This window comes from Actinomadura luteofluorescens, assembly GCF_013409365.1.
Classification (GTDB): Bacteria; Actinomycetota; Actinomycetes; order Streptosporangiales; family Streptosporangiaceae; genus Spirillospora; species Spirillospora luteofluorescens.
Map to the genome: position 1 here is coordinate 2,103,943 of NZ_JACCBA010000001.1, position 55,980 is coordinate 2,159,922.

Annotated in this window: 52 protein-coding genes and 1 pseudogene (1 of these 53 only partly in view); 23 read left to right on the top strand and 30 right to left on the bottom strand. The window is 72.1% G+C overall.

Annotation, left to right across the window (positions count from 1 at the left end; translation table 11 throughout):
• Positions 1-939, bottom strand: partial view of a 1-deoxy-D-xylulose-5-phosphate reductoisomerase gene (dxr, locus tag BJY14_RS09585; RefSeq protein ID WP_218905243.1) — the 5' portion only. It extends 300 nt beyond the left edge of the window; 939 of the gene's 1,239 nt are visible here — the first part of the coding sequence; the start codon lies at positions 937-939; its stop codon lies off the left edge, out of view.
• Between the two features lie 55 nt (positions 940-994).
• Entirely contained in the window at positions 995-1,372 is a 378-nt protein-coding gene (locus BJY14_RS09590) for a winged helix-turn-helix transcriptional regulator (RefSeq protein ID WP_179843282.1), read from the bottom strand.
• Between the two features lie 127 nt (positions 1,373-1,499).
• Between BJY14_RS09590 and BJY14_RS09595 the strand changes: the two genes are divergently transcribed.
• Complete coding sequence (locus tag BJY14_RS09595; protein ID WP_179843283.1) at positions 1,500-2,348, top strand: NAD(P)H-binding protein; 849 nt, start codon at positions 1,500-1,502, stop codon at positions 2,346-2,348.
• A gap of 1 nt (position 2,349) precedes the next feature.
• On the opposite strand, the gene BJY14_RS09600 is transcribed toward BJY14_RS09595, so the two are convergent.
• The 5 genes from BJY14_RS09600 to BJY14_RS09620 form a co-directional block, all read right to left on the bottom strand.
• Positions 2,350-3,399 carry a sensor histidine kinase gene (locus BJY14_RS09600; RefSeq protein WP_179843284.1) on the bottom strand — a complete coding sequence of 350 codons (1,050 nt, stop codon included), beginning with the start codon at positions 3,397-3,399 and terminating at the stop codon, positions 2,350-2,352.
• A 640-nt stretch (positions 3,400-4,039) separates the two neighbouring features.
• A complete protein-coding gene (locus tag BJY14_RS09605) occupies positions 4,040-5,245 on the bottom strand; it encodes an ABC transporter substrate-binding protein (RefSeq protein ID WP_179843285.1) in 1,206 nt (401 codons plus the stop codon).
• Between the two features lie 466 nt (positions 5,246-5,711).
• Entirely contained in the window at positions 5,712-6,077 is a 366-nt protein-coding gene (locus BJY14_RS09610; protein ID WP_179843286.1) for a hypothetical protein, read from the bottom strand.
• A gap of 222 nt (positions 6,078-6,299) precedes the next feature.
• On the bottom strand, positions 6,300-7,799 hold the full coding sequence (locus BJY14_RS09615) for a CoA-acylating methylmalonate-semialdehyde dehydrogenase (RefSeq protein WP_179843287.1): 1,500 nt from the start codon (positions 7,797-7,799) through the stop codon (positions 6,300-6,302).
• Complete coding sequence (locus BJY14_RS09620) at positions 7,796-9,139, bottom strand: aspartate aminotransferase family protein (RefSeq protein WP_179843288.1); 1,344 nt, start codon at positions 9,137-9,139, stop codon at positions 7,796-7,798. Before BJY14_RS09620 ends, BJY14_RS09615 begins: the two co-directional genes overlap by 4 nt.
• Positions 9,140-9,285: 146 nt before the next feature.
• On the opposite strand from BJY14_RS09620, the gene BJY14_RS09625 reads away from it, so the two are divergent.
• A complete protein-coding gene (locus BJY14_RS09625; RefSeq protein ID WP_179843289.1) occupies positions 9,286-10,908 on the top strand; it encodes a PucR family transcriptional regulator in 1,623 nt (540 codons plus the stop codon).
• A 59-nt stretch (positions 10,909-10,967) separates the two neighbouring features.
• Entirely contained in the window at positions 10,968-11,762 is a 795-nt protein-coding gene (locus tag BJY14_RS09630) for an alpha/beta fold hydrolase (RefSeq protein ID WP_179843290.1), read from the top strand.
• Here the strand turns inward: BJY14_RS09630 and BJY14_RS09635 are convergent.
• Positions 11,737-12,753 carry an NAD(P)H-dependent amine dehydrogenase family protein gene (locus tag BJY14_RS09635; RefSeq protein ID WP_179843291.1) on the bottom strand — a complete coding sequence of 339 codons (1,017 nt, stop codon included), beginning with the start codon at positions 12,751-12,753 and terminating at the stop codon, positions 11,737-11,739. The genes BJY14_RS09630 and BJY14_RS09635 overlap by 26 nt on opposite strands.
• Positions 12,754-12,869: 116 nt before the next feature.
• Here BJY14_RS09635 and BJY14_RS09640 point away from each other — a divergent pair, with 116 nt between their 5' ends.
• Complete coding sequence (locus BJY14_RS09640) at positions 12,870-14,000, top strand: glutamate--cysteine ligase (RefSeq protein WP_312879097.1); 1,131 nt, start codon at positions 12,870-12,872, stop codon at positions 13,998-14,000.
• A gap of 35 nt (positions 14,001-14,035) precedes the next feature.
• Here the strand turns inward: BJY14_RS09640 and BJY14_RS09645 are convergent, their stop codons facing one another.
• Positions 14,036-14,536 (bottom strand): helix-turn-helix transcriptional regulator, encoded by a 501-nt coding sequence (locus BJY14_RS09645; protein WP_179843292.1) that lies wholly within the window; start codon positions 14,534-14,536, stop codon positions 14,036-14,038.
• A 231-nt stretch (positions 14,537-14,767) separates the two neighbouring features.
• Here BJY14_RS09645 and BJY14_RS09650 point away from each other — a divergent pair, with 231 nt between their 5' ends.
• From BJY14_RS09650 to BJY14_RS09685, 8 genes are all read left to right on the top strand, one after another.
• Positions 14,768-15,988, top strand: coding sequence for a hypothetical protein (locus tag BJY14_RS09650; RefSeq protein ID WP_179843293.1), 1,221 nt, complete (start codon positions 14,768-14,770; stop codon positions 15,986-15,988).
• Positions 15,985-18,387, top strand: coding sequence for a serine/threonine-protein kinase (locus BJY14_RS09655; protein WP_179843294.1), 2,403 nt, complete (start codon positions 15,985-15,987; stop codon positions 18,385-18,387). Before BJY14_RS09650 ends, BJY14_RS09655 begins: the two co-directional genes overlap by 4 nt.
• Positions 18,384-19,664 (top strand): PP2C family protein-serine/threonine phosphatase, encoded by a 1,281-nt coding sequence (locus BJY14_RS09660; protein ID WP_179843295.1) that lies wholly within the window; start codon positions 18,384-18,386, stop codon positions 19,662-19,664. The genes BJY14_RS09655 and BJY14_RS09660 overlap by 4 nt, the downstream gene beginning before the upstream one ends.
• Complete coding sequence (locus tag BJY14_RS09665; RefSeq protein ID WP_179843296.1) at positions 19,661-20,989, top strand: vWA domain-containing protein; 1,329 nt, start codon at positions 19,661-19,663, stop codon at positions 20,987-20,989. Before BJY14_RS09660 ends, BJY14_RS09665 begins: the two co-directional genes overlap by 4 nt.
• A 2-nt stretch (positions 20,990-20,991) precedes the next feature.
• A complete protein-coding gene (locus tag BJY14_RS46440; protein WP_179843297.1) occupies positions 20,992-21,831 on the top strand; it encodes an FHA domain-containing protein in 840 nt (279 codons plus the stop codon).
• A complete protein-coding gene (locus BJY14_RS09675) occupies positions 21,828-23,339 on the top strand; it encodes a GlnX family signal transduction membrane protein (RefSeq protein WP_246395861.1) in 1,512 nt (503 codons plus the stop codon). Before BJY14_RS46440 ends, BJY14_RS09675 begins: the two co-directional genes overlap by 4 nt.
• The gene (locus BJY14_RS09680) at positions 23,336-24,175 is read left to right on the top strand and encodes a glutamate ABC transporter substrate-binding protein (protein ID WP_179849274.1); all 840 of its coding nucleotides are present in this window, start codon (positions 23,336-23,338) and stop codon (positions 24,173-24,175) included. Before BJY14_RS09675 ends, BJY14_RS09680 begins: the two co-directional genes overlap by 4 nt.
• A gap of 174 nt (positions 24,176-24,349) precedes the next feature.
• A complete protein-coding gene (locus BJY14_RS09685; RefSeq protein WP_179843298.1) occupies positions 24,350-25,558 on the top strand; it encodes a hypothetical protein in 1,209 nt (402 codons plus the stop codon).
• On the opposite strand, the gene BJY14_RS09690 is transcribed toward BJY14_RS09685, so the two are convergent.
• Positions 25,519-26,139 (bottom strand): hypothetical protein, encoded by a 621-nt coding sequence (locus BJY14_RS09690; RefSeq protein WP_179843299.1) that lies wholly within the window; start codon positions 26,137-26,139, stop codon positions 25,519-25,521. The genes BJY14_RS09685 and BJY14_RS09690 overlap by 40 nt on opposite strands.
• Positions 26,140-26,275: 136 nt before the next feature.
• On the opposite strand from BJY14_RS09690, the gene BJY14_RS09695 reads away from it, so the two are divergent.
• Positions 26,276-26,794: a PH domain-containing protein gene (locus BJY14_RS09695; RefSeq protein ID WP_308206454.1), complete on the top strand. Its 519-nt coding sequence runs from the start codon at positions 26,276-26,278 to the stop codon at positions 26,792-26,794.
• Positions 26,795-26,801: 7 nt separating this feature from the next.
• Here the strand turns inward: BJY14_RS09695 and BJY14_RS09700 are convergent, their stop codons facing one another.
• From BJY14_RS09700 to BJY14_RS09725, 6 genes are read right to left on the bottom strand one after another with little or no spacing between them, the layout of a single operon-like run.
• Entirely contained in the window at positions 26,802-28,247 is a 1,446-nt protein-coding gene (locus BJY14_RS09700) for an NAD(P)/FAD-dependent oxidoreductase (RefSeq protein ID WP_179843300.1), read from the bottom strand.
• A gap of 42 nt (positions 28,248-28,289) precedes the next feature.
• A complete protein-coding gene (locus BJY14_RS09705) occupies positions 28,290-29,132 on the bottom strand; it encodes an ABC transporter permease (RefSeq protein ID WP_179843301.1) in 843 nt (280 codons plus the stop codon).
• On the bottom strand, positions 29,129-29,992 hold the full coding sequence (locus BJY14_RS09710; RefSeq protein WP_179843302.1) for an ABC transporter permease: 864 nt from the start codon (positions 29,990-29,992) through the stop codon (positions 29,129-29,131). Before BJY14_RS09710 ends, BJY14_RS09705 begins: the two co-directional genes overlap by 4 nt.
• On the bottom strand, positions 29,992-31,245 hold the full coding sequence (locus BJY14_RS09715; protein ID WP_312879101.1) for a polyamine ABC transporter substrate-binding protein: 1,254 nt from the start codon (positions 31,243-31,245) through the stop codon (positions 29,992-29,994). The genes BJY14_RS09710 and BJY14_RS09715 overlap by 1 nt, the downstream gene beginning before the upstream one ends.
• Positions 31,242-32,393, bottom strand: coding sequence for an ABC transporter ATP-binding protein (locus BJY14_RS09720; protein WP_179843303.1), 1,152 nt, complete (start codon positions 32,391-32,393; stop codon positions 31,242-31,244). Before BJY14_RS09720 ends, BJY14_RS09715 begins: the two co-directional genes overlap by 4 nt.
• A 37-nt stretch (positions 32,394-32,430) precedes the next feature.
• Positions 32,431-33,864 (bottom strand): gamma-aminobutyraldehyde dehydrogenase, encoded by a 1,434-nt coding sequence (locus tag BJY14_RS09725; protein WP_179843304.1) that lies wholly within the window; start codon positions 33,862-33,864, stop codon positions 32,431-32,433.
• Positions 33,865-34,028: 164 nt separating this feature from the next.
• On the opposite strand from BJY14_RS09725, the gene BJY14_RS09730 reads away from it, so the two are divergent.
• From BJY14_RS09730 to BJY14_RS09750, 5 genes are all read left to right on the top strand, one after another.
• Positions 34,029-34,490 carry an Lrp/AsnC family transcriptional regulator gene (locus BJY14_RS09730; RefSeq protein WP_179843305.1) on the top strand — a complete coding sequence of 154 codons (462 nt, stop codon included), beginning with the start codon at positions 34,029-34,031 and terminating at the stop codon, positions 34,488-34,490.
• A 95-nt stretch (positions 34,491-34,585) separates the two neighbouring features.
• Positions 34,586-34,843, top strand: a complete 258-nt coding sequence (locus BJY14_RS09735; RefSeq protein ID WP_179843306.1) for a type II toxin -antitoxin system TacA 1-like antitoxin — start codon at positions 34,586-34,588, stop codon at positions 34,841-34,843.
• A 184-nt stretch (positions 34,844-35,027) separates the two neighbouring features.
• On the top strand, positions 35,028-35,459 hold the full coding sequence (locus tag BJY14_RS09740; RefSeq protein WP_179843307.1) for an HIT family protein: 432 nt from the start codon (positions 35,028-35,030) through the stop codon (positions 35,457-35,459).
• Positions 35,460-36,549: 1,090 nt separating this feature from the next.
• Complete coding sequence (locus BJY14_RS09745) at positions 36,550-37,266, top strand: ATP-binding cassette domain-containing protein (RefSeq protein ID WP_179843308.1); 717 nt, start codon at positions 36,550-36,552, stop codon at positions 37,264-37,266.
• The gene (locus tag BJY14_RS09750) at positions 37,263-37,952 is read left to right on the top strand and encodes a hypothetical protein (protein ID WP_179843309.1); all 690 of its coding nucleotides are present in this window, start codon (positions 37,263-37,265) and stop codon (positions 37,950-37,952) included. Before BJY14_RS09745 ends, BJY14_RS09750 begins: the two co-directional genes overlap by 4 nt.
• 69 nt (positions 37,953-38,021) lie before the next feature.
• Here BJY14_RS09750 and BJY14_RS09755 read toward each other — a convergent pair whose 3' ends face one another.
• The 3 genes from BJY14_RS09755 to rlmN all read right to left on the bottom strand — a co-directional run bounded on the left by BJY14_RS09755 (position 38,022) and on the right by rlmN (position 40,625).
• Positions 38,022-38,846 carry a DUF1963 domain-containing protein gene (locus BJY14_RS09755; RefSeq protein ID WP_179843310.1) on the bottom strand — a complete coding sequence of 275 codons (825 nt, stop codon included), beginning with the start codon at positions 38,844-38,846 and terminating at the stop codon, positions 38,022-38,024.
• 63 nt (positions 38,847-38,909) lie between these two features.
• A complete protein-coding gene (locus tag BJY14_RS09760) occupies positions 38,910-39,413 on the bottom strand; it encodes a DivIVA domain-containing protein (RefSeq protein WP_179843311.1) in 504 nt (167 codons plus the stop codon).
• 66 nt (positions 39,414-39,479) lie between these two features.
• Positions 39,480-40,625 (bottom strand): dual-specificity RNA methyltransferase RlmN, encoded by a 1,146-nt coding sequence (rlmN, locus tag BJY14_RS09765; protein WP_179843312.1) that lies wholly within the window; start codon positions 40,623-40,625, stop codon positions 39,480-39,482.
• A 114-nt stretch (positions 40,626-40,739) separates the two neighbouring features.
• Between rlmN and BJY14_RS09770 the strand changes: the two genes are divergently transcribed.
• A complete protein-coding gene (locus BJY14_RS09770; RefSeq protein ID WP_179843313.1) occupies positions 40,740-41,885 on the top strand; it encodes a suppressor of fused domain protein in 1,146 nt (381 codons plus the stop codon).
• A gap of 51 nt (positions 41,886-41,936) precedes the next feature.
• On the opposite strand, the gene BJY14_RS09775 is transcribed toward BJY14_RS09770, so the two are convergent.
• From BJY14_RS09775 to rpsB, 5 genes are all read right to left on the bottom strand, one after another.
• Positions 41,937-42,710 (bottom strand): phosphatidate cytidylyltransferase, encoded by a 774-nt coding sequence (locus BJY14_RS09775; protein ID WP_312879103.1) that lies wholly within the window; start codon positions 42,708-42,710, stop codon positions 41,937-41,939.
• A 221-nt stretch (positions 42,711-42,931) separates the two neighbouring features.
• Positions 42,932-43,489, bottom strand: coding sequence for a ribosome recycling factor (gene frr, locus BJY14_RS09780; RefSeq protein WP_179843315.1), 558 nt, complete (start codon positions 43,487-43,489; stop codon positions 42,932-42,934).
• Between the two features lie 74 nt (positions 43,490-43,563).
• Positions 43,564-44,265: a UMP kinase gene (pyrH, locus tag BJY14_RS09785; protein WP_376770039.1), complete on the bottom strand. Its 702-nt coding sequence runs from the start codon at positions 44,263-44,265 to the stop codon at positions 43,564-43,566.
• A 135-nt stretch (positions 44,266-44,400) separates the two neighbouring features.
• On the bottom strand, positions 44,401-45,237 hold the full coding sequence (tsf, locus tag BJY14_RS09790) for a translation elongation factor Ts (RefSeq protein ID WP_179843317.1): 837 nt from the start codon (positions 45,235-45,237) through the stop codon (positions 44,401-44,403).
• Between the two features lie 85 nt (positions 45,238-45,322).
• On the bottom strand, positions 45,323-46,312 hold the full coding sequence (gene rpsB / locus BJY14_RS09795) for a 30S ribosomal protein S2 (protein WP_179843318.1): 990 nt from the start codon (positions 46,310-46,312) through the stop codon (positions 45,323-45,325).
• Between the two features lie 387 nt (positions 46,313-46,699).
• Here rpsB and BJY14_RS09800 point away from each other — a divergent pair, with 387 nt between their 5' ends.
• Positions 46,700-47,398 (top strand): murein hydrolase activator EnvC family protein, encoded by a 699-nt coding sequence (locus BJY14_RS09800; RefSeq protein WP_218905245.1) that lies wholly within the window; start codon positions 46,700-46,702, stop codon positions 47,396-47,398.
• Between the two features lie 78 nt (positions 47,399-47,476).
• On the opposite strand, the gene BJY14_RS09805 is transcribed toward BJY14_RS09800, so the two are convergent.
• Positions 47,477-48,388, bottom strand: a complete 912-nt coding sequence (locus BJY14_RS09805) for a tyrosine recombinase XerC (protein WP_312879104.1) — start codon at positions 48,386-48,388, stop codon at positions 47,477-47,479.
• A gap of 155 nt (positions 48,389-48,543) precedes the next feature.
• Between BJY14_RS09805 and BJY14_RS09810 the strand changes: the two genes are divergently transcribed.
• From BJY14_RS09810 to dprA, 3 genes are read left to right on the top strand one after another with little or no spacing between them, the layout of a single operon-like run.
• Positions 48,544-48,897, top strand: coding sequence for a YraN family protein (locus BJY14_RS09810; RefSeq protein WP_179843319.1), 354 nt, complete (start codon positions 48,544-48,546; stop codon positions 48,895-48,897).
• Positions 48,898-50,448 (top strand): YifB family Mg chelatase-like AAA ATPase, encoded by a 1,551-nt coding sequence (locus BJY14_RS09815; RefSeq protein ID WP_179843320.1) that lies wholly within the window; start codon positions 48,898-48,900, stop codon positions 50,446-50,448.
• Positions 50,445-51,656 carry a DNA-processing protein DprA gene (gene dprA, locus BJY14_RS09820; RefSeq protein ID WP_179843321.1) on the top strand — a complete coding sequence of 404 codons (1,212 nt, stop codon included), beginning with the start codon at positions 50,445-50,447 and terminating at the stop codon, positions 51,654-51,656. Before BJY14_RS09815 ends, dprA begins: the two co-directional genes overlap by 4 nt.
• A 455-nt stretch (positions 51,657-52,111) precedes the next feature.
• Here the strand turns inward: dprA and BJY14_RS09825 are convergent, their stop codons facing one another.
• The 5 genes and pseudogenes from BJY14_RS09825 to trmD form a co-directional block, all read right to left on the bottom strand.
• Complete coding sequence (locus BJY14_RS09825; protein ID WP_179843322.1) at positions 52,112-52,426, bottom strand: DUF2469 domain-containing protein; 315 nt, start codon at positions 52,424-52,426, stop codon at positions 52,112-52,114.
• The gene (locus tag BJY14_RS09830) at positions 52,423-53,148 is read right to left on the bottom strand and encodes a ribonuclease HII (RefSeq protein ID WP_179843323.1); all 726 of its coding nucleotides are present in this window, start codon (positions 53,146-53,148) and stop codon (positions 52,423-52,425) included. The genes BJY14_RS09825 and BJY14_RS09830 overlap by 4 nt, the downstream gene beginning before the upstream one ends.
• Positions 53,149-53,547: 399 nt before the next feature.
• A complete protein-coding gene (lepB, locus tag BJY14_RS09835) occupies positions 53,548-54,429 on the bottom strand; it encodes a signal peptidase I (RefSeq protein ID WP_312879106.1) in 882 nt (293 codons plus the stop codon).
• A 168-nt stretch (positions 54,430-54,597) separates the two neighbouring features.
• Positions 54,598-54,948, bottom strand: a complete 351-nt coding sequence (gene rplS / locus BJY14_RS09840; RefSeq protein WP_141577557.1) for a 50S ribosomal protein L19 — start codon at positions 54,946-54,948, stop codon at positions 54,598-54,600.
• A 118-nt stretch (positions 54,949-55,066) separates the two neighbouring features.
• Positions 55,067-55,615, bottom strand: a pseudogene (gene trmD / locus BJY14_RS09845) (tRNA (guanine(37)-N(1))-methyltransferase); the annotation flags it as partial.
• Positions 55,616-55,980: the final 365 nt, after the last annotated feature.

Consider the following 55,980-nt stretch of genomic DNA (forward strand, 5'->3'; position numbering starts at 1 on the left):
CCAGTCGACGCCGGGCGCGGCGTCCGGCACCCGGTCGGGCCAGTCGAGGCCGAGCGCGATCGGCAGCCGCATGTCGGGCGGGCTCGCCTGCGCCAGCGTGGAGCCGTCGGTGAACTCGACCATCGAGTGGATGACCGACTGCGGGTGCACCATGACCTCGATGCGGTCCATCGGGACGTCGAAGAGCAGGTGCGCCTCGATGACCTCCAGGCCCTTGTTGACCAGGGTCGCGGAGTTGATCGTGACGACCGGGCCCATGTCCCAGGTCGGGTGGTTCAGCGCCTGCTCGGGGGTGACGTCCCCCAGCTCGTCGCGGGGGCGCCCCCGGAAGGGCCCGCCGCTCGCGGTCAGCACGAGCCGCCGCACCTCCTCGGCCCGCCCGCCGCGCAGGCACTGGGCGAGCGCCGAGTGCTCGGAGTCGACGGGCACGATCTGCCCCGGACGCGCCCGCTCCTTGACGAGGGGGCCGCCGACGATGAGCGACTCCTTGTTGGCGAGGGCGAGCGTGCGCCCCGCGTCCAGCGCGGCCAGCGTCGAGGCGAGGCCGAGGGCGCCGGTCACGCCGTTCAGCACGACCTCGCACGGCCAGGCGGCGACCTCGGCGACCGCGTCGGGGCCTGCCACGATCTTGGGGATGGGGTAGTCCCCGGAGGCGTAGCCGCGCTTCTTGGCCTCGGCGTAGAAGGCGAGCTGGAGCTCCTGCGCGGCGGACGCCCTGGCCACCGCGACGACCTCGGGGCGGAACTCCAGCGCCTGCTCGGCCAGCAGGTCCACCCGCCCGCCGCCGGCCGCCAGCCCCGTCACCCGGAACCGGCCGGGGTTGCGGCGGACCACGTCCAGCGCCTGGGTGCCGATCGAACCGGTGGAGCCGAGGACGACCAGCTCGCGGGCGGCCGCGTCGGGCCTTGAAGGAGTCATCACGCGTCCATTGTCGGGCATCGGCCGCCCCGGGAGGGCGCGGACACCGCTCCGCCTCCCCGTCGCGGCCCCGGTCTCAGCCCTCGCCCTCGTCGTAGGCGCTCCGCGCCCGCTCGACCTTCTCCAGGTTCTCGGCGGACCACTCCGTGAGGGCCGCGAACAGCGGCGCGAGACTGCCGCCCAGCTCGCTGATCTCGTACTCGACGCGCGGCGGCACCTCCGGGTGGTAGGTGCGGACGACGAGCCCGTCGCGCTCCATCTGCCGCAGGCGCTGGGTCAGCACCTTCGGCGTGATCGTGGCGATGCGGCGCTGGAGCTCCACGAACCGCTGGCGCCCGTACTCGTGCAGCGTCCAGAGGATCGGCGTCGTCCAGCGGCTGAAGACGATGTCGACCACCGGAGCGATCGGGCAGGCCAGCTCGGCGTCGAGCGCCTCCCCGGTCTCGGCGTTCATCCTCGCGACCTCCCGGGTAGTCACTTTCTTCTAGGTACCTACTATACCGAGGATGCTAGCTTCGCCGGGTCGCACCGCGACGGCACCGCCCTCGGGCGGTGTCAGTGCAGCTCAGAGGGAGAAAGCAATGATCGTTGTCATGGGTGCCACGGGGAACGTCGGGCGGCCGCTCGTGCGGGCGCTGGCCGAGGCGGGCGAGCGGGTGACGGCGGTGTCGCGCACCGATCCCGGCGACCTGCCCGAGGGCGTCGCGCACCGCGCGGCCGACCTCGCCGAGCCGGAGACCCTCCGGCCCGTCCTCGACGGGGCGGACGCGCTCTTCCTGCTCATCGCCGGGCCCCTGCTCGGCTCGCCCGAGGACCTGGACCCGCGTGCCGTCCTGGACGTGGTGAAGTCCGCCGGTGTGGAGCGGGTCGTCCTGATGTCGTCCCAGGGCGCCGGAACGCGCCCGACGGCGCACGGCCACAGCCACCTCCGGGCGTTCGAGGACGCCGTCCGGGAGTCGGGGGTCGCCTGGACGATCCTGCGGCCCGGCGGCTTCGACAGCAACGCGTTCGCGTGGGCGGAGCCGATCCGCGCCCACCGGGCGGCCGCGGCGCCGTTCGCCGACGTCGCACTGCCGTTCGTCCACCCGTCCGACATCGCCGAGGTCGCGGCCGCGGTCCTGCGGGAGGGCGGGCACGAGGAGCGCGTCTACGAGCTGACCGGGCCCGCCCCGGTCACGCCGCGGGAACGGGCGCGGACGATCGGCGACGCGCTCGGCGAGCCGGTGGCGTTCACCGAGCAGACCCGGGAGGAGGCCCGGGCGCAGATGACGGCGTTCATGCCCGCGCCGGTCGTCGACGGCACCCTCGACATCCTCGGCGAGCCGACCGAGGCCGAGCGTCGCGTCAGCCCCGACGTGCGGAAGGTGCTCGGACGCCCGGCCCGGTCCTTCGCGCGATGGGCCGAGGAGAACCTCGCGGCGTTCCGCTGAGTCAGCGGGCGAGCGGGAGCCAGAGCACGAGCCGGGCGCCGTAGGCACCGTCGGCGACCCGCACGGTCCCGCCGTGGGCGGCGGCGATCTCCCGCGCGATCGGAAGGCCGAGGCCGCTGCCGCCCTTGTCGCGGCTGCGGGCCGGGTCCAGGCGGGCGAAGCGCTCGAAGACGCGGTCCCGGTCGGCGAACGGGATGCCCGGGCCGTCGTCGTGCACCTCGACGACGGCCCCGTCGCCGTCGGCGCGCGCCTCGACCTCGATCTGCGCGGCGGCGTAGCGCTCGGCGTTGGCGAGCAGGTTGCGCACCGCGCGGCCGAGCCGCTGCCGGTTGCCTCCGACGATGAGGCCCGGCTCGACCTTCACCACCATCGGGACGGGCGGGCTGCGCAGCCCGGCCTCCGCCTCCACCAGCGCCCCGAGGTCGATGGCCTCCTGGGCGGGGATGTCGCCGGAGTCGATGCGGGCGAGGACGAGGAGGTCCTCGACGATCCGGTGCAGCCGGTCGATGTCGGCCAGGGAGCGGCGCAGGGTGTCCACGGCGTCGCCGTCGTCGGGGGCGGCGAGGGCCAGCTCGATGCGGGTGCGCAGCCCGGTGATCGGCGTGCGCAGCTCGTGCGAGGCGTCGGAGATGAACGCGCGCCGCTGCTCGACCGCGTCCTCCAGCCGGGCGAGCAGCTCGTTGACGCGCTCGGCCAGCCGCTCCGCCTCGTCTCCCGTGGCGGGGACGGCGACGCGCCCGGACCCGCCGTCCCCGGCGAGCCTCTCCAGCTCCCGCCGGAGCCGTTTCACCGGCCGGAGCGCCCCCCGCGCGGAGTGCGCCACCCCCCAGCGGGCCGACGCGACGGCCACCGCCGCCAGCGCGGCCATGACGGCCGCGAGCACCCCGGGGCGGCCCACACCGGCGAGCGCGTAGAGAACGGCGGCCGCCACCGCCACCGCGGCCACCATGAGTGAGCCGAGTGCGGCGACCGTCGCCGACGTCACACGCGCCCGCAGGGGGCGGGGCCTGGGCGGCCGGACTCGCCGATCATCGACGTTCCTGGCCGACATGCTTCCTTTGTACGTACGCACCACCCAAAAGAGGGCAAAGCGCCTGGCCGGTCACCGCATAACCTGCCGAAAGGCGGTCATGGACCGGCGCCCCCGCAGCACCGGCTGCCGCGCATACCCCGAGGGTCCGCGACCCGCAGGGCGACACGTGAGGCTTTGCCGCCCTTTTCACCTTCCGTAGCGGCGACAACACGCTTGCCCGCCTATAAAGGAGGCTGTGAAGGCGACTCCCACCGGGGGGATGGAGACATGGGCCAGACGGGCGAGCCGGTCGTCGACCCGCGAGGGTTGAGCACGGCTCAGCGCCTGGGCGACGCGTGCGTCGTCTGCCGCAAGAGGTGGCCCCGGCCGCGCGTCCGCGTCGGCCGCCTGCCGGACTCGTCAGGGGTGTTCGCGTGCGACGACTGCGCACCCGCCCCGCCGGTACCCCGCGCACGGCGGGGCCCCCGGGAGCCGCTCACGGGCGCCGGACCGGCGGTGGGGGAGCCGCCGCCGGCGCGGACGGCGGCAGGCGCCGCCGTCATGGAGGTCTCTCCAGGGAGAGGGTGACCTGGGCGTTTCGGGGGGAAGCCCGGGACCACCCGTCAGGCGCGCCCGGCTGGGGGCGGTCGGGCGCGCCGGAGAGACTCCCGCGCGGGCCTCAGGCCTTGGTGGCCTGGATCCAGGTCCGCGTCCACTCCGCGTAGTCGGTGCAGTCCTTCTTGCCCGACTCGCCGCCGCACGCCTTCGACGGCGCGTGCGCGAAGACGATCTTGTTGAGGTAGTCGCGGTCGCCGACGTGGTAGGCGGCGCAGAACCCGGACTTGAGGCGGTCGCCCGAGCACGCCTGCGGGTTGGCGGGCGCCACCCCCGTCCACTCGGCGACCTGCTGCTGGACGTCCGGCGAGGCCGTCCACTGGAGCCACTGGTACATGCAGTTGGGGTGCTGGACCCTGGCGCCGATCATCCACGCGTCCATCCACCCGGTCGCGCCCTCCGAGGGGATGACGCCCTGGACGGGCCGCGACGCGCGGTTCAGCACGTCCACGTGGTAGGGCCACCCCTGGCCGAGCACCGCCCGGCCCCCGGCGAACGCGCTGACGGCGTCGGCAGGAAGGTCCCAGTACTCCCCCACGTACGGACGCTGCCGGGCCAGGACCCGCCCGGCCGCGGCGAGCTGCGCCGGCGTCAGCGCGTAGGGGTCGCGGATCTTGAGCTTGCGCTGCCGGCCCTTGAGGTAGAGCGCGGCCTCGGCGATCGCGAGCGGGCTGTCCCGCATGACGATCTTCCCGGCGTAGCGGCGGGCCTGGCCGGGGTCGAACAGCGCGGCCCAGCTCGCCGGCGGCGGCACGGTCCGGGCGTCGTACATCAGCAGGTTGGAGCCCCACACGTACGGCAGGCCGTAGTGCTTGCCGTCGCGCTCCAGGAGCTTGCGCAGCTTCGGTTCGAGCTTCTTGTAGCCGTCCACGAGGTCGGGGTTGATCGGGACGACCTGGTTCTCCTCGACCAGCCGCCCGGCGACCTCCGGTGGCGCGGCGACGCCGTCGTAGCGGCGGTTCCCGTCGCGCATGAGGTCGGCCATCTCCTCGGCCGTCTTGACGACCTTCATACCGATCTTGCAGCCGGTGCGCTCCTGGAAGGGCGTGACCCAGTCCACGCGCGGGTCGGTGCCGCCGCTCTCCACCCAGCCGGGCAGCGTGAGGAGGTTCAGCGTCCCCTCGCCGGGGCCGAGGGTGCTCACCACCTTGGCGACGCCGACGGGCTTGTCGTCCCCGCCGCTGCACGCGCCGAGCAAGGCGGCGCCGAGCGCCGCGGCCGCCGCCAGGGCCGTCGTCGTCCTGACCCGTGCCGTGGCCCTGCGCCGCATGTCGCTCCCGATCCGTGCCAGGGCCCTCCCCCTCACGAACGGGCCCGTCGGCGCAGCGTAGCGTCTCCGTGGCCGCCGGGCGCACGGACCCCGCTCGCGGACGGCGGCGCCGGAGGCCTCCGGCCGCCGATGCGCGGGTCGCGGCGGACGCCGGCGATGTGATCGCCGGTTTCGCGGAATTTTCCCGCCGACCCATGGCCGGTGCGGCCGGAATTACCGAAGATCGCGACTCAACTGTCGCCCGGCGGGCTTTCCCAAGGGTGACAGTGCCATGACCATTGCCGCGCGCTTTGCTGCGAATTTCCGGCCCGGTCACGGAGAGGGAGTCCGCCGGGCCCCGGAAGGACGGTGGGTGCTGGCGTCCGCGCCATACACGGAGGTTGCTGGAGAGGATATGGCGCGGGCCTGCGTCCTGCCCGGGGCCGCGGCGGCACCGGTGGGCGTGGTGGGGGTGGGGAACAGCGGATCACCGTGCGGTGCCGCCCGGCCACGCGATCACCGGTACCCGGCCGGACGGCGGCGGTGTGACGCCCTCGAGACGGAGGAGGTTCGAGGGACGCCGCACGTCCTGCCGGGTGTCATGGAACGGCCGGGGACGGCCGCCGGGGGGCGGGGGCCCGCCGGCCGCCCGCCGCGCCGGAGCGGCGCCCGAGACCACCTCGATCCGCGCGATGAGCCGCTGCGGAGTCTCGGCCTCGAGGAAGTCCCCGACGTCGCGGTCCCGGGGCGGCAGCGCCCACCAATGGCCGGTGAACAGGCCGAACCAAATGGTCCAGCCCGGGAATCGCCTTCCGAGCGCGTCCACTTCGGCGGCGTGGTCGCCTGCGGTCATAGCGCGGCTCCTGCACATCCGGCTCCACCGGCCCGCGGCCCGGGGACCACGGGTTTCTGACTGCCGACCCTGACTTTTGAATTCGCATCAATTAAGGGAGACAGTCAGATTGTGTCGCCGGACACAGAGCCAGTCAATGGGGTGGAGCCATTATTCGCCCGGCCGTGCCGGACGAAAATTGACAACGGAAAAACGCGCTCGGTAGGTAATTCCCGCGGCTCCTCAACCGCCGGTGGGGAAGCCCAGGTTCACCCCGCCGTGGGACGGGTCGGGCCAGCGCGCCGTGACGGCCTTCGTCCGGGTGTAGAAGTGGACGCCCTCCATGCCGTGGACGTGGCTGTCGCCGAACAGCGAGTCCTTCCAGCCGCCGAACGAGTAGTAGGCCATCGGCACCGGGATCGGCACGTTCACGCCGACCATGCCGACCTCCACCTCGTTCTGGAAGCGCCGCGCCGCCCCGCCGTCGTCGGTGAAGATCGCGGTCCCGTTGCCGTAGGGGTTGGCGGAGATCAGTTCCATGGCCGCGTCGTAGGACCCGGCCCGCACGACCGACAGCACCGGGCCGAAGATCTCGTCCTTGTAGGCGTCCATGTCCGGGGTGACGTGGTCGAGGACGGCCGGGCCGAGCCAGAACCCCTCGCCGGCGCCGCCCAGCACGTCCGGGTCGCGCCCGTCGACGGCGAGCGTGGCGCCCTGCGCGACGGCGCCGTCCAGGTAGGAGGCCACCCTGTCCCGGTGCGCCTTCGTGACGAGCGGCCCCATCTGCGACTCGGGGTGGTCGCCCGGGCCGACCCTCAGCCCGGCGACGCGCTCCTTGATCTTGGCCGTCAGCTCGTCCCCGACCGGGTCCACGGCGACGACGACGGAGATCGCCATGCACCGCTCCCCCGCCGACCCGAAGCCGGCCGACACCGCGGCGTCCGCCGCGAGGTCGAGGTCGGCGTCCGGCAGCACGAGCATGTGGTTCTTGGCCCCGCCGAGCGCCTGCACCCGCTTGCCGTTCGCCGCCGCCGTCTCGTAGACGTGGCGCGCGATCGGGGTGGAGCCGACGAAGCTGACCGCCTTGACGTCCGGATGGCGCAGCAGGCCGTCCACCGCCTCCCTGTCGCCGTGCAGGACGTTGAACACTCCGTCCGGCAGCCCCGCCTCGGCCCACAGCTCGGCGAGCCGGACCGACGCCGACGGGTCCTTCTCGGACGGCTTGAGCACGAACGTGTTCCCGCACGCGATCGCGACCGGGAACATCCACATCGGCACCATCGCCGGGAAGTTGAACGGGGTGATCCCGGCGGCCACGCCGACCGGCTGGAGGATCGAGTAGGCGTCCACCCGCGAGGAGACGTTCTCCGAGAACCCTCCCTTGAGCAGGTGCGGGATACCGCAGGCGAACTCGGCGACCTCCAGCCCGCGGGCGACCTCGCCCGCCGCGTCGGCGACCACCTTGCCGTGCTCGGACGAGATCAGCCGGGCCAGTTCCCCGGAGTGCGCGTCCACCAGTTCGCGGAAGCGGAACAGCACCTTCGCGCGCTGCGAGAGCGAGGCGTCCCGCCAGCCGGGGAACGCGGCCTTCGCGGCGGCCACGGCGGCGCCGACCTCCCGCGGCCCGGCGAGGTCGACGGTCCCGGCCGCGTGCCCGGACGCGGGCTCGAAGATGTCGCCCCGCCGGCCGCTCTCCCCGCCGAACGGCTTCCCGCCGATCCAGTGCGTCACGTGCTTGGTCATGCTTCCTCCCGGCGAGCAGTCGGCCCGCGCCCTCCGGCGACGGCGGTCTCGTTCACGGCCTCCAGCGAGGCGATCAGGACGCCGAGGCCCTCCGCGGCCTCGTCGTCGCTGAGGGTCAGCGGCGGCGCCATGCGCACCACGTTGCCGTACAGGCCGCCCTTGCCGACCAGCAGCCCCCGCTCGCGCGCCGCCTCCATCAGCGCGGCGGCGAGCGGCGGGCTCGGCTCGCCGGTCCGCGGGTCGGCCAGCTCGACCGCGAACATCAGCCCCTTGCCCCGCACGTCCGCGACGATCGGGAACCGGCCCGCCGCCGCCGACAGCCCCCCGATGATCGTCCGGCCCTGCCTGGCCGCGTTGGCCTGCAGGTCGTGGTCGAGGACGTAGTCGAGCGTGGCGTTGGCGGCCGCCATCGACACCGGGTTGCCGCCGAACGTGGAGATGCCGGCCGCGTGGAGGCCGTCCATGAGATCGCCGCGCGCGACGACGCCGCCGACCGCGAAGCCGTTGCCGAGGCCCTTGGCGAAGGTGATCACGTCCGGGGTGACGCCGTGGGCGTCGATCCCCCAGAACCCCTGGCCCGTCCGCCCCCAGCCGGTCTGCACCTCGTCGGAGACGAACAGGATCCCGAACTCGTCGAGGACCCGCTTGTAGGCGGCGAACAGGCCGTCGGGCGGCATCGTGAAGCCGCCGACGCCCTGGATCGGCTCGGCGATGAGCGCGGCGACGTCGCCGCCGGTCGCGGTGGCGAGCACGTGCCGCAGGTCCTGCGCGCACACGTCGATGTACCGCTCGTCCGACATCCCGGCGAACTGCGGGAGCCGGCGGTCGGCGCCGTGCAGGAAGTGGACGTCCAGCGGGGAGTACGACAGGTTCGTCCAGCCGCGGTTCCCGGTGACGCCCGTCGCGGCGAACGAACGGCCGTGGTAGCTCTGCCGCATCGCGAGGACCTGGTCGCTGCGCCGCGCGTACGCGGCCAGCAGCAGCGCCGTCTCGTTGGCCTCCGTCCCGGAGTTGGTGAAGAACACCTTCGCGTCGGGGATGCCCGACAGCCGCGCGATCTTCTCGGCCAGCTCCACCTGCCCGCGCAGCAGGTACGCGGTGGAGGTGTGGACGACGCCGGTGGCGAGCTGCCGTTCCACCGCGTCGCGGACCTCGGGCACGCCGTACCCGAGCATGTTCGTCAGGATGCCGATGAAGAAGTCGAGGTAGGAGTTGCCCTCGGCGTCGGTCACGCGGCTGCCCTCGCCGCCGACGATCTCGATGGGGTCCCGGTAGTTGAGCGCCATCCAGGACGGCATGACCGCCCGGTGGCGGCGGAGCAGGTTCGCGTGTTCCGGCATGCTCCAAGTCTCGTTTCCGCGGGCGGCCCCGGCCACCCGCAGAGTGTCAGCACCGGGCGCCTCCGGTTAACGGTCTGCTGGCGGCTGACAACCTGTAACGACCGGATCATCACCGCTGACACCCTGTCCGGTTATCATCGCCGGTGATGCTGCCCACTGTCGACGACGTCCTCCAGCTCGACGCGGTACGCCGCGGCCAGCCGCACGTCGTCGCGGGCGCGGACCGGACCGGCAACCGGGTCCGCTGGGTGCACGTCGCCGAGGTCACCGACATCGCGCACCTGCTGCACGGCGGCGAGCTCGTCCTCACCACCGGCATCGCGCTGCCCGACGAGCCCGAGCGGCTGCGCGCCTACATCGCCGACCTCGCCGAGGTCGGCGTCAGCGGCCTGATGATCGAGCTCGGCCGCCGCTACGCCACCGTGCTGCCGCCCGCGCTGATCGCCGCGGCAGAGGAGTTCGGCCTGCCGGTGATCGTGCTGGCGCACGAGCCCGCGTTCGTCGACATCACCGAGTCGGTGCACGCCCGGATCGTGCAGGAGCAGTTCGCCGAGCTGCGCGCCTCCGAGCAGCTGCACGAGATCTTCACGCGGCTCTCGGTCGAGGGCGCCTCCACCGACGAGGTCGTCCGGCAGGTGGCGGCGCTCGGCGGGCACCCGGTGGTGCTGGAGAACCTCGCCCACCAGGTCCTCGCCGCGGACGCCGGCGGCGCCGACCCCGCCGAGCTGCTGTCGGCGTGGGAGACCCGCTCGCGGGCCGTCCGGCCCGGCCGCCGCACCGGCTACGACGAGGCGTCCGGCTGGCTGGTCACGATGGTCGGCGCGCGCGGGGAGGACTGGGGCCGGCTCATCGTCGACCTCGGCTCGCCGCCGTCCCCGCGCGAGACCGTGCTGATCGAGCGGGCCGCCACCACCCTCGCGCTCGGCCGGCTCCTCGACCGGCACGCCGAGAGCGTCGAGCGGCAGGCGCACGGCACGATCATCGCCCGGATCCTCGCGCACGCCTACTCCGACCCGCAGGAGGCGGCGGCCCGCGCCCGCGCCCTCGGCGTCCCGCTGTCCGGCCGCCGGCTGCTCGGCGCCGTGCTCCGGCACCGCGGCCCCGCCCTGTCCCGGTCCGCCCCGCCCGTCGGCGAGCTGTCGCAGCTCGCCGAGACGGCCGCGGCCGCCTGCAAGGACGCGCGCCTCGCCGCGCTCGTCGGCGTCCTGGACGAGGGCGGCCCGCACGCCCGCGTCGGCGTCCTGGCGTCCCTGCCCGCCCGCGCCGACGTGGAGACCGCGCTCACCGAGGTCGCCACCCGGATCCGCAAGCAGTCCGGCGACACCGTGATGGCGGCCGGGTCGGTGGTGGAGACGATCAGCGACGTCCGCCGCTCCTTCCTGGAGGCCGAGCAGGTCGCCGACGTCGCGGCGCGCGGCTCCGGGGCCCGCCTCTACTACCGGCTGCCCGACCTGCGCCTGCGCGGGCTCCTGCACCTCCTCCGCGACGACGCCCGCGTGCAGACCTTCGTCGAACGCGAGCTCGGCCCCCTGCTGGAGTACGACGCGCAGCGCGGCAGCGACCTCACCCGCATCCTGGAGCTGTACCTCGAATCCGGCCGGAACAAGGCCGTCGCCGCCCAGCACGCGCACCTGTCACGCCCCGCCTTCTACGAGCGGCTCCGCCGCATCGAACGGGTCCTGGACGCCGACCTCGACGACGTGGAGTCGTGCGTGTCCTTCCACGTGGCGCTGCTGGCCCTGTCGTCCGTCCGCTGGGAACGTTCCTGACCTGACCGGTGACCGGTGAAGGCCGTTCGCGGCGGAGCCCGCGCGCATACGCTTTACCCATGGCGGACGCGGTACTGCATGTTCATCGGTACGGGGACCCGGGCGGAGCGCCGGTGGTCATGCTCCACGGGGTCTGCGGGCACGGGGCCCGCTGGCGCCGGACCGCCGAACGGTACCTGGCGGACCGCTCCGTCCTCGCGCCGGATCTGCGCGGGCACGGGCGCTCGACGCACGAGCCGCCGTGGACCGTCGAACGGCACGTGGCCGACGTCCTGGCGATGATGGACGCCGAGGGCGTCGAGCGGGCCGACCTCGTCGGGCACTCCTATGGCGGGATGATCGCGCTGCATCTGGCGCGGACCGCGCCGAGGCGGGTCCGGCGGCTCCTCCTGCTCGACCCGGCCATCGGCCTCGACCCGGCGACGGCGGCACGGGAGGCGCGCGGCCACCTGGCGCCGGTGTCGTTCGGCGACGTCGCCGAGGCGCGCGCCGACCGGGCGGCGCACTGGCCGGCGGCTCCGCCGGACGCCGTGGACGAGGAGGTCGCCGAGCACCTGGAGCACGGCCCGGACGGGCGGCTGCGGTGGCGGTTCGAGCCCGCCGCCGCGGTGACCGCGTACTCGGAGATGGCGCGCCCGCACCTGGCGCCGCCCGCGGACCTGCCCACCCACCTGGTCATCGCCACGGAGGCCGACTTCGTCCGCCCCGAGTTCGTGGTGGAACTGCGCGCCGCGCTCGGGCCCGGCCTCGTGATCAGCGAGGTCGACGCCGGGCACATGCTCTACGTCGACCGGCTGGAGGAGACCGGGACGCTGCTCTCCGCGTGGCTCAGCGCAGGCGGCGCCGGCCGGTGAACGGCGGCAGGGTCAGCGGGGTGTGCAGGCCCGGCGGCGCCTCGGCGACGGCGGGGACGGCGCTGACCATGCGCAGCGCGGTCGCCGCGGCCGGGTCGGCCGCGGCGGGACCCGCGAGGTCCATCCGCCAGGGCGGCTCGCCGTCGATCTCGACGCGGTGGCCGCCGGTCCCGCCCGGCGGCGGCGCGGGCCAGTGGGGGGCGATGTCGGCGCGCAGCCGGGCGACGTGCTCGACGGTGATCACGGGACGGCCGCGCAGCACTCCCGACACCTGGAACCTCAGGCCGGCGAGGGTCCCCTTGGCGACGCTCCCGATGTCCTCGGGCGCCGGGCACAGTTCGTAGGTCTCGGACACCTCGTCCAGCGGCACGGCCAGGTGCTCGGCGAGCAGGCGCACGACCGGTCCCCACGCGCGCACCGGCCCGCCCGGCCGGACGATCCGCGGGCGGTGCCCGAGCGGGCCGCCGAAGCCGAGCCGGGCGGCGGCCTCGGGGTCGTCCCGGCAGGTGAACCGGGTGACCTTGACGCCGTGCACGCGCAGGCAGCCGCCGCTCAGCAGCAGCGGGAGCACGTCGTTCGCCGGGCTGGGCCCGAGGGTGAGGCAGGCGGCGCCGCCGGTCGCGCACGCGGACCGGAGCCGGCGGACGAGGGCCCGGTCGGCGGAGGGCGGGTGGACCAGCGCGGGCAGGACGTCCGACACCACGCCGGTGCCCGATTCCAGGATGCGGCAGATCTCCCCTGCCACGTCCCGGGAGCGGGAGGCGGTGTGGCAGACGACGTGGGGCCGCCGTGCCAGGAGCGGTGCCGGGTCCTCGGTGGCGCGGATCCGGGTCGGGCGGCCGCTTCCGGCCAGTTCGGCGGCGTCGACGCCGGCGTGCCGGGGGTCGACGGTGACCACCCCCGCGAGTTCGAGGTCGGGGTGTCCGAGCAGAGCCGCGAGCGACGACCTGCCGGCGGGTCCGGTTCCCCACTGGCCGACGAGATAGGACATACCACCACCTTTTGACCAAGCGCTCGGTCAACGCGGGCGCATTCTAGGCATGCCCGCGCGGCCAGAACGATCCCCTCGCGGGACGTACATCCGTGCTGGCCGGGAAGGATTGTCTGGTGACACTTCGCGCGGGTGCGCGCACGTTCGGCGTGGAGGAGGAGCTGCTCCTGGTCGACCCGGAGTCGGGTGCGCCCCAGGCCCTGTCCGGCTCCGTGATCCACTACGCCCGGCGCCACGACGAGCTGTTCCTGACCGGCGGGCGGCGCTCCAACGCGCTGGAGACCGAACTCCAGCGGGAGCAGCTGGAGACGGCCACCCCGGTCTGCGGCTCGCTGGGCGAGCTGTCCGACCACGTCCGGTCGGCGCGGGTGGCGGCGGGCCAGTCGGCGGCCGGGGTCGGCGCCGCCGTCGCCGCGCTGGCGACCTCGCCGGTCAGCGTCCGCCCGTCGCTCACTCCGTCGCACCGCTACCTGCGGATGTCCGACGCCTTCGGGCCCACCGCCGACGAGCAGCTCACCTGCGGATGCCACGTGCACGTCGGCATCGAGTCCCCGGAGGAGGGCGTCGCCGTCCTCGACCGGATCCGGCCGTGGCTGCCCCCGCTGCTCGCGCTCAGTGCGAACTCCCCTTTCTGGCAGGGCACCGACACGGGCTCCGACAGCTGGCGGCACCAGGTCTGGGGCCGCTGGCCCTCCAGCGGCCCGACCGAGCTGTTCGGCTCGGCGAGGGCCTACCGGACGACGGTGGAGGCGCTGCTCGCGACCGGCGTCCTGGTGGACGAGGGCATGATCTACTTCGACGCCCGGCTGTCACGGCACTACCCGACCGTCGAGATCCGCGTCGCGGACGTGTGCCTGGACGCCGACGACGCCGTGCTGCTGGGCGCGCTCGTGCGGGCGCTGGTCGACACCGCCGCGGACGCGTGGCGGCGGAGCGAGCCGCCCGACCCGGTGCGCGCGGACCTGGTGCGCCTGGCCATGTGGCGGGCCGGGCGCTCGGGCCTGCGCGGCGACCTCGTCCACCCGCGCACCCATACCGCCGCCCCCGCCGGCGAGGTCGTCACCACGCTGGTCGAGCACCTGGCGCCCGCGCTCGACCGCGCCGGCGACCTGGACACCGTGATCAAGCTCCTCGGCGGCGTGCTGGAACGCGGGAACGGAGCCCGGTTCCAGCGCGCCGCCTACGCCCGGGCCGGAGACCTGAGGACCGTGGTCACCGCCGCCGTCCGCCGCACGATGGCGGTCTGACCGGGGCCGCGTCGCCGCGGCCCCGGCGGGGGCGGTCAGTCAGTGCTGCGCCGCTGGAAGGGGAGGTAGCGGTCGGCTCGCCGGTGCCGGGCGAGCAGGCCGGTGGACTCGACGGCGAGGATGCGGTCGAAGCGGAAGGCGCGCACGCCGCGGCGCATGCGGCACCAGCCGACGAGGTACCAGTGGTCGCGGTGCACGAGGCAGGTCACCGGCTCGACCTCGCGGATCGTGACGTTGGCACCGGCGTCGCCGTAGCAGAGCCGGACGACGCGGTGCTCGGTGATGGCGGCGGCGACCACGCGGGCGCGGTCGGAGGTGGAGACGTCCAGGGGCGTGGTGAGGGTGGCGAGCGTGGTGGTGACCACGTCGTCGTGCGGGGTGGCGTCGAGGAGGGTGTGCAGGGCGCGGCGCGCGGTGGTGGCCTGCGGGCCGGTGCCGAGGTGCGCGAGCGAGAGCGCGAGGGCGGCGATCTCCGCCGCCGTGAGCGAGGCCGGCGCGGTGGGCGCGGTCTGGGGGTGCGTCGCAACGTTCGCCATGGTTCGATCATACGTTCGAACACTGACATTTTGGAGGGCCGGGCGGGGGCGGACGGGCATCGGGGCGCGGCCGGGACCCGTCCGGGCGGTGATCGGCTCCGCGCTTGAGAAGGCGGCCTCGCATGGTGAAAACTGAGCCCCGGACAACGTGCTCTATTCGGGGGAATCAGGGGCGAACATGGGTCAAGTCGTGGACCGGCGTTGAGTGAGCCACGCCTGGACCGGCCTCCGATGAGCCGAGACGAGGCGGACAGAACGCTCGCGCGCCTCCAGGACGAGAGGGAGCGCATCGGCGCGGCCCTGCTGGAACTGGAGGCCCACCAGGGCTACCAGCTGCTGGAGGGCGCGGCCCTGCGCGGCGCGACGCTGCGCGTGCAGTCCGACGTGCGGTCGCGGACGGCGTCCCTGTGGCTGCTGTTCGACCTGCACGGGCGCGTCCTGTCCGCCGCCGAGGAGTTGCGGGCCCGCCACAGCAGGCCCGGCCAGGCGCAGCTCGCCGAACTCACCCGGCTGCTGGACGGGCCGTCGGTGGAGCTGCCCGCGGCGCAGGTGCCGCTGGAGCGGCGGACGCTGCTGGCCGTCCCGTCCGGCGAGCGGCTGACGCTGCGGGCGGCCGTCGAACGGATGACGCCGCTCTATGAGGAGGTCGCGCGGGCGGTCGCCGCGCTCGACGCGGTCTGGTCGACGCTGCTGTCGCGGCTCGCCGAGGTCGAGGCGGAACGGCGGGCGGCCGAGGAGCTGCTGGAGTCCGCCGGCGGCGCGGACCCGGACCTCGAACGGCTCCGCGACGAGCTGGCGTCCGTCGCCGCGACCGTGCGCGCCGACCCGCTCGCTATGGCGCGGGACGGCCTCGCCGACACCGCGCGGCTGGACGCGATCCGCTCCGGCCTCGCCGACGTGCGCCGCGGCCTGGAGGAGGCGGAGCGGCTGCGCGAGGGGTTCGCCGCCCGGATCCGCGGCGTCGCCGCCGTCCTCGACCTGCTGCGCGAGGCCGAGGCGGAGGCCCGCGCCGTCCGCGACGACGTCCTCGTCAAGATCACCGCGGCGGCGGTGCCGGACCCGCCCGACTCCTCCGCCGTCCTCGCCGACCGGCTCGCCGCCGTCACCCGGCCCCGGCCGGGCGCGGCCGCGCGGGGCGGCGGCTGGCACGAGACCGCGCGGCGGGTCGCCAGCCTGGAGCGCGCCGCCGACGCGGCGCTGGCGCGGGCACGCGAGACCACCGGCCTGATCCGGGGCCTGCTGGACCGGCGCGAGGAGCTGCGCGGCCGCCTGCGGGCCTACAGGGTGAAGGCCTCGCGGCTCGGCCACGCCGAGGACGCCGAACTGGCCCGGTCCTACGAGCAGGCACGCGAGCTGCTGTGGACCTCCCCCTGCGATCTGCGGAAGGCCACCGTGGCCCTGACCGCGTACCAGCGGGCCGTCACCTCGCGGGCGAAGGGAGCGGATCGATGAGCCAGTGCGCGCAGCCGGGGTGCGGAGGGACGATCGCGGACGGCTACTGCGACGTGTGCGGCAATCCCCCCGCGGCCGCCGCGCCCGCGCCGAGCGCCGCCCAGAGCGCCGCGCCGAGCGTCCCGGCCCCGCGCCCGCCCGCCGAGCAGCCCGACCGGTGCCACCAGGCCGGGTGCTCCGGCACGATCATGGACGGCTACTGCGACGTGTGCGGCTCGCCGCCCGCCTACACCGCCCGCGTCCAGGCGGCCGCGGGCAGGTCCGGGAGCGGGGGCGGGCCGGCGGGGACCGGCGGCACGGCGACCCCGGGGAGCACGGCGACCGGCAGCACCCGGACGGGCAGCACCCGCACCGGGTCGGCCCGCTCGTCCGGCCGCCGCGGCATGCTCGGCGCCGGGCTGGTCGAGGTGCCGCGCGTCCCCTACCGGGACCCGTCCAGCGCGGTGATGAGCGACCCGCAGGTCGCGGAGGCCAAGCGGTACTGCAGCGGCTGCGGCGAGCCCGTCGGCCGCGGGCGCGGGGACCAGCCGGGACGAACGGAGGGCTTCTGCCCCAAGTGCGGCGCCCGGTTCTCCTTCACCCCGAAGCTCGGCCCGGGCGACCTCGTCGGCGGCCAGTACAGCGTGCTGGGCTGCATCGCCCACGGCGGACTCGGCTGGATCTACCTGGCGCAGGACAAGAACGTCAGCGACCGCTGGGTGGTCCTGAAAGGCCTGCTCGACAGCGGCGACGCCGACGCGATGGCCGCCGCGGCGGCCGAGCGCGCGTTCCTCGCGGAGGTCGAGCACCCCAACATCGTCAAGATCTACAACTTCGTCCAGCACGGCGGCGACGGCTACATCGTCATGGAGTACGTGGGCGGGGAGTCGCTCAAGGACATCCTGCTCCGGCAGCCGCTGCCGGCCGGCCAGAAGCACCTGCCGGTCGCGCAGGCCATCGCCTACGGGCTGGAGGTGCTGCGGGCGTTCGAGTACCTGCACGCGCAGGGCCTCGTCTACTGCGACTTCAAGCCGGACAACGTGATCCAGTCCGAGGAGCAGCTCCGGCTGATCGACCTCGGCGGGGTGCGGCGGCTGGACGACCCGGACGGCGCGATCTACGGCACGGTCGGCTACCAGGCCCCCGAGATCGCCGACGCCGGCCCCTCGGTGACCTCCGACCTCTACACGGTCGGCCGGGCGCTGGCCGTGCTGAGCTTCCCGTTCAAGGGCTACACCCGCGGGTTCGCCGACTCGCTGCCGCCGCGCGAGGACGTCCCCGTGCTCCAGCGGTTCGAGTCCTACGACCGGCTGCTGCGCCGCGCGACGCACAGGGAGCCGACCGCCCGGTTCCAGGACGCGGCGGAGATGGCCGAGCAGCTCACCGGCGTGCTGCGCGAGGTGCTGGCCGCCGAGGACGGCACCCCGCGTCCCGCGCCGTCCGGGCTGTTCGGGCCGGAGCGGTTCACGACGCGGATGGCGGGCGAGGCGCGGGAGGAGGCGGCGCTGCCGCCCGTCCCGCCGCCGGTCGCCGCGGCGTCGCTGCCGGTCCCGCTGGTGGACGGCGCCGACCAGGCGGCCGCGTTCGTGTCCGGGCTCGGCGCGCTGGAGCCCGCGCAGGCCGCCGAGGCGGCGGCGAACGCGCCCGAGCGCACGCCCGAGGTCAGGCTGGCGCTCGCCCGCGCCAAGATCGAACTGGGCGAGGCGGGCGAGGCCGACGAACTGCTCGACGCGCTGGCCACGGAGCGCCCCTCCGACTGGCGGATCGGCTGGTACCGCGCGGTCGGGCTGCTCGCCCGGGGCCGCGTGGACGAGGCCGCACCGCTGTTCGACCGGCTGTACGCGCTGCTGCCCGGCGAGGCGGCCCCCAAGCTGGCCCTCGCCTACTGCCGCGAGCGGTCCGCGCCGCACGACGCCGTCCGCCTGTACGACACGGTCTGGCGCACCGACCAGAGCTACATCAACGCCGCCTTCGGCCTCGCCCGCGTGCATCTGGCGGCGGGCGACCGCCGCGCCGCCGTCGCCGCGCTCGACTCGGTACCGAAGATCTCGATCCGGTACGTGCCCGCGCAGGTCGCGGCCGTCGTGACGGCGGTGCGCGGCCGTCCCCCCGCCGAGCTGACGGCGGGCGAGCTGGTCGCCGCGGGCCACCGGCTCACCGCCCTCGACCTGGACGCCGAGCGCCGCGACAGGCTCGCCGCCGAGGTGCTGGAGGCCGCGCTCGGCTGGATCACGGCGGGCCCCGGCACGGCGGCCGGGACGCAGGGCGGCTCCCTCTTCGGCGCCCCGCTCGCCGAGGCCCCGCTGCGCCGCCTCCTGGAAGGGACATACCGGGAGCTGGCACGCCGCACCCGTGACAGGGACGAGTGCCGCCGGCTCGTCGACTCCGCCAACGCCGTACGCCCGAGGACGCTGCTGTGACCGACGACCGAACCGGAGCCGACGAGACCACCGGAACCGGCGCCCCCGGGGCCGACCAGGGGAAGGCGGCCGAGCTGGCCTGCCCCGCCTGCGGCGCCGTGGTGTTCGCCGAAGAGATCTTCTGCGAGGAGTGCGGGCACCGGCTCGCCGACGGACCGCCCGCCGAGGCCGCCGGGCGCGACGGCGCCACGATCCGGCAGGAGTCCGCGCCGTCCGCCCGCCGAACGGGCGGCCCCGGCCCGTGCCCGGGGTGCGGCGGAACGGCGATCGACGCCGACGGCTACTGCGAGACGTGCGGCCTGCGCCAGCCCGCCGAGCGCGACCACGTCGAGATCGAACTGCCGGCCGGGTCCGGCGGCAACGGCACCCGCCCGGTCGTCGCGGCGGGCGCGAGCGACCGCGGCCGCCGCTACAGCCGCAACGAGGACGCGCTGGCCCTCGCCGCGCACCTGTCCGGCATCGCGGCCGTCGTGTCCGACGGCGTCGGATCCTCGCAGCGTCCCGACGAGGCGTCCCGCGCCGCGGCCGACACCGGGCTGGCCGAGCTGGTCGCGCGGCTCGACGCCGGGGAGGACGCCGAGGACGCCACCCGGCACGCGGCGCTGCGCGCGGCCGCCGCCGTCGCCGGGCTCGCCACGTCGCCGTCCGACGCGCCGTCGTGCACCTACGTGTCCGCGGTGACGCGCGGCCCGGCGGTCACGGTCGGCTGGATCGGCGACAGCCGCGCCTACTGGCTCGCCGCGGACGGCTCCGCCGGGCCCGGCGAGGACTCCGCGCCGGGGCCCGCGCCCGACGAGGTGGACGGGGCCGAGGTCAGCACCGGCGACATGGCCGAGCTCGGCGCGTCCCGCCGGCTCACCGAGGACGACTCGTGGGCCGCGTTCATGGTCGCCGAGGGGTCGCTGACCGAGGCGGAGGCGGAGGCGCACCCGAACGCGCACGTCATCACCGCGTGGCTGGGCGCCGACGCCGGGCAGGTCAGCCCGCACGTGGCGACGTTCCGGCCGGGCGGCCCCGGCACGCTGCTGGTGTGCAGCGACGGCCTGTGGAACTACTTCCCGGCCGCCGCCGACCTGGCGGCGCTGCTGGCCGGCGGCGAAGGGTCCCCGGGCCCGGCGGCCGACCCGCTCGGCGCCGCGCGGACGCTGGTGCGCCAGGCGCTGGAGGCCGGGGGCCGCGACAACATCACGGTCGCCGTGATCCCGGTCCCCTCCCCCGGCGGCTCCGGCGGCCGCGTCCAGGAGAGCATCCCCCAGAGCACGCAGGAGCCCCGATGAGCGAGCCGCAGTTCACCCTCTCCGTCGACCAGAACAAGTACCTGCCCGAGGGCGGGCGCGAGGTGCACGCCATCGTGTCCGTCGAGGCGAGCGCCGCCGAGGGCGCCACCGCCCCGTCCTCGGCCAGGGCGTCCGAGGTCGTCATCATCGACACCTCCGGCTCGATGTCCTACCCCGAGACCAAGCTGCGCGCGGCGATCGCGGCCGCGCAGGTCGCGGTCGACACGCTGCGCGACGGCGTGGAGTTCGCGGTCGTCTCCGGCTCCAACACGGCCAAGATGGTCTTCCCCCGGCACCAGGGGACGGTCCCGGCGACGCCGGAGACCCGCGCGGAGGCCAAGCACGCGCTGAGCCGGCTGACGGCGGCGGGCGGCACCGCGATCGGCTCGTGGCTGCGGCTGGCCGACGACCTGTTCGGCGGCCGCGACGGCATCCGGCACGCGATCCTCCTGACCGACGGCAAGAACCAGCACGAGACGACGGAGGAGCTCGACGCGGCCCTGGCCCGCTGCGGCGGGCGGTTCGTCTGCGACTGCCGCGGCGTCGGCACCGACTGGGAGGTCGCCGAGCTGCGCAAGGTGGCGTCCGCGCTGCTCGGCAGCGTCGGCATGGTGGCCGACCCGGCCGGCCTCGTCGAGGACTTCCGCGCCATGACCGAGGCGGCGATGGGCAAGTCCGTCGCCGACGTCGCCCTGCGCGTGTGGACGCCGCAGACGGCGCGGCTGCGGTTCGTCAAGCAGGTCTCCCCGTCGGTGGAGGACCTCACCGGCAAGCGCGCGGAGTCGGCGCCGCAGGCCGGCGACTACCCGCTCGGAGCGTGGGGCGCCGAGAGCCGCGACTACCACCTCTGCGTGGAGGTGCCGCCGGGCGAGCTCGGCAAGGAGCTGCGCGCCGCGTGGGTGAAGCTCGTCGTGCCGGGCCCGCCGGGCGAGGAGGCGCGGGTCGTCGCGACCGCGAACGTCCTCGCCCAGTGGACGGACGACGAGGCCGAGTCCACCCGGATCAACCCGCGGGTGGCGGGCTACACCGGGCAGGCGGAGCTCGCCGCGGCGATCCAGGAGGGCCTGCAGGCCCGCAAGGACGGCGACCTCGACACCGCGACGGCGCGGCTCGGCCGGGCCGTCGTGCTCGCGGGCGAGGCGGGCAACGACGAGATCACCGCGATGCTCCGCAAGGTGGTGGACGTCGTGGACGAGGCGACCGGTACCGTCCGGTTGAAGCGCGACGTCGCCAAGGCCGACGAGATGGAGCTCGACACGCGCTCCAGCAAGACGGTCCGGACCCGCAAGGACGAGACGGTGACCACCAGGAGGGGCGAGGGCTGAGCATGGCGAGTTGCCCTAGCGGACACACCTCGCAGGCGCAGGACTACTGCGACGTCTGCGGCGAGCGCATCGAGGGCGCCCCTTCCGGCGCGGCCCCTGGCGCGCCCGGCCCACGGCCGGCGCCGGGCGGGTCCCTCTGCCCCGACTGCGGGACGCCCAGCACCGACCGCTTCTGCGAGGCGTGCGGCTACGACTTCGCCATCGGAGGCGGCAAGCCCACGCCGCCGCCGGAGCCCGCCCCGGCGCCGGAGCCCGCGGTGCCCGTCCCGTCCGGGCCGGGCACGGCGCACCGGGGGCCGTCCGATCCGCCGCGCCCGCCCGCGCCTCCCGTCCCCGCGCCTCCCGTCCCGGCCCCGCCGGTGCCGGCGCCGCCCGTGCCCGCTCCCCCGGTCCCCGCGCCGCCCGTTCCGGCGCCGCCGGTGCCCGGGGCGGTGTGGACGGCGGTCGTGCGCGCCGACCGCGAGTACTACGACACGGTCGTCGCCGAGGAGGGGCCCGACTCGGCCTCGCTGGCGTTCCCCCCGTACGCGCCCGAGCGGCGGATCCCCCTCGCCGGGCAGCAGGTCCGCATCGGCCGGCGCAGCTCCTCGCAGCCGGCCCCGCCCGAGATCGACCTGCGCGAGCCCCCCGAGGACCCCGGCGTCTCCCACGTCCACGCGGTGCTGCTGGCGAAGCCCGACGGCACCTGGACGCTGGTCGACCCCGGCTCGACCAACCGCACCTGCGTGAACGGCTCCACCGACCCCATCCCGTACAACGTGGAGGTCCCGGTCTCCGACGGCGACCGGATCCACGTGGGCGCCTGGACCACCATCACGCTCACCCGAGGCGAGGCGACATGACGGCCGTCCAGCAGTCCCCGCCGGCGGGCCCGCCCGCCCCCGCCGCGCAGGCGCCGCCACCCGTCCGGGGCGGCAGTGACGTGCGGACCCGGCCGGGCGGCGGGACGCCGTCCGGTCCCGCGCGGCTGCTACCCCGCACCGTCGCGGCCCGCGTCAGGACATTGACGGCGCTGTCGCTCGTGCTGCTGGTGGCGCTGCTCGGCGTCGCCTGGGCGGCGATCGGGAACGCCCGCGAGGGCGTGCGGGTCATCGGGCACGACGCGGGCCCGCAGGTCGTCGCCACCGGCGACCTGTACTTCCAGCTCTCCGACATGGACGCGCAGCTCGCCAACGCGCTGCTCATCGGCGACGCGGCGGGCGGCGGCCGCGAGCAGGCGCTCGCCCGCTACGACCAGAACCGGCGCAGGGCCGGCGACGCGCTGCTGAAGGCCGCGAAGCTCGCCGACGAGACGACCGAGAACAACACGGCCCGGGACCTGCTGGACGCGCTGGCCCGCTACGAGCGCCTCGCCGGGCAGGCCCTGCTGCTGGACCGGCAGTCCCCGCACGCGTCCGGGCCGCCGTCGCAGAAGGTCGTCGACCTGTACCGGCAGGCGACCGACCTGATGAAGCTGGACCTGCTGCCGAAGGCCTACAACCTGACGCTCGACAACGGCACCCTCGTCCGGCACACCTACGAGGACAAGCGCTCGGCGGTCCTCATGGGCCGCACGGGCGTCCTCGTCACGGGCGCGGCGCTCCTGGCCGTCCTCCTCGGGTTCCAGCTCTTCCTGGCGCGGCGGTTCCGGCGGCTGCTGAACGTGCCGCTCGCGCTGGCGACGCTCGGCACGCTCGCCCTGGTCGCGGCCGGATCCCTCATGCTCACCGGCCAGGCGAACCATCTTCGCCAGGCCAAGGAAGAGGGCTTCGACTCGATCCTGGGGCTCTCGCGGACGCGCGCCATCAGCAACAGCGCGAACGCCGACGAGACCCGGTTCCTGCTCGATCCCGGGCGAGCCGACGCCTACGAGCAGGTCTACCTGAGCAAGTCCCAGACCGTCCTCTATCTGAAGGCGGGCAATCTGACCCAGTACAACGCGGCCGTCCAGAAGGGCCTGTCCTTCGAGCCCGGCCGCGTGAGGTTCCTCGGTTTCCTCGGCACCGAGGCCGACAGGCCGGTCCAGTCGGCCCGGCAGAGGGCGCAGCTCACGGACGTCATGAACAGGGTGCTCGCCGACTACCAGAAGGTCCAGGCCAACGACCGCAGGATGCGCGACCTCGTCGACCGGGGGCGGCGCGACGAGGCGGTCGCCGCCCGCGGAGCTGCCGCCGCCGACTTCACCGCCTACGACCGCTCCCTCCAGGCGCTGGTCTCCATCCACCAGAAGGCGTTCGACGAGGCGGTGAAGGACGGCGACGGCGGGACGAGCGGCTGGTACGCGGTGCTGCCCGCGGCGGGCGTCGTCATTGCCGCGCTCGTCCTGGCCGGCGTGCGCCCCCGTCTCGCCGAGTACCGGTGGTCGAAGTGAGGGCGCGGCGCCTCGCGGCGGCGGTCCTCGCGGCGGCGGCCGTCCTCGGCGCGGGAACGGCGTGCGGGATCGCCGACGCCGGCGAGGAATCCGTCGCCGGAAAGGACGCGCTCGTCATCGGCGTCAACGGTGACCAGCCGGGACTCGGCGAAAGCCGGGGCGACGGCTCGTTCACGGGATTCGACGTCGACATCGCGAAGGAAATCGCGCGGCGGATGGGCGTGCGGCCCGGCGATGTGACGTTCGAGCGCGTGACGTCGGCGACCCGCGAGAAAATGCTTCAGGACGGCGACGTCGACCTCGTGGTGGCCAGCTATTCCATCACCCCGGAACGCAAGGTGAAGGTGTCGTTCGCGGGTCCCTACTATGTGGCCCACCAGGACATTCTCGTCCGCAGGTCCGAGGCCCGCGACATCCGGAACATCGACGATCTGAAAGGGCGGCGGCTCTGCCGCGTCCCCGGGTCGGTGTCGTTCCCGCGCGTCCACGACGAGCAGGGCGTCGCCGCGCTGCCGGTCGAGGCGAGCGGGTACGCCGGGTGCCTCACCGAGCTCACCCGGGGCCGGCTCGACGCCGTCTCGACCGACGACCTGATCCTCGCGGGCCTCGCGGCGAAGGCGTCCGGGGGCGCTCTCACGCTCGTCAACGCCCCGTTCACCGACGAGCCCTACGGCGTCGGCATCAGGAAGGGCGACGTCGACGGCTGCGAAGCGGTCAACAAGGCGATCACGGGGATGTACCAGGACGGCACCGCGCCGCGGCTGCTGGACAGGTGGTTCCGCCCCGCCGGACTCAAGGCCACCACCACCGTCCCGCAATTCGAGGGCTGCGTCTGAGAATTCGTCACCGAGCGCACGGAAGGCGTTACGCAATGGCACGGGAAGGACAGGTGAGACCGGCCGGTCACGGAGATCAGTCGGTTGCGTAAGTTCCGGTCGGCACGCGTGATCGTAAGTTATGGTCGCGATCAAAACCCGTTCCGGTAATCACCGTCACGCCCGAGGAGTGCAATGACGACGGTCATCCTGGTGGTGATGTGCGTCGTGGTGGGGGCGCTCGAACTGTACGCGGGCAAGCAGAGCCGGGACCAGGCCCATGCCTTCACCCGCCGGATCGACGAGCTGAACGACCAGGTCACCAAGCAGAACAACGTGCTGGTCACCGTCGGCGAGCAGCTCACCGCGGAGCTGTCGCGCGTCAAGCAGGACGTGCTGCCCGCGCTCGACACCCGGCTCCGGCAGAACACGGGGCAAGTCGAGGAGCTCGCGGGCCTCGTCCACCAGGCGGACGACTACCTGCGGACCCAGGCGGGACGGCTGCACGAGCTGGAGCAGCAGCGCATCACCCTCGCCGCGCTGCGCCGCAAGCTCGGGGAGGTCGAGACGTCGGTGCGGGCCGCCACCGGCGCGGGCGGCGAGGGCGGCGGGGCCGCCGTCGAGGGCAAGGTCGACGCGGCGCTCGGCCGGCTCGCGGACCTGGAGCGCGGAGGCGAGGAGATCCTGGAGTTGCAGCGCACCCTCACCCGCACCCTGGAGGACGTCGAGGACGTCGTCGCCGAGCTGCTGCAGTTCACCGAGGGCGAGCTCGACGACACCGTCACGGCCGCGCTCACCGGACGTCCCCGCGCCCACGGCGACGCCGTCACCGCGACGGGACGCCTGTGGACGCGCGACGAGCAGCTCGAGGACATCCTCAGCGACATGTACGAGCGGTGCGTGCGCGCCAGCCGGCTGGCCGTGCGGTTCCGCACGGCCGAGGGCGCGAACGGCACGCCCGGCTCACCGGAGCGCCGCCGCTACTTCCTGGGCGGGCACGCCAGCGAGGACCTGGCGGGCGTGTTCAGCGCCCTGCTCATCTCCGCGGGCGCCGGCGCCCGGCCCGGCAACGGCCTCTCCGGCGGCGAGGCCAAGCGGGGCCTCGCGCGGGTCGAGCCGGGCGTCCCGGCCGGAGTGGAGCCGGCGCGCGGCCCCGAGGACGAGGCGGCCCTCAAGTCGCTTCTGCGGACGCTGGCGGAGTGCTCGGGCGCCGTCGTGCAGATCGGCCCGCTCATGGCCGTCCGGACGCGCGACGAGCTTCTGTGCGCGGTGCTGACGGCCGCGCAGTCGCTGGAGCTGGAGAGCGACGAGGTGTTCTGGGACCCGGCCGACGCGAGCGTCCGGCTGCGGCGGCTGCCGTCCCATCAGCTGTGGGACCTCACCGGCTGGGCCACCGCCCCGTAGGCCCGCACGGACCGTTCCGCGGGGCCGCCGATGCGCACGTAGAGGGGGCAGCGCAGGGCACCGGTCCGCGGGTCGGCCTCGACGCACAGGCCGATCCCGGCGGCGCGGTCGAGGAACACCGCGTTCTCCACCGCCCGCGCACCGCGCACCGCGTACGGGACGGAGTCGGCGTCGCCGGTGTCGACGAGCTCCTCGAACGTCAGCCTCCGCGCGAACCGCATCAGCACCGCGGCGTCCACCACGCGGCTGCCGATCGCCGCCGACGGGCCCGCGACGACGATCCCGAAGCTCGGATCCTCCCGGCCGCGCACGTAGATCTCCCGGTCCGGCTCCAGGCCCCGGCGGCGGCCCGGGACCTGGACGCCGAAGCCGGCGTCGCCGTTCAGGTAGGCGGGCGGGCCGAAACCCGCCGCCGGGGCCCCGTCCCGGACGCGCAGCGCGCCCGCGGGCATCTCCCAGCCGGGAAGGTACACGCCGAGGCCCCTCAGCAGCAGCCGCCAGATGGGACGCCCGGTCACATCGGGCGCGAACTCGCCGCGCGGCTCGCCGGGGTCCCGCGGTCTCTCGGCGTCGCCGTCCATGAAGACCATGATCGGCGAACGGATCCGCGTCCGACAAGGCCTCGCGAGGGGCCGGGGCCCTTACCGCGCGGGCCCCTGCACCGCCCGTGCCGCGTCGGCTACGGTTGACCCACCCGGATCATGACGAGGACACGCCGTGAATCTGCAGGACATGATGGTGCACCGCGACACCTCGTCGCGGACGGTCGACAAGTATCTGATGTCCTACGAGGGCCGGGTCATCGCGGTGCGGCGGCATCCCGCCGTCCTGCTGCTGCCGGTGGCGGTCGTCGTGGCCGGGCTCATCGCGTGCGGCGCGGCGAGCGCGGTCAGCGGGCAGATCTGGATCTGGTGGCTGTGGCTGGTCACCGTCTGCTACCTGGCCTGGAAGGTGATCGCCTGGTCGGTGGACTTCTTCCTGGTCACCGAGCACCGGGTGATGGTCGTCAACGGCGTCCTCAACCGCAACGTCGCGATGATGCCGCTCGCCAAGGTCACCGACATCGCGCTCAACCGCTCCGTGCTGGGGCGGGTCTTCGGCTACGGCGAGTTCGTGATGGAGTCCGCGGGCCAGAAGCAGGCGCTCCGCAACGTCGGTTTCATGCCGTACCCGGAGCAGCTGTACCTGGAGGTCTCGTCGGTCATCTTCGGCACGGTCGAAGAGTCGCCGGACTGACCCGCCTTCAGGAGTCGAAGCCGAGGCCGAAGCGGTCGAGGGTGCGGAGCCCGAGGCCGCGGCGTCCCGCGTTCCGGTCGGCGCGGGCGATCTCGCGCCGGGTCAGCTCGATGACGCCGTAGCGCAGCGGCTCGGGCGGGAACGGGACGGGCTTGGAGCGCACCATCGCCAGCCGTGTCCGCTCGGTCTCCTCGCCGGGCGCGAGCCCGACGCCCAGGAGATCGAGCATGACGTCCGCGCCGAAGCGGGTGGCGCCGACACCGAGGCCGGTGTAGCCCGCCGCGTACGCGAGCCTCCCGTCGTAGGCCGTCCCGTAGAAGGCGCAGAAGCGGCTGCACGTGTCGATGACGCCGCCCCAGGCGTTGGTGAAGCGCACGCCTTCCAGCTGCGGGAAAGTCGTGAAGAAGTGCCGGGCCAGGGTCGCGTAAGTCGAAGGGCGCCGTTCCAGGCCGGGACGCATCCCGTTGCCGAAGTGGTAGACGGCGTCGTAGCCGCCCCACAGAATCCGGTCGTCGGCGGTGAGCCGGTAGTAGTGGAACTGGTTGGCGCTGTCGCCGAGCCCCTGCCGGTGCCGCCAGCCGATGGCAGCCCGCTGCGCGGGGGTGAGCGGCTCGGTGACGAGCGCGTAGTCGTACACCGGGACGACGTACTGGCGCAGGCGCCGCAGGAGCGGCGGGAAGGCGCCGGTCCCCAGCGCGACGTTGCGGGCGGTGACCGTCCCGAGCGTCCGGGGTGCCCGGTCGCCTCGCCGCGGGGGCGCGGCTGCCGTCAGCCGGAGCCTGCGGGCGTCCGTGCGCAGCGCCGTGACGCGGGTGTTCTCGAAGACGCGGACGCCGAGGGCCCGGCACGCGTCCGCCAGGCCCCAGGCGAGCTTGGCCGGATGCACCATGGCGACCGCGTCGCGGTCCCACAGGCCCGCGAGGTAGGTGGGCGAGCCGACCTCGGCGCGGACCGCCTCCTGGCCGAGCACGATCGGTTCCCAGCCGTGCTCGAAGGCCTTCTCCGCCGCCTCGTGCAGCGCGGGCACCTGCCACTCCTCGGTGGCGACGCTCATCTCACCGGTCGGCTCCCATTCGGCGTCGATGCCGTGGCGGGTCAGGGTCTGGGCGATGGCGCGCAGGTTGTCCCAGCCGAGGCGTTCGAGCGTGTGGACGTCCTCCGGCCAGCGCCCGAGGCCGTTCTCCAGACCGTGGGTGATGCTGGCTGCGCAGAACCCGCCGTTGCGTCCGGACGCGGCGGCGCCGATCCGGCCGGCCTCCAGCACGACCACGTCCAGCGACGGGTCGCGCTCCTTGGCGAGCAGGGCCGTCCACAGGCCGCTGTACCCGCCGCCGACGACGGCGAGGTCGCAGGTGAGCGCCCCGGCCGCCGCCGGACCCGCGCCGGGGCGCGCCGGGTCCTGGAGCCAGAACGTCTCCGTTGCGGCGTCGGCGAGCGACTCGGCCACGTTCACGTTCGTCCCCCGATGGTCCTGGTCATGACGGTGCCCGGGGCCTCAGCGGCGGGCGCGGGCGCTGCGCCGCGCCGACACCACCGCGATCAGCACGCCGACCGCGAAGATGAGCGTCCCCATCACGTTGACCTGCGGCGGCGTCCCCGTCCTGGTGGACCCGTAGATCCACAGCGGGAACGTGACGGTGGCGCCGCTGGTGAAGTTGGTGATGACGAAGTCGTCGATGGACAGCACGAACGCCAGCAGCGCCCCCGCCAGCACCCCCGGCATGATCATCGGCAGGGTGACCAGGCGGAACCGCGTCCACGGGCCGGCGCCGAGGTCCTGCGCCGCCTCCTCCACCGCGGGGTCGAGCCCGACGACGCGGGCCCGCACCGTGACGGCCACGAACGCGATCGAGAACATCACGTGCGCGAGGAGGATCGTCAGGTAGCCGCGCGGCAGGTTGAACGTCACGAACATCGACAGCAGCGACGCGCCCATCACGATCTCCGGGCAGGAGATCGCCATGAACAGCACGAGGTTCGTCGAGCCCTTGCCGCGGAACCGGTACCGTCCGAGCGCGAGGCCCGCGAACGTCCCGATGACCGTCGTGATCAGCGTGCTGAGCAGCGCGATCGTCAGCGAGTTGACGACCGCCGCGGTGAGGTCGCCCTTGTCGAACAGGTGCCGGTACCAGCGGAGCGTGAAGCCCTGCCACTGGAAGTTCTGCTTGCTCCGGGTGTCGTTGAACCCGAAAAGGATCATGATCGCGATCGGCAGGACCAGCCAGCCGATCAGCGCCAGGGTGTAGAGGTGCAGGCCGGAGATCCGGAACCGGCGGGGCACGCGGCGCCGCCGCGGGGTCTTGGTGAGCGTCACCCGGGCCTCGGTGTGCGTCGTCATCGTCCCGCCGCCTCCAGGACGTCCTGCGTGCCGAGCGTGCGCGCGTAGGCGAAGATCCCGACGAGCAGGATCGCCATCAGCGCGAACGACAGCGCGGACGCCGTCGGGTAGGCGCTGTTGTTGAAGTACTCGGTCTGGATGACGTTGCCGATCATGGTGTTCTGCGGGCCGCCCAGCACCTCGGCGTTGACGTAGTCCGACGACACCGGCACGAACGTCATGATCACGCCGGCGAACACGCCGGGCAGCGACAGCGGCAGGATGACCCGCAGGAACGCCTGCGCGCGGCTCGCGTACAGGTCGTAGGCCGCCTCCACCACGCGCGGGTCGATGCGTTCGAGCGCCACGTAGATCGGCAGGACCATGAACGGCAGGAAGTTGTAGGCGAGCCCGGACACGACCGCGACGCCGGTGTCGAGGACGTGGAAGCCCTCCGGCAGGACGCCGTGGTCGCGCAGCGGCCCGAGGATCGGCCCGTTGTCGGTGAGGACGAGCTTCCACGACACCGTCCGCAGGATGAACGAGACGAAGTACGGGAGCAGCAGCAGGAACAGGTACGTCGACTTGGCGCGCCCGCCCCGGAACGCGATCCAGTACGCGGCCGGATAGGCGATCACGATGCACGCGACCGTCGCGACCAGCCCGTACCAGAGCGACCGGACGAACTTGTCGCCGTAGGTGCTGAGCCCGTCGGTGTAGTTCCGCCAGTGCAGCGTCTGCTGGAAGCCGTCGATGAGGTTCCCGGTCTGCAGCGACAGGGACACCATCAGCACGATCGGGACGAGGAAGAACGCCGCCAGCCACAGCCCGCCCGGCAGGATCATGAGGTACGGCGCGAGCCGCCCCCGCACCCCCGCCATCACGATCCCTTGGAGATCGGCTCGAAGATCTTCTGGTACTCGGTCTCCTCGGCCTGCGTGAGCCGCCGGTAGTGCCGCAGCCGCGCCAGGTCCGCCTGCGACGGGAAGATCAGCGGGCTGGTGCTGAGCCGGGTGAGGTCCTTCTTGTCCGCGCCGCCGGCCTGCTCCGCCTTCCGCGCGATGAGCTTCTGGGTCGCCGGGATCGGCGGCATGTAGTTGATGAACTCGGTCAGCGGCGCGTTGTTCTCCGGGACGAAGAGCCAGTCCATGAGGGTCAGCGCGTCCACCGGGTTCTCGGCCGTCTTCGGGACGCACAGGTTGTCGGTCCAGATCGTGCCGCCCTCCCTGGGCACCACGAACTTCACGTCCGGGCTCGTCAGGCTGTACACGTCCCCGGACCACGCCATCGTCATCCACACGTCGCCCTTGCTGACGGCGTCGACGTAGTCCTGGCTGTAGTACTTGCGGACGATGCCCTTGTCGCGCTGCTCGCGCAGCTTGGCGGCGGCCTTCTCCCAGTCCGCCTTCGTCGACTTCTCCGGGTCGATGCCGAGCAGGAACATCCCGAAGTTCCCGAGCTCCTGCGAGTCGCCCATCATGCCGACCTTGCCCTTGTACTTCGGGTCGAACAGCTGCGCGATGCTGGTGATCTCCTCCTTCACGTACTTGGTGTTGTACGCGATGCCGGTGACGCCCGACTCGTACGGGACCGTGAAGGCGTTGCCCGGGTCGTAGGAGGGGTTCTTGAAGGACGGGCCCGCGTTCGCCTGGAAGTTCGGCAGTTTCGACAGGTCGAGGGGCGCCAGGTAGCCGAGCTGGCGGCACTGCTCCAGCTGGATGCCGTTCGTCATCACCATCAGGTCGAAGCCGATGGACTGGCCGGCCGCCAGCGGCGCCTGGATCTTGCCGAACCACGGGCCCATCTCCTGGATGACCTCCTTGTAGGTCACCTTGACGCCCGTCTCCTTCTCGAACGCCTTGATGGTCTCCCGGTCGTCCTGCATGTAGCCGGGCCAGTTCGCCCAGTTGAGCCTGCCGTTCTTCGCCTTGCCCGCCCAGTACTTCTCGACGTCGCTCTGGCTGACCTTCTCCTTGCCGCCCTGCCCCTTCACCCCGCACGCCGACAGGGCGAGCCCGGCGCCCGCCGCGCCCATCAGTCTCAGGACGTCGCGGCGGGCCGGGCCGCCCGCGCTGGAACGCGCCAGGCGCGGCCTTGTGAGTCCGCGGAGGAATGCGGGGTCGAACTGGCTCACTGCGGGGCTCCTATGGCGTACGAGTGGCGCGGATCCCACGACAACCAGACGCTGTCGCCGCGCACGGCGAGATCGTCGGCGGACGTCGCGTTCTGCACGAACACGACGACGTCGGCGCCGGCGGAGGTGGTGATGTTGTAGTTCGTCGACGTGCCGAGGTACACGACCTCGGTCACGGTGCCCCGGACGGCGCACTGCCCGTCCCCCGGCCTGTCCGGCCCGATGCCGATCTTCTCGGGGCGGACGGTCAGCTCCACCCGCTCCCCCGCGACGGCCTCCCGTCCGCGGAGCATCGGGACCTCGATCCGACCGTCCGGGCCGTGGGACAGCACCGCGCTGTTCGGCCCGGCCCCCGTGACCTCACCGTCCAGCAGGTTGGACGTCCCGATGAACCCGGCCACGAACCGCGTCGCGGGATGCTCGTAGATCTCCCGCGGCGTGCCGAGCTGCTCGATCACCCCGTCGTTCATGACGGCGATGCGGTCCGACATCGTCAGCGCCTCGCCCTGGTCGTGCGTCACGTACACGAACGTGACGCCGACCCCCCGCTGGATCCGCTTCAGCTCGACCTGCATCGCCTGGCGCAGCTTCAGGTCGAGGGCGCCGAGCGGCTCGTCCAGCAGCAGCGCCCGCGGCTCGTTCACCAGCGCCCGCGCCAGCGCGACCCGCTGCTGCTGGCCGCCGGACAGCTCGGCGGGACGGCGCTTCTCCCGTCCCGCCAGATCGACGATCTCCAGCATCTCCCCCACCCGCCGGGTGAGCTGCGCCTTCGGAACGCCGCGCCGGCGCAGGCCGAACGCGACGTTCTCGAAGACGCTCATGTGGGGGAAGAGCGCGTACGACTGGAACACCATGTTCACGTCGCGCCTGTTGGGAGGCACGTCCGTGACGTCCCGCCCATGGAGCCGGACCCGACCCGCCGTCGGCTCCTCGAAGCCGGCGATCATTCGCATGGTCGTCGTCTTGCCGCATCCGGACGGTCCGAGCAGGGAGAAGAACTCCCCCTCCGCGATCGACAGGTCGACGCCGCGGACGGCCGCCACGGTCTCACCGTAGGCGTGGTAGTCCTTCTCGACTCCCACGAGCTCGATCGCGGGGACCGTGCGGGCCGGATCGTCGCGCGCCGCGGCGGGCTGGGTCTCGGTCATGGGCGGGACTTCCTTCACGGGCTCCGGTCGGCGGCGCTCAGCCGCCGATGTAGTGCATGACGTGCTTGACGCGGGTGTAGTCCTCGATTCCGTACATCGACATGTCCTTGCCGTAGCCGGAGTGCTTGAAGCCGCCGTGCGGCATCTCCGACACCAGCGGGATGTGGGTGTTGACCCACACGGCACCGAAGTCCAGTGCCTTGCTCATGCGCATGGCACGGCCGTGGTTCTGCGTCCACACACTGGCGGCGAGACCGTACTTGACGCCGTTGGCCCACTCCAGTGCCTGAGCCTCGTCCGAGAAGCTCTGGACGGTGATGACAGGGCCGAAGACCTCGTTCTGCACCATCTCGTCGTCCTGCTTGAGGCCGTCCACAACGGTCGGTGCGAAGAAGTAGCCACGGTCCCCCACGCGCTCTCCGCCGGCGAGGACCTTCGCGTGGCTGGGCGCCCGCTCGATGAAGCCCTGAACGCGCTCCAGCTGGTTCGCGCTGTTCACCGGCCCGTAGAAGGCGTCGGCGTCGCTGGGAGGCCCGACGACCGTCCCCTTGGCGGCCTCGGCCAGCGCCTCGGTGAACTCCCCGTGCAGCCGCTCGGCGACCAGCACGCGGGTGGCCGCCGTGCAGTCCTGGCCCGCGTTGAAGTACCCGGCCTCGGCGATGCCCGTCGCCGCCGCCTCGACGTCGGCGTCGTCGAACACGACCACCGGCGCCTTGCCGCCGAGCTCCAGGTGCACCCGCTTGAGGTCCTTGGCCGCCGACGCGGCGACCTCCATGCCGGCCCGCACGCTCCCGGTGATCGACACCATCTGCGGCGTCGGGTGCTCCACCAGCGAGCGCCCGGTGCCGCGGTCGCCGCAGACCACGTTGAAGACGCCCGGGGGCAGGAACTCCGCCGCGATCTCCGCCAGCATCAGCGTGCTCGCCGGGGTCGTCTCGGACGGCTTGAGCACCACGGTGTTGCCCGTCGCCAGCGCCGGCCCGATCTTCCAGACCGCCATCATCATCGGGTAGTTCCAGGGCGTCACCTGCGCGCACACCCCGATCGGCTCCCGCCGGACCGAGGAGGTGTGGTCGGCCATGTACTCGGCGGACGCCTTGCCCTCCAGCACCCGGGACGCCCCGGCGAAGAACCGGAGGTTGTCCACCATCGGCGGCACCTCCTCGTCCAGGGTCATCTGGACCGGCTTGCCGGTGTCCCGGCTCTCCGCCCGGACGAGGTCCTCCGCCCGCTTCTCGACCGCGTCCGCGAAGCGCAGCATCGCCAGGCTCCGCTCACCCGGCGTGGCGTCGCGCCAGGCGGGGAACGCGTCGGACGCCGCACGGAACGCGGCGTCGACGTCCTCGGCGCCGGACACGGGCGCCTCCGCGTACGTCTCGCCGTTGCTGGGGTCGACCACCTCCAGCGTCCGCCCGTCCTTGGCGTCGACGTACTCTCCGCCGATAAAGTTGCGCAGCCTCTCGCCGCTCATCCTCAGGTCCCTCCTGGGCATCGTCGCCCGTTGTGTCCTGTTGGCCCGACCCTTACAGAGAGGTCCGTCCAACACAAGTGATTCCGTTGTTACGATCGAATTTCACGACTGATTCACTTGGCCCAGAGGCCTCACACCCTCGATGCCGCAGCTAGGAGATCCGGATGGAACGGGCACCCCGCGTCCAGCTCGACGAGACAGCCAAGCAGATCATCGAGCAGCTCCAGCAGGACGGCCGCCGCTCCTACGCCGCCATCGGCAAGGCCGTGGGCCTCTCCGAGGCCGCCGTCCGCCAGCGCGTGCAGAAGCTCCTCGACACCGGGGTCATGCAGATCGTCGGCGTCACCGACCCGCTCATGCTCGGATTCCATCGCCAAATGATGATCGGTGTCAGGTGCGAAGGCGACCTGGAGAAGACCGCCGACGAACTCGCGGCCCTGGACGAGATCGACTACGTCGTGATCACCGCGGGCTCGTTCGACATCCTCCTGGAACTCGTCTGCGAGGACGACGATCGTCTTCTGGAACTTCTCGGCCGTATCCGCGCCATCCCGGGCGTCGTCTCCACCGAGAGCTTCGTATACCTCAAACTTCGCAAACAGACCTACTCCTGGGGAACCCGCTGACTCCACCCGACACCCGACGATTCTCGTTCTCAGAGGGGATGTCCAGGCAACACCTCGCGGCGTACTTTGAAAGGCCGCAAGGAAGGAGACCGGCCATGCCCGAGTCGGTTCGCCAGGACCTTCCGGCCGATCCCGCCGACGATCACATCGCCTTCCGGACCACCGCGGAGCAGTTCCTCGTGATCCGCGCGGCGGCCGAGCTGATCGGCTGGTCGGTCACCGACTTCGTCCTGTCAGCCGCCCTGGACCGCGCCGAACGCGACCTCTACGAACACGCGGCCGCCCAAGAACCGGCGGAGTCCGCCCCCGACCCGATCCCTCCCTACACGGCCCTGCTGCTGGCCATGCCCTGACCCGCCACACGAAACCCCTCACGCCCAACACGCGGCCCCGCCCCATCGGCCACCTCCACACGCGCTGACTCTGGCCTGCCGGTCACGCTCAGCCCTCGGCCCATCGGTGACGAGCCGAGAAGGTGATAAGCGCACCTCCGGGGCTGCTTGCGGTTGCCGCCGGGTGGGGCTGAAGAATAGGGGGATGGGTGAACCTGTGACCAAGGCGTGCCTGTTCTGCGAAATCATCAAGGGAGAGCGGCCCGCGCACGTCGTGCTGGACGCGCCGGACGCGATGGCGTTCCTCGACGCCCGGCCCTTGTTCAAGGGACACACACTGCTGGTCCCTCGGACGCACTACGAGACGCTTACGGATCTGCCCGAGGACCTTATCGGGCCGTTCTTCGCGCAAGCCCAACGCCTTGCGAAAGCGATGGAATCCGTCCTCGAAGCAGCGGGCTCCTTCGTAGCCATGAACAACCGGATCAGCCAGAGCGTCCCCCACCTGCACGTACACGTGGTTCCCCGCAACCCCAAGGACGGCCTCCGCGGCTTCTTCTGGCCGCGCCAGAAATACGCCTCCGACTCCGAAGCCGCCACCTACGCAACCCGCCTAACCAAAGCACTCCAGCCCTAACCCCACCACCACCCAGACCACCCCACCCCCCAAGGCCACAGGCCACCCGGCAAACCACCACCCCCACCCAGACGACCACCACACCCCCGGCCAGCCGGCCACCCATGCACGCCACCACCCACACCGCCGCGCTCAGGACCCGACCAAGCCCTCTCACCAAGCGACCGGCACGGACCTACCGGCCACCCCACCGAGCCGACTCAGCGCCCCTCCCGCCGCCATCCAGCGCCATCCAGACTCCAGCGACGGGTACACGCCAGTGCCCGGTTCATGGTCAACAAGCCCTCCATCAAGCACGACCCTCAGCACGCCGACAAACTCGTCATAGTCGTCATCGACGATGACTCCCCAACCAGCTACTGCTCGGCGAGGAAGAACTAACAATCAGACCCCACCGGAACGCTTCACCCGTCACCCCGCCGCGACGTCCGCAAGAGCGAATCCGGCCCGCTTGAGGTCACATCTCCTGATGACGAATGACCAACCAAGTCCCGGACCGACCACACCACCGGGATGACCACACCAGCGGGGCAGCGCTGAGGCCGATCCGGGGGCGGGCAATGAGGCCCGCCTCGGGCCGACGGGTGAGGCCCACCTCCAGGGGCAGCGCTGAGGCCGATCCGGGAGCGGGCAATGAGGCCCGCCTCGGGCCGACGGGTGAGGCCCACCTCCAGGGGCAGCGCTGAGGCCGATCCGGGAGCGGGCAATGAGGCCCGCCTCGGGCCGACGAGTGAGGCCCACCTCCAGGGGCAGCGCTGAGGCCGATCCGGGAGCGGGCAATGAGGCCCGCCTCGGGCCGACGAGTGAGGCCCACCTCCAGGGGCAGCGCTGAGGCCGATCCGGGAGCGGGCAATGAGGCCCGCCTCGGGCCGACGAGTGAGGCCCACCTCCAGGGGCAGCGCTGAGGCTGGCGTCGGAGCCGCATTGAAGCTGACCTTCGGGGGCGACCGTGAGGATGTGTTGTGAGAGCGATTGGCTGTACTCGGTGGCCCCGAGGCTCCCGCCGCCAGTCGCCTTGTGGGGAGGCGCGGGTCGGGGGCCGCGTGGGCTAACACCGTCCTTACGCGGGGGTCTCTACGGTTTGGGTTTCATGCGGCTGGAGCGTGTCGCCTTTCGTTATCGGCGCCGGGACCCCTGGGTGTTCCGGGACGTCACGGTGTCGCTTCCGGAGGGAAGCGTGACCGAGGTGACCGGTCACAACGGCGCGGGGAAGTCCACGCTGCTCCGTGTGATGGCCGGCCTGCGCAGACCACGAGCGGGCGCCGTCAAAGACCGTCCCGCACGAGTGGGGTATGCGCCGGAGCGGTTTCCGGTCGACCAGCCGTTCAGCGTCCGGGCCTACCTGGGCCACATGGCGGCCATACGGCGCGTCCCTGCGGCGGCCTGCGACGTCTGGGCGGAGCGGCTGAGCTTCGACCACCTCCTCGATGTCCGGCTGTCCGAGCTGTCGAAGGGCAGCGCTCAGAAGATCGGGCTCGCGCAGGCGCTGATGGCGGACCCGGAACTGCTGATCCTGGACGAGCCCTTCGCGGGCCTGGACGCCGCCACGCGCGACTCGCTGCCCGAGCTGATCTCCGAGTTCGCCTCGCGCGGCTCCACGGTCGTCGTCAGCGACCATCAGCGTTGCATCGAGGCGATGCCCGGCGTCGACCGCCTGCACGTCGCCAACGGCACCGTTACTGCACTGTCCTCCGAAGGCGCCAGTCACTGGACCGTCCTGGAGGTCGAGGTGCCCGAGGACGAGGCCGACACCCTGGAGACGAAGCTGAGGGCCGACGGCTACCGGGTGCGGAGGCGCGAACAATGATCGCGATCGTCCGCTTCCAGGTGGCGGGTTACCTTCGCTCGCTGCGCGTCCTGCAGCCGCTGATCGTCGTGGCCCTGCTCGTGGCGCTGGTCCTCGCGCAGGGGCCGAGCGGCCCTGACGCCGGGGAGCTCGCCGTACGGACCTTCGCGGACGTGGCGGCGTTCATGTTCCCCGTGTGGGCCTGGGCGGCCCGCGCCCTCCTCGACACGCAACCCGACGAGCAGCGCTCTCTGACCGCCACTGCGGCCCGCCACCAGTCCGGGCCCACGTGGGCGGGCCTGCTCGCCGCGTACAGCGTGAACATCGCACTGGGCGTCACGGCATTGGCCGTCCCTCTCATCCAGGCATTCCAGGTGGGCTCATCCGGGCGGGCGATTCTGACGGGCTGTGCGCTGAACCTCCTCGTCGCCGTCCCGGGCACGCTGCTCGGGGCTTGGACGAGCCGCGCCGTCATCCCCGATCCCGGCATCTCGCTGCTGGCGCTCCTCGGCGGCGCGACCGCCCTCCTGCTCCTCGGCTTGGGACGCCTCTCCTGGCTCTCCATCCCAATGGTCGGATGGATGCGCGCAGCTCACGAGGGCCCGAACGTCTTCGTCTCGCACTTCCCCACCACAGCCCTCCACCTCCTCATCTGGTCCACAGTCGTAGGCACCGCCTACCTCCTCACCACCCGCCGCACCCCCTAACCACCCACCACCGTTGCGCAGCCTGCCCTGATGGGGCGGGCGGTTGTCCGGTAAATGTCCTGGGGTGCGTTACGCGGCCTGGACGGTTAGCCATGTTTGCTCCAAAGGTGTGTCGCGGCGATTGCAGAAGTAGATGCGGCCCGGGTCGCCCCAGTACCAGCCGAGGCGGTCGTCGGAGTCGAGTTGGAGGAGGAGGTGCCACTCCTCGACCGCGCGTTGTTCGTCCGGCGTGAGGGCCGGTGGGTTGAGGGAGTTCAGGGTGCGGCCGGTCGAGGCGTACAGGCAGTCGGGGCCTAGGGGACGCTGGACGAGGGTCGGCCAGCCGCCCAGTTGGTGGGCGGGTGCATCGTCCGGGCAGGTGTGACGCGTCCAGGCGGCGTGCAATTGTTCGTACACGGGCACGATGCCGTCCCAAACCATCTCCAGCCGCTGGATGACGGCCTCCTGGGGAGAGGGCAGGGAGAGGAACGGCGCGGCGCCCAGCGTGGTCTGCGGGTAGAGCAGGGTGCCCGTCGGCGGGGTCACAGGGCGAAGGGCGCCGGTGAAGACGCGCCAGCCGTCGCGTTGGCCAGGTTCGTCGCCCCATGGACGGGGGATTTCGGTCGCGTAGTAGAACGCGGCGCGGCAGGCCGGCAGGCCGGAGACCTTCGGGAGGCCGGCGAGGACCGCGAAGTCGATCGCCCCTAAGAAGTCGAGTGGGCGGCCGTTCCACGTCGGCCATGGCTCGCCCGGCGGCAGCAGTGGGGTGCCTCCGAGGTGGACGGGCACCTCACCGCAGGTGGAGAGGCGCAGCCCGGGCTTGATCAGGGGGAGCAGGATGGCCGTGATCTCAGGCTCGAGGAAGGAGTCGAACAGGGCTCGGAGCCGTCGGTACTGTGCGGCGAAGGGGTCCATGCACGTAGCGTGGCGTGGGCCTCACACGGCGCGCAGCATCCCGCGAAACTGTGGATAACTTCGTCAGCGTTCGAGGGCGGCGGCGAGTTGCAGCAGGAAGCGGTCGACCTCCTGCTCGTCGTAGCCGGGGCCGAACCGGACCGCCCGGAACGCGCTCTCCCGCACGTCGCGGGCAGTCACGGGCGGCGCCACGCCGCGCAGGCCGGCGATCACGCGCTCGAGAAAGGCGTCCACGTCCCGCACGTCGTAGCCGGGGCGCAGGCCGGCGCCGGAGAACCGCGCGTTCTGGATCCAGTTGATCAGCCAGGCCGGCTGGGCGCGGGTGCGGCCGGGACGTTCCCCGATCGGCGCCCGGGCCTGGAGCTCCCTGATGCACTCGCGGAGCAGCTCGTCCACGGCGCGGTGGTCGTAGCCGCGCAGGACGGTGGTGAAGCGGACCTGGCGCACCTCGTCCGCGGACATCGGCGGTCCGCCGTTCAGTGCCTGCGATATCCGTTTGAGCAGGGCGTCGACCTGGGCCCGGTCATAGCCCCTCAAGACCACCGGCAGCCGTGTACCCGTCTTCACCGGCACCGCGCTCCTCAGCCGTGTCCCCGCGCACCGCGCGGCACCAGGAACGCGCCCGCGGCGCGCTCAGTCCTTGGTCGCCGCGGCCAGCTGCCCGCAGGCCCCGTCGATCTCCCTGCCCCGAGTGTCGCGCACCGTGACCGGGACCCCGTGGGCCTCCAGGCGCCGGACGAACTCGCGCTCGTCCTCGGGCCGGGAGGCGGTCCACTTGGAACCCGGCGTTGGGTTCAACGGGATCAGATTGACGTGTACGAGATGCCCGCGCAAGAGCCTTCCGAGAAGATCAGCCCGCCAGGCCTGGTCGTTGACGTCCTTGATGAGGGCGTACTCGATCGAGACGCGGCGCCCGCTGCGCTCGGCATAGGCCCAGGCGGCGTCCAGCACCTCGGAGACCTTCCACCGGTTGTTGATGGGCACGAGGTCGTCGCGCAGCTCGTCGTCGGGCGCGTGCAGGGACACCGCAAGCCTGACCGACATGTCCTCGGCGGCGAGCTTCTCGATGGCGGGGACGAGCCCGACCGTGGAGACCGTGACCGAACGCTGAGAGATGCCCAGCCCGGCGGGTGCCGGATCGGTGATGCGCCTGACCGCGCCTATCACGGCCTTGTAGTTGGCCAAGGGCTCGCCCATGCCCATGAAGACAATGTTGGAGACGCGTCCCTGGCCCCCTGGGACGCGTCCGCTTGCGAGAGCGCGCGCGCCCGCGGCGACCTGCTCGACTATCTCGGCCGTGGAAAGGTTGCGGGTGAGCCCGGCCTGACCGGTCGCGCAGAAGGGGCAGTTCATGCCGCAGCCCGCCTGCGACGAGACGCACATCGTCGCCCGGTCCGGATACCGCATCAGGACCGACTCGAACAGGACGCCGTCGAAGGCTTTCCAGACCGTCTTGAGAGTCGTCCCGCCGTCGCAGTCCATCTCGCGTACTGGAGTCAGCAGCGAGGGCAGCAACTCGGACACGAGGCGATCCCGGACGGTGGCCGGCAGGTCCGTCATCTTGGCGGGGTCGTCCACCAGGCGCGCGAAGTAGTGGCGCGACAGCTGGTCGGCGCGGAACGGCTTCTCCCCCAGCGCGGCGACCGCCTCGCGACGCTCGGCCGTTGTGAGGTCGGCGAGATGCCTCGGCGGCTTGCCGCGCCTTGGTGCGGCGAAGACGAGCTTCGCCGGGGTCTTCTTGGGCGCGGCACCGGTCGCGGAGGGCTGGGTGGTAGACATGGTCCTTCCAGTGTCGCAAACACCTGCGCGTGCCTCGTCCGTACCTGGCCGCCCGCCCATACGTGAACAGCGACATTCCTGCACACGGTCCTGTCTGCGGCTAAGGTCTCGATCATGTCGGTATTGCGTAGGGGCGCCGCCTCGCCCCAGGGGTCCGCGGCCACGGTCGTCCACGCGGCGGCCAGCCCGTACGGCAGCCGGCGGCTCACCGTCGAGACCGACGGCGAGGTCACCGCGGCCTACCTGAAGGACGCGCGAGACTCGGTGATCGGGGCGGTCTGGATCGCGAACCATCGCGAAGCCCCACCGGATCTGGACCGGTCGCGACTCGACGCGGGCCGCGCCCCTCTCCTGCCGGAATCCCATGTGCGCCACCCCGCGGGACGCCCAGCGCTGGCACCGGAAACGCTGGAGGTCGTCTGGTTCGAGGAGGGCGACGGTGTGGCGCTCCTGGAGGAGGGCGGCCTGCTGGCGGTGATCCCCGGATGGTCCGACATGGGGCGTGGCATCCCCGGCTACGCTCGCGACGCCACACTGCAGAGCCCGTTCGCCTTCCCTCTGGACGAGGAGATCGAGGACTTCGGACCGCGCGTCGACCAGGCGCGCGAGCACTGGAAGAGGTGCCGCGCGGACGGCTCCTGGGCGGAGTTCCAGCAGTCGATTCTCGGCCACCTCCTGCAGCGCCTGGGTCCCAGTGGCCACTACTGGCACGACGTCGGACGCCAGTTGGCGAACGGAAGGCCGAACGTGGCCCCGACGGTAGGGGTCTCGGAACGACCCGCAAGGGGTGACCGGAAGTTCACCGTTCTGAGCACGGTCGGGATGAGCCGCCAGCGGATGCCCACGGTCGAACTGTACGAAGATGACGTCGCCCCATACGGACGCATTGAGCTGGCGGTTGCCAGCACCCTGCCCAGCCAGCGGTCCGGCAGCATCTTCCCTTGGCTGGCGCAGTATCCGTGGCGTTCGGTGACGTGGTTCGCTCCTGGGGACGTCGTCAAGTGGTACCACGAGGCGCGCACGTTCCCCCTCGGCAATGGCGAGTCGTCGTGGGAGGGAGTGCTTCTCCTAGACGACCCGAACCGTCTCGCGGGTCCTGAGGCGCCTGGCATGACCGGCCTGACACTCAGCGGCGACGCCGTCCGATGGCTCTGGCTCGTGCCCATCACGGGCGAGGAGCACAGGTTCGCCAAGAGCGAGGGATCCGACGCGCTCATCCGGCGGCTGGCCCAGCAGGGCCGTTCGTGGGTCGTCTCTTAGATACCCCCAGGGGCTGGGGCAGGAGCAGGGCAAGGAACGCCCCGGGACGTCCTAACTGGGGACGAACAGTTCCAGTAGCAGCCACACGACGGGGGCGGTCGCGACCAGGGAGTCGAGACGGTCCATCACTCCCCCGTGACCGGGCAGGAGCGTTCCCATGTCCTTGATCCCGAGATCGCGCTTGATCATCGATTCGACCAGGTCGCCGGCGGTCGCGGTGACCACGGCGGCGAGCCCGATGATCACGCCCTGCCAGATGTGGCCACCGTCCAGGAGCCACCACACCAGCCACCCGCCGACGATCATGCAGGTGATGGCGGACCCGGTGACACCCTCCCACGTCTTCTTCGGGCTGATCGTGGGCGCGAGCTTGTGCTTGCCCAGGAAGGAACCGGCGAAATAGCCGCCGATGTCACTGGCGACGGTGGTGGCGATGAAGATGACGATGCGGTGGTCGCCGTCGGCGGGACGCATGAGCAGCGCGACGATCCCGCCCATCAGCACCAGGTAGCCGGCCACGAGCGATCCGGCGGTGACGTCCCGCACATATCCGGAGGCGCCCTCCGTCATGCGTGTCATCAACAACGCCAGGACCGTAAGCGAGACCGCCGCGACGGTTGCGGTGGAACCCCACACATAGGCGACGACAGGCGTGCCGACCATTCCCGTCGCGACAGGGATGAACGGGACGCGGATGTCACGGCTCTTGAGGGCCTCGGTCAGTTCCCGCATACCGAGGAACAGGAACACGACCATCACGCCAAGGAAGATCTCCTTGACCGTGTACAGCGAAAGCAACACGAGAGCGCCGAGCGCGACGCCCACGCCAATCGCGAGCGGGAGGTTACGCCCCGTCTTGCCTTGCGGCTTCCCAGCGGGGGTCGCGCCACCGGAAGGCGAGGGGTCACCGGGGGTGGGGGGATCGCCGGAACCGCCCGGCCCCTGCCCGGGGGGCGAGTCCAGTGCTTCTCCGGGGGGTGGGCCGGCCATGTCGACCTCCGGCTCGTCCGGGGAGCCCGAAGGCTCCCCGGCGTCATCGAGTCTCATCACACTTCGAGCAGTTCGGCCTTCTTGTGCTCAAGTAGCTCGTCGATCTGCGCCACGTAGCGGTGCGTCGTGTCGTCGAGTTCCTTCTCGGCACGCCTGACCTCGTCCTCGCCGGCCTCGCCGTCCTTGGCCAGCTTGTCGAGGGCGTCCTTGGCGCGGCGCCGAATGTTGCGGATCGAGACCCGGCTGTCCTCCGCCTTGGTGCCGGCGACCTTGATGAACTCCTTGCGACGCTCTTCCGACAGGTCCGGGAAGACGACCCGGATGACGTTGCCGTCGTTGGTGGGGTTCACGCCGAGGTCGCTGTCGCGGATGGCACGCTCGACCGCCTGCATGGACGACTTGTCGAAGACCTGGACGACGACCATCCGCGGCTCGGGGAGCGTGAAGGACGCGAGCTGGTTGATCGGCGTCGGCGTCCCGTAGTACTCAGCCGTGATCTTGTTGAACATCGCGGGCGTGACCCGGCCGGTGCGGATGGCCTGGAAGTCCTCCTTGGCGACCGCGACCGCCTTCTCCATCTTCTCCTCGGCTTCGAGGAGGGTCTCGTCGATCACTGTGACTCCCGTGTCATCTGGTCGGCCCTGGTCCTGCGGTTCCGCGCCGCGTCCGGCGCGGCCGTGGGCTGCGGTCAGCCCTGCGCCGGGCTGACCAGCGTGCCGATCTTCTCACCCCGGACGGCCCGGACGATGTTGCCCTGCCCCATGAGGTCGAAGACCACGATGGGGAGCGCGTTGTCCATGCAGAGGCTGATGGCCGTGGCGTCCATGACCTTCAGGCTCCGCTGTAGAACTTCACCGTATTCCAAACGGTCGAACTTGACCGCGTCTGGATTCTTTCGGGGGTCGGCATCGTAGACACCGTCCACTTGCGTGGCCTTCAGTACCGCCTCCGCGCCGATCTCCAACGCGCGCTGGGCGGCGGTCGTGTCGGTGGAGAAGAACGGCTGGCCGAGCCCGGCGCCGAAAATGACCACGCGGCCCTTCTCCAGGTGCCGGATGGCGCGGCGCGGGATGTAGGGCTCGGCGACCTGGCTCATGGTGATGGCGGTCTGCACGCGCGTGTCGAGCCCGAGCTTCTCCAGGAAGTCCTGCAGGGCCAGGCAGTTGATGACAGTGCCGATCATCCCCATGTAGTCGGCGCGCCCGCGGTCCATGCCCCGTTCGGCCATGACGGCGCCGCGGAACATGTTGCCGCCGCCGCACACGACCGCCACCTGCACGCCGTCCCGGACGGCTTCGGCGATCGCCTCGGCGACGTGCTGGACGACCTCGGGGTCGATGCCGAGCGGGTCGCGTCCGGCGAAGGCCTCGCCCGAGAGCTTCAGCAACACCCTCTTCCAGCCCGCGCGCGGCGCGTGCTGGCCGGACGACGAGGCCGCCGTCGCGCTACTGGTCGTCTTGTCCGGCACGTCGGCGGCCTCCTCGTTGCGTTCGCTATGTCTCGGGTACTCGTTTCCAGAGTGCCCTTAAGCCTGCCCGACCTTGAACCGGGCGAAGCGGACGACCTTCACGCCGGCCTCGTCGAGGACCTTCGCGATCGTCTTCTTGCTGTCCTTCACGAACGCCTGCTCAACGAGCACGAAGTCGCGGAAGTAGGCGTTCACCCGGCCCTCGACGATCTTCGGGATGGCCTGCTCGGGCTTGCCCTCGTCGCGGGTGAGCTGCTCGGCGAGCGCCCGCTCCTTCTCGACCGCCTCGGCGGGGATCTCCTCGCGGGTGAGGTACTTGGGGGCCATCGCCGCGATCTGCTGGGCGATGTCCTTGGCGACCTCGGCGTTCTCGGTGTCGAGCTCGACCAGCACGCCGGTGGTCGGCGGCAGCGACGGGTCGGACTTGTGCAGGTAGCTGGCCACATAGGCGCCCTGGAAGTGGGCGAACCGGCGCAGCTCCAGCTTCTCGCCGATCTTGGCGCTGTTCTCCTCGATCAGGGCCTGGACGGTCTTGCCGGGCTCGATCTCGGCGGCCAGCAGGGCGGCGGCGTCCGCAGCGCCGTTGGCGGCCGCGAACTCGACCAGACGCTGGGCGAGCTCGATGAACTGCGCGTTCTTGGCGACGAAGTCGGTCTCGCAGTTGAGCTCCAGGAGCGCCCCGTCGCCGGAGTTCGCAAAGTGCTCGGCGACCAGGCCGTTGGCGGCGGTGCGCTCGGCGCGCTTGCCGACGTCCTTGGCGCCCTTGAGACGCAGCAGTTCGGTCGCCTTCTCGAAGTCGCCGTCCGCCTCGGTGAGGGCGTTCTTCACGGCCATCATGCCGGAGCCGGTCAGGTCGCGCAGCCGCTTGACGTCAGCGGCGGTGAAGTTGGCCATCGCTCTCTTCGCTTCTCTCGTCGTTGGTCGTGGGACCCGCGACGGTCCCGGCGGCGTCCGCGTGGACGCCGCCGGGACCGGCGGATCAAGCCTGCTCGGCCTCGGCGGCCTTCGGGGCCTCCTCAGCCGGGGCCTCCTCGGCCGGAGCCTCTTCAGCCGGGGCCTCTGCGGCGGCCTCGGGAGCCTCCGCGGGCGCTTCGGCGGGGGCTTCGGCAGGAGCCTCGGCGGGGGCCTCGGCCGCGGCCTCGGTCTCGGCAGGGGCCTCTGCGGCGCCCTCGGCCTCGCCGGGCTTCAGCAGATTGCGCTCCCACTCGGTCAGGGGCTCGCTGCCGGCGGCCGCGGTGCCCTCGGCCGGCTTCTCGTCGCCACCGGGCGCGGCGCCCGCCTTGGCGATGAGGCCGTCCGCGACGGAGTCGGCCACGACGCGGGTCAGCAGGCTGACGCTGCGGATGGCGTCGTCGTTGCCCGGGACCGGGTAGTCGACCTCGTCGGGGTCGCAGTTGGTGTCGAGGATGGCTACGACCGGGATGCCGAGCTTCTTGGCCTCGTTGACCGCGATGTGCTCCTTCTTGGTGTCCACGATCCAGATGGCGCTCGGAACCTTCGCCATGTCGCGGATACCGCCGAGGGTGCGCTCCAGCTTGTCCTTCTCGCGGCGCAGGCCGAGGAGCTCCTTCTTGGTCATGCCGGAGCCGGCCACGTCGTCGTAGTCGATCTCCTCCAGCTCCTTGAGCCGGGTGAGCCGCTTGTGGACGGTGGAGAAGTTCGTGAGCATGCCGCCCAGCCAGCGCTGGTTGACGTAGGGCATGCCGACCCGGGTCGCCTGCTCGGCGATGGACTCCTGGGCCTGCTTCTTGGTGCCGACGAACAGGATCGTCCCGCCGTGGGCGACCGTGGCCTTGACGAACTCGAACGCGCGGTCGATGTAGGACAGCGACTGCTGCAGGTCGATGATGTAGATGCCGTTGCGCTCGGTGAGGATGAAGCGCTTCATCTTCGGGTTCCACCGGCGGGTCTGGTGGCCGAAGTGGACGCCGCTCTCGAGGAGCTGCCGCATGGTGACGACGGGTGCCATTGCCCGTGTTCTCCTTCTCTGGCCCTGTCGGGCCGCATTTGGTTATCTGCCTGCGCCCGGGTGCGGCCCCACCGTCGCCGAGGCGACGGACCGAGGGACTGCGCCCCACCATCGCGGTGGCATGCGGACGCGTGAAATCAGCCGCCGGGATACCTCCAGGCGGCTGTGACCCGTTGCCGGATCTGGGTCCCGTCCGCTCTGGGAGCGGCTTCTCACCGCCCGCCCTGGAGCGGAACGACGACGGCCTGGCCCTGACCGGTGCCCTCTCAGACACACCTACAGATTATCAGGGCGCGAAGGTGTCCGGGCCTCATCGATTTCCCCACGGTTATCCACAGTTCGCGAACCCCATCGACGAGCCGTCCGCCGCCGGGCAGGGTTCGGTCCATGACCGTGTTCTCGCTGCTCCTTACGTGCATGATCGCCATCGGATCGCCCGGCCTGGACGCCTGGCGCTGGCCGTTAGGGCCGCCGGCCCCGCCGGTGGTGCGCGGCTTCTCGCCTCCGGCCGTCCCTTGGGGCGCGGGCCACCGCGGTGTGGACCTTGCGGCGCGTCCGGGGCAGGCCGTCTACGCCGCCGGGCCAGGACGCGTCGCGTACGCCGACGATCTAGCGGGACGAGGCGTCGTGACCATCGACCACGGCGTCCTGCGGACCTCGTACCTGCCCGTCCGCCCCAACGTCCATGTCGGGCGCCGCGTCACGTCCGGCACACGGATCGGCGTTCTGGAACGGGGGCTGCTCCACTGCCCCATGACATGCCTGCACTGGGGTCTGCGCCGCGGTGCCCTGTACCTGAATCCGCTCAGCCTCGTCCAGCGCCAGGTGCGTCTCCTGCCTCTCTGGCAGCGGCCCACACCCACGGCGGCTCCGCGTCCCGTCGATTCGCCGTCTCCACAGCCACGGCTGGCCCTGCGCGACGCCGCCACGGCCACGGGCGGAGCACTGTCGGGCATGGTTCTGGCCTTCGCCCTGGCCTTCGCGTGGCGCCGAACCCGCCTCCGCTTCCGACTGCACCGCCGTCGCCGTCAGCCGCCAGGCGTCATCAACCTCTCCCAGGAACGCCACCTACGCCGCGCCCCCTGACCAGACCCACCCCTGCCGCCCGGCTCCGCCAGAGCCGGGCGGCAAGCCGTCCCGAAACAACGCCGCCCCGTCACGGAGCTACTCGGAGCGGCTGCCTCGGGGGTGGGCTTGACGATGGACTTGTCTCAGGCGCTCGGCGGATACGTGCGTGTAGATCTGGGTCGTCTGCAGGGACGCGTGACCGAGGATCTCTTGGACGCTTCGCAGATCGGCGCCGCCCTCGAGGAGGTGGGTGGCGGCAGAGTGGCGGAGGCCGTGCGGGGCGAGGTCGGGAATCTGCCCTACCTCCGAGATTCTCGTATGGACGATCCGCCGGGCACTCGTGGGGTGCAGGCGGCCTCCGCGTGTGCCGAGGAAGAGGGCGGGGCCGCTGTTCTCGGTCGCGAGTGCGGGACGTCCGGCGCGCAGCCAATCCTGGACAGCGCGGACAGCCGGCTCTCCTAGAGGAACCGTGCGCTCGCGCCCACCCTTTCCCAGCACTCGAACGGTCCTGCGCCCCGTGTCCAGGTCGTCGATGTCGAGCCCGCACAGTTCGCTCACGCGGACTCCGGTGCCGTAGAGAACCTCTAGGACGGCCAGATCGCGGAGCCCGACGGGACCTTCAACGTCGACGGTATCCAGGAGATGTGCCGCATCGTCCTGAGTGAGGACGGCAGGGAGATCACGCCGTCGCTTGGGCGTGCCCAGCAGCAGACCGGGATCGTTCTCAAGAAACCGCCGCCGGTGCAGATGGCGGGTGAACGCGCGGGCCGCCGCCGTTCGTCGGGCCAGCGTCGCTCGGGAGCGGCCGAGAGCATGTTGACGGGCGAGCCATGCCCGCAGCACCGAGGCATCCAGTTCGGCCGGTTCCGTCAGGCCGGCAAGCGCGGCATAGGCGCACAGGTCGGCTAGATCACCGAGATAGGCCCGCAGGGTGTGGGGCGAGACGTCCCGCTCGGCGCGCAGATGACGGCCGAACTCGGCGACGGCGTCCTCAAGCGCGTTGGTCACAGGCGTCACGCTGCGCCAAGGCCCCGACCGAAGCAAGCACCGAACCCCGGTTTCGAGCGAATCACCCGGAACCTCCTCCAGGTTATCCACAGTACGAGGTTCTGCGGCTACGTTCCGTGAGTCTCCGGCACTGTCGAAGGCCGGAGGTGAGGCCCATGACTGCCCACATTGATCTCGGCCGCCGCGGCGAGGACGCCGCCGCCCGGTACCTGGCCGGACTCGGCTGGACGATCCTCGACCGCAACTGGCGGTGCCCCGAGGGGGAGCTGGACATCATCGCCCTTGACGGGCGCCGGCACGTCGTGTGCGAGGTGAAGACCCGCCGGTCGGCGCGCTTCGGTGATCCCCTCGACGCGATCACCGTCGACAAGGCGACCCGGTTACGGCGGCTGGCCTGGCGATGGGCCGCCGCGCACGGCGTCAGCGGCGCGCCGATGCGGGTGGACGTGCTCGGCCTGATCGGCGACGGCAACGACTTCTCGATCGATCATCTCAAGGAGGTGTGCTAGATGACGCTCGCCAGAACGCGCTCGGTCTCCCTCGTCGGCGTGGACGGCTTCGTCGTGGACGTCGAGGCGGCCATCACCAGCGGCGTCCCGGGCCTGCACCTCGTCGGCCTCCCCGACACCGCCCTCAGCGAGGCCCGCGACCGCGTTAGGGCGGCGATCTTCAACTCCGGCGAGGACTGGCCGAACCGCCATGTCACGGTCTCGCTGTTCCCGGCGAGCATGCCGAAGAAGGGCGCGACCTTCGACCTGGCGATAGCGATCGCGCTGCTCGGGGCGGCGGAGGTGATCCCACCGCGCAGCGGCGCGGAGATGGTGCTGATCGGGGAGCTGGGCCTGGACGGGCGCATCCGCCCTGCCCAGGGCGTGCTGCCCGCAGTGTTGGCCGCCGCGAACCGCGGTTACCGCACGGTCGTCGTCCCGCGCGCCAACGCCGAGGAAGCCGAACTCGTCCCGGATACGAAGGTGGTGCCCGCGAACACGCTTCGCGGTCTGCTGTGCCTACTGCGCGACGAACCACCGCCCTTCGAGGAGGACGAGGAAGCCCCTCCCGCGCCCCCGAAGGGGTTCGGCCTGCGACAACAGGACATCTCGCCCGACCTGGATCTGGCCGACGTCAGAGGCCAGGCCGAAGCGCGCCGCGCTCTGGAGATCAGCGCTGCCGGAGGGCACCACCTGTTCTTCGCGGGTCCGCCCGGCTGCGGGAAGACCATGCTCGCGGAGCGGCTCCCGACGCTGATGCCACCCCTCGAACCGGAGGTCGCCCTGGAGGTCACCACTATCCACTCCATCGCCGGGACCCTCCGTCCGGGCCAGCCCCTGATCACGCAGCCCCCGTTCTACGCACCGCACCACACGGCCTCCCGTGCCTCGATGGTCGGCGGCGGCTCGGGCCGCGTGCTCCAACCCGGCGCGGTCTCCCTGGCCCACCGAGGAATCCTCTTTCTGGACGAGGCTCCAGAGTTCATCGCCGGAACACTCGACGCCCTGCGGCAACCACTCGAAGAGGGAGAAGTGCGAATCAGCCGCATCGAAGGCATCGCGTACTTCCCCGCCCGGTTCACTCTCGTCCTCGCGGCGAACCCGTGCCCGTGCGCCGCGGCGAAACAGATCGACTGCGCCTGCGCCCCTGGCGTGCGTCGCAAGTACGCCAGCCGGCTGTCGGGCCCGCTGCTCGACCGAATCGACCTCAAGCTGGAGCTCACCCCGGCCAGCCGCGCCGAACTCCGTTACGACCTGGAGTTCGCCGAGTCGAGCAAGGTGGTGGCCGAACGGGTCATGCTGGCGCGCGAACGAACGATGAGGCGCCTCGCCGGCACCCCGTGGCGATCGAACTCCGAGGTCCCCGGGCCGGAACTGCGCCGCCGTTTCACACCGCCCCAGGATGCGATGCACGGCGCCGACGAAGCCCTGCACCGAGGCACGCTCAGCGCCCGCGGCCTCGACCGCGTCCTCCGGGTGGCCTGGACGATCGCCGACCTCGCGGGCCACGACGAGCCGGGGCCGGACGACGTCGGCGGCGCGCTCACCCTCTGGTCAGCGGGGCGCCAATGAGCGGCGAGCGCACCGCCCGCGCCACCCTGACCGCGGTCGCGGAACCCGGAGACGCCTTCCTCAACCGGATGATCGACCACTGCGGCCCCGAGGACGCACTGGAGGCCATCCGGACCACCCGGCTCCCCCAGGGCCTGTCGGCCTCCCCTCAGGAGGTCCGGCGTCTCGACAACTGGCGGATCCGGCTCATCGCGGCGGAGCCCGACCAGGACATGTCCGTGTGCGCCCAGTTCCGCGGCCGCCTCATCTGCCCGGGAGAGCCCGAATGGCCGACGACCCTCGACGATCTCGGCGCAGGCCGCCCGTACGCCCTGTGGCTGCGGGGCCCCGGCGACCTGCGCTACAGCTGCCTGCGTTCGGTCGCCATCGTCGGTTCCCGCGCCGCGTCCCCCTACGGCCTGCGCGCCGCCGCCGACTTCGCCTCCGAACTCGCCGACCAGGGCTGGACGGTGATCTCCGGCGGCGCCCTCGGCATCGACGCGGCCGCCCACCGCGGCTCCCTGGCCGCCGACGGTCCGACCGTGGCGGTCCTGGCGAACGGCGTGGACGTGCCCTACCCGGCGTCCAACGAGGGGCTCTTCGCCGAGATGGCGCGGCGCTCGCTCCTGGTGAGCGAGTCACCACCGGGCACCCACCCGCACCGGCTCCGCTTCCTCGTCCGCAACCGGGTGATCGCGGCACTCTCCCGGGGCACGGTCGTCGTCGAGGCGGAAGCGCGCAGCGGCGCCCTCAACACCGCCGGCTGGGCGGCCAAGCTCGGTCGCATGGTCATGGCGGTGCCGGGCCCGATCACCTCCCGCTCCTCGATCGGCTGCCACCGCCTCCTGCGCGAGGAGGGCGCCACGCTCGTCACCCGCCCCGAGGAGATCATCGAGGCCGTCGGCCGCATCGGCACCGACCTGGCCCCGCCGCCCGCCACCCCCGTCCTGCCTCGGGACCGCCTGGAACCGGTCACCCGCTCCGTCCTGGAGGCGTTCCCGGCCCGCGGCGCGGCCGGTCCCGCCCAGCTCGCCGTCAAGGCGGGCGTGGACCTGAACACCGTCAACGCCAAACTCGGCCTGCTCGCCGCGGGCGGCTTCATAGAGCGCACGTCCTCCGGCTGGCGCCTGACGAAGTCCGGCAGGTCGAACACCCCACCCACTCTCCAGGCGGCGGACCCTCCGGAACTCCCCCACACCGACAACGCCCACCCACAGGAGCCCCGATGACCCACGCCACGATCACACGCCTGCCCGGGCTGCAGACCCAGAGAACGCCGAGTCACGGAAACAGATCACCGGGCCACACATCCACCATCGACGACCGTCCCCGCGCAGCTACCGGACCCGCGCCCCTCCCCCAGCGGACACCAGATCAACAGCAACCTCGCGATAGAGCACCGACCCGACCGGAAGGGACGCGTCCCTAGCAAGAACCAGATCAGCGACGACCGCACTCTTGAGGACGAACCTGGCCGAAGAGAAGCGCTCCCTCTCACCAGCAACACCAGCGCCGCACTGATCGCGCGCTGGAGCGACGACCAGACCGGCGAAAGGAGACTCGCTCCCCCCAGCAGTCGCCACTTCAGCGGCGACCACGCCAGGGAGCATCCAACTTGGCTGGAGGGAAGGAGCGCTCCTCCGGCGGACATCGACAGGAGGAAGCGCTCGTGCGTTTCAACGAGCTACTGCTCGGAGGGGAGCTCGAAGTCGCTCTTCGCCAGTTCCTCGACGTTGACGTCCTTGAACGTGACGACTCGAACGTTCTTGACGAAGCGGGCCGGGCGGTACATGTCCCAGACCCATGCGTCCTGCATGGTGACCTCGAAGAAGACCTCTCCGTTGTCGACGCTGCGCACCTGGAGGTCGACCGAGTTCGTCAGGTAGAACCGGCGCTCGGTCTCGACGACGTAGGTGAACAGCCCGAGGACGTCGCGGTACTCGCGATAGAGCTGCAACTCCATCTCGGTCTCGTACTTTTCGAGATCCTCCGCGCTCACGCTCGTGCCCCTTCCGTGCGGTCCTCGTCGGGGTGTTCCCCCTCGGTCTCCTCCTCCAGGACCACATCTCCATTGTTACGCAAGGCACGCCCGACGTTGACGTAGGAGAACCGATGCTCAGGACACGGACCGTGCAGTTCGAGCGCCCTGCCGTGCGCGCGGGTCACATAGCCCTTGTGAACATCGAAGCCGTACTCGGGATACCGCTCATGGAGATTCACCATGATCCGGTCCCTTGTGACCTTGGCGATGATGGACGCGGCGGCGACGCAGGCCGCGACCTGGTCGCCCTTGATCATCGGGAGGCCGGGGACGTCCAGCCCCGGCACCGGAAAGCCGTCGCTGATCACATACGCGGGACGCTTGTCGAGGGCGGCCAGCGCCCGGCGCATCCCGGTGATGTTGCACCGGTGCAGACCCAGCCGGTCGATGTCATGGCACGGGATGACGATGGCGCTCCACGCGTAGGCGCGCTCGGTGATCTCGGCGTACAACCGCTCCCGGCGCGCGGGTGTGAGCAGCTTGGAATCCGTGAGGCCGTCGATCTTCCCTCGTCCGCCCTGGAGGATCACCGCGCCGACGACCATCGGCCCCGCACAGGCTCCCCGCCCCGCCTCGTCGACCCCGGCGACGGGGCTGAAACCCGCGTGGCCAAGAGCCCGCTCGTACGCGAACAGTCCTGCGTCCCGGCGCGGCGTGAAGCGGAGTGGACGACCGTTCATGCTCCGCAGCGTACGTCCCAGGAAGCCCCGAGCGCTCCCCGAACGCCTCCTTACTGCCGTATGCCGCACCACACCGAAATCCACCCAAGCCAGAAAGCGGCAGTGCAGCGACGCGCGCTCCCTGGGCGGGCCCCGCATCCCGCGGGTTGGGGCAGCGAGCGATCCGGGGGCCTGGACGGATGGACGGAGCTTGGCGTCCGAGCTTGGCGTCCGAGCTTGGCGTCCGAGCTTGGCGTCCGAGCTTGGCGTCCGAGCTTGGCTGCGGATGCGTGTCGCGCGCGGGTTAGCGCTCGGCATGGCCTTGTTGGGGCGGTTTCGCGCGTCGGGCTGGGCTATATGGCCGATCATGCGTGCGGGTTCGCAGGCGCGGGTCGGCTTCGTTGGGTGTTGGCGCTTTCGTCAGGGTTTGTAGTGGTGGCGGCGTCTGAGGTACGCGAGGGGCAAGGTGCAGAGGATGCCCAGGGCGTAGGGGGCCGCCGGGAGGGCGGCTGCGCCGGACTTCTCCAGGGCGGGTTGTTTGAAGGTGGCCGGGATCGGCAGAGTGCCGAGGCGGTCCAGAGGCCAGACGATGACGAAGGCGCGGCCGATGACGCGGTCGATCGGGATGGTGCCGCCGCCCGGGTCGCCGCGGTGGGAGCGGGAGTCGTAGGACAGTTCGCGGTGGTCGCCCATCACCCAGAGCTGACCCGGCTTCACGGTGACGTCGAAGGGGTCGTTGGAGGGCTTGTTCTGCTCATGGGTGACCGGGTCGGTGAAGATGTAGGACTTCTCTTCCAGGGGGACCCCGTTGACCGTGACGCGGCCCTGGGCGTCGCAGCACTTGACGTGGTCGCCGGGGATGCCGATGACGCGCTTGATGTAGTCCTTCTCGTTGGGCGCGACGCCGAAGGCGGTGCCTACGGCGCGCAAGGCCTTGGAGACAGGGTTGCTGGGCTCGTCGACCTGGACCTCGGGGTCCCAGGAGTCGAGGCCGTTGAAGACGATGACGTCACCGCGGGCGATGTCCCGCGTGTGGTAGACGATCTTGTTGACCAGGACGCGGTCGCCGACCTGGAGGGTGTTCTCCATGGAGCCGGACGGGATGTAGAACGCCTGGACCGCGAACGCCTTGATGACGAGGGCCAGCACGACGGCGACCACGATGAGGACGGGAAGCTCTTTCCAGAAGGAGCCCTGCTTCTTCTTGCGCTTGCCGTCGTCTTCGGAGTCGTCGGCCGTCTCATCGGCCGAGTCCACGGGCTCCTTCTCTTCGGGCACCGCGCCCTCGGCTTCGGATCGCACGTCTCTCCGATCGTCCTCGTCAGTCATCAGAGCGAAAGCCTAGCGGCGCGGTGCCCATGGGACGCCGCGCGTGGGCGTGTCGCCGACGGCCAAGCCGATCATCTCCGTCCAGAACGGGCAACGCCCCGGGCACCGTGGCGGGTTCCCGGGGCGTCGTGGTCCATCGGCTCAGTGCTCGCGCTTCTCCTTGATGCGCGCGGCCTTGCCGCGCAGGTTGCGCAGGTAGTAGAGCTTGGCGCGGCGGACGTCGCCGCGGGTGACGATTTCGATCTTGTCGATCGAGGGGCTGTTGAGCGGGAAGGTCCGCTCGACGCCGACGCTGTAGCTGACCTTCCGGACGGTGAAGGTCTCGCGGGCGCCGCCGCCCTGCCGCCGGATCACCACGCCCTGGAAGACCTGGATACGACTCCGGTTGCCCTCCGTGACGCGCACGTGCACCTTCAGCGTGTCGCCCGGACGGAAGTCCGGGACGTCGGCGCGCATCGCGGCCTTCTCGATCTCCTGGATCAGGGTGTGCATCGCAGCGGTTCCTCGTGGTCGAACGCGGGCGTCGAGAGGCCCCGGTGGGTCTTTCGTGGGGGCGTCGCGCCGCGGAAAGTGGTCTTGGGGTGCCGTGCGGTCTGGACGCACGGACGCTTTAGTCTGCCATATCTTCGCCGTCAACCGGAAAACCGGCCTCGCGCAGCACAGCACGGTCGTGCTTGTCGAGGGCCTCCGGCGTGAGGCGTGAGAGCAGTTCAGGGCGGTGACGGGCCGTCCGGCGCAGCGCCTCGTCGCGCCGCCAGCGGGCGATCGCGCCATGGTGGCCCGAGAGAAGAATGTCCGGAACAGGCCGCTCGCGCCAGACGGGAGGCTTGGTGTAGACGGGGCCTTCCAGGAGCGACTCCATCGCGCCGGGGGCGAACGAGTCGTCGGCGACGGAATCGGCGTTTCCGAGGACGCCGGGCAGAAGGCGGCCGATCGCCTCCACCATGACGAGGACGGCGACCTCCCCGCCGGCGAGGACGAAGTCGCCGAGGCTGACCTCGTCCACCGGCATCCGGGTACGGGCCTCCTCGGCGACACGGGAGTCGATGCCCTCGTAGCGGCCGCAGGCGAAGATCAGCCAGGGCTCCGCCGCGTACCGCACCGCGTCCGCCTGCGTGAACGGCCGCCCGCTCGGCGTCGGAATGATCAGCCGCGGCACCGCCCCTGCGGGAGATGCACCACCGGAAGATGTCGCGCCAGCGGCGTCCGCGAGGGAAGCCGGGGGACGTTCCGCCGAGACGGGTGTGGTGGCAGGGCCGCCGGGCGGAGGGCCCGGCATCGCTCCGGCGGCGGACGCGCCACCGGGGTATGTCGCGCTGGGGGAAGGCGGGGACGTCTCGCCGGGCACGTGCGGAGTGCCGGGGCCGCCGGACGGAGAGTGCGGCACTGGCCCGGCGGCGGAGATGCCACCTGCAGGTGTCGCGCCAAAGGCTTCCGCGGACGTCCCACCGGGCGCGCGCGGGGCGGCAGGTCCGCCAGGCGGAAGGCCCGGCGTCAATCCGTCGGCGGACGCGGCACCGGGGT

Bases quoted from the DNA above. Each gene is read 5' to 3' on its own strand.
- BJY14_RS09665 (WP_179843296.1), top strand. From the start codon at position 19,661: ATGAGCGAGCCGCAGTTCACCCTCTCCGTCGACCAGAACAAGTACCTG.
- BJY14_RS09635 (WP_179843291.1), bottom strand. From the start codon at position 12,753: ATGTCCTATCTCGTCGGCCAGTGGGGAACCGGACCCGCCGGCAGGTCG.
- BJY14_RS09590 (WP_179843282.1), bottom strand. From the start codon at position 1,372: ATGAACGCCGAGACCGGGGAGGCGCTCGACGCCGAGCTGGCCTGCCCG.
- BJY14_RS09620 (WP_179843288.1), bottom strand. From the start codon at position 9,139: ATGCCGGAACACGCGAACCTGCTCCGCCGCCACCGGGCGGTCATGCCG.
- BJY14_RS09815 (WP_179843320.1), top strand. From the start codon at position 48,898: ATGACGCTCGCCAGAACGCGCTCGGTCTCCCTCGTCGGCGTGGACGGC.
- BJY14_RS09675 (WP_246395861.1), top strand. From the start codon at position 21,828: ATGACGGCCGTCCAGCAGTCCCCGCCGGCGGGCCCGCCCGCCCCCGCC.
- rplS (WP_141577557.1), bottom strand. From the start codon at position 54,948: ATGCACACCCTGATCCAGGAGATCGAGAAGGCCGCGATGCGCGCCGAC.
- BJY14_RS09655 (WP_179843294.1), top strand. From the start codon at position 15,985: ATGAGCCAGTGCGCGCAGCCGGGGTGCGGAGGGACGATCGCGGACGGC.
- BJY14_RS09625 (WP_179843289.1), top strand. From the start codon at position 9,286: ATGCTGCCCACTGTCGACGACGTCCTCCAGCTCGACGCGGTACGCCGC.
- BJY14_RS09690 (WP_179843299.1), bottom strand. From the start codon at position 26,139: ATGGACGGCGACGCCGAGAGACCGCGGGACCCCGGCGAGCCGCGCGGC.
- BJY14_RS09650 (WP_179843293.1), top strand. From the start codon at position 14,768: ATGAGCCGAGACGAGGCGGACAGAACGCTCGCGCGCCTCCAGGACGAG.
- BJY14_RS09800 (WP_218905245.1), top strand. From the start codon at position 46,700: ATGACCGTGTTCTCGCTGCTCCTTACGTGCATGATCGCCATCGGATCG.
- BJY14_RS09735 (WP_179843306.1), top strand. From the start codon at position 34,586: ATGCCCGAGTCGGTTCGCCAGGACCTTCCGGCCGATCCCGCCGACGAT.
- tsf (WP_179843317.1), bottom strand. From the start codon at position 45,237: ATGGCCAACTTCACCGCCGCTGACGTCAAGCGGCTGCGCGACCTGACC.
- dprA (WP_179843321.1), top strand. From the start codon at position 50,445: ATGAGCGGCGAGCGCACCGCCCGCGCCACCCTGACCGCGGTCGCGGAA.
- BJY14_RS09605 (WP_179843285.1), bottom strand. From the start codon at position 5,245: ATGCGGCGCAGGGCCACGGCACGGGTCAGGACGACGACGGCCCTGGCG.
- BJY14_RS09710 (WP_179843302.1), bottom strand. From the start codon at position 29,992: ATGGCGGGGGTGCGGGGGCGGCTCGCGCCGTACCTCATGATCCTGCCG.
- BJY14_RS09750 (WP_179843309.1), top strand. From the start codon at position 37,263: ATGATCGCGATCGTCCGCTTCCAGGTGGCGGGTTACCTTCGCTCGCTG.
- BJY14_RS09745 (WP_179843308.1), top strand. From the start codon at position 36,550: ATGCGGCTGGAGCGTGTCGCCTTTCGTTATCGGCGCCGGGACCCCTGG.
- BJY14_RS09740 (WP_179843307.1), top strand. From the start codon at position 35,028: ATGGGTGAACCTGTGACCAAGGCGTGCCTGTTCTGCGAAATCATCAAG.
- BJY14_RS09755 (WP_179843310.1), bottom strand. From the start codon at position 38,846: ATGGACCCCTTCGCCGCACAGTACCGACGGCTCCGAGCCCTGTTCGAC.
- BJY14_RS09830 (WP_179843323.1), bottom strand. From the start codon at position 53,148: ATGAACGGTCGTCCACTCCGCTTCACGCCGCGCCGGGACGCAGGACTG.
- BJY14_RS09720 (WP_179843303.1), bottom strand. From the start codon at position 32,393: ATGACCGAGACCCAGCCCGCCGCGGCGCGCGACGATCCGGCCCGCACG.
- BJY14_RS09730 (WP_179843305.1), top strand. From the start codon at position 34,029: ATGGAACGGGCACCCCGCGTCCAGCTCGACGAGACAGCCAAGCAGATC.
- BJY14_RS09645 (WP_179843292.1), bottom strand. From the start codon at position 14,536: ATGGCGAACGTTGCGACGCACCCCCAGACCGCGCCCACCGCGCCGGCC.
- rlmN (WP_179843312.1), bottom strand. From the start codon at position 40,625: ATGTCTACCACCCAGCCCTCCGCGACCGGTGCCGCGCCCAAGAAGACC.
- rpsB (WP_179843318.1), bottom strand. From the start codon at position 46,312: ATGGCACCCGTCGTCACCATGCGGCAGCTCCTCGAGAGCGGCGTCCAC.
- BJY14_RS09615 (WP_179843287.1), bottom strand. From the start codon at position 7,799: ATGACCAAGCACGTGACGCACTGGATCGGCGGGAAGCCGTTCGGCGGG.
- BJY14_RS09725 (WP_179843304.1), bottom strand. From the start codon at position 33,864: ATGAGCGGCGAGAGGCTGCGCAACTTTATCGGCGGAGAGTACGTCGAC.
- BJY14_RS46440 (WP_179843297.1), top strand. From the start codon at position 20,992: ATGGCGAGTTGCCCTAGCGGACACACCTCGCAGGCGCAGGACTACTGC.
- BJY14_RS09705 (WP_179843301.1), bottom strand. From the start codon at position 29,132: ATGACGACGCACACCGAGGCCCGGGTGACGCTCACCAAGACCCCGCGG.
- BJY14_RS09685 (WP_179843298.1), top strand. From the start codon at position 24,350: ATGACGACGGTCATCCTGGTGGTGATGTGCGTCGTGGTGGGGGCGCTC.
- BJY14_RS09610 (WP_179843286.1), bottom strand. From the start codon at position 6,077: ATGACCGCAGGCGACCACGCCGCCGAAGTGGACGCGCTCGGAAGGCGA.
- BJY14_RS09770 (WP_179843313.1), top strand. From the start codon at position 40,740: ATGTCGGTATTGCGTAGGGGCGCCGCCTCGCCCCAGGGGTCCGCGGCC.
- BJY14_RS09810 (WP_179843319.1), top strand. From the start codon at position 48,544: ATGACTGCCCACATTGATCTCGGCCGCCGCGGCGAGGACGCCGCCGCC.
- BJY14_RS09595 (WP_179843283.1), top strand. From the start codon at position 1,500: ATGATCGTTGTCATGGGTGCCACGGGGAACGTCGGGCGGCCGCTCGTG.
- BJY14_RS09630 (WP_179843290.1), top strand. From the start codon at position 10,968: ATGGCGGACGCGGTACTGCATGTTCATCGGTACGGGGACCCGGGCGGA.
- BJY14_RS09600 (WP_179843284.1), bottom strand. From the start codon at position 3,399: ATGTCGGCCAGGAACGTCGATGATCGGCGAGTCCGGCCGCCCAGGCCC.